This is a genomic window from Shewanella sp. 10N.286.52.B9 (assembly GCF_002873635.1).
Classification (GTDB): domain Bacteria; phylum Pseudomonadota; class Gammaproteobacteria; order Enterobacterales; family Shewanellaceae; genus Shewanella.
In genome coordinates this window covers 1-57,671 of the sequence record NZ_MCTY01000165.1, presented here as the reverse complement: position 1 = coordinate 57,671, position 57,671 = coordinate 1, and the positions used below count along the sequence as shown (strand labels likewise).

54 protein-coding genes and 1 tRNA gene (1 of these 55 running past the window's edge) are annotated in these 57,671 nt (G+C 41.9%); 30 read left to right on the top strand and 25 right to left on the bottom strand.

Going from position 1 to position 57,671, the window contains the following annotated elements; all coding sequences use genetic code 11:
- The 7 genes from gltB to BCU91_RS09900 all read left to right on the top strand — a co-directional run.
- On the top strand, positions 1-3,217 hold the 3' portion of the coding sequence (gene gltB / locus BCU91_RS09930) for a glutamate synthase large subunit (RefSeq protein ID WP_102531393.1). It extends 1,232 nt beyond the left edge of the window; 3,217 of the gene's 4,449 nt are visible here — the last part of the coding sequence; its start codon lies off the left edge, out of view; its stop codon occupies positions 3,215-3,217.
- Between the two features lie 6 nt (positions 3,218-3,223).
- Positions 3,224-4,636 carry an FAD-dependent oxidoreductase gene (locus tag BCU91_RS09925; RefSeq protein ID WP_102531392.1) on the top strand — a complete coding sequence of 471 codons (1,413 nt, stop codon included), beginning with the start codon at positions 3,224-3,226 and terminating at the stop codon, positions 4,634-4,636.
- 205 nt (positions 4,637-4,841) lie between these two features.
- Positions 4,842-5,534, top strand: coding sequence for a 5'-methylthioadenosine/adenosylhomocysteine nucleosidase (locus tag BCU91_RS09920; RefSeq protein ID WP_102439253.1), 693 nt, complete (start codon positions 4,842-4,844; stop codon positions 5,532-5,534).
- A 97-nt stretch (positions 5,535-5,631) separates the two neighbouring features.
- Positions 5,632-6,639, top strand: coding sequence for a cobalamin biosynthesis protein (locus BCU91_RS09915; protein ID WP_102531391.1), 1,008 nt, complete (start codon positions 5,632-5,634; stop codon positions 6,637-6,639).
- Positions 6,640-6,719: 80 nt separating this feature from the next.
- Positions 6,720-7,100 (top strand): DUF2721 domain-containing protein, encoded by a 381-nt coding sequence (locus BCU91_RS09910; protein ID WP_102439286.1) that lies wholly within the window; start codon positions 6,720-6,722, stop codon positions 7,098-7,100.
- Complete coding sequence (locus tag BCU91_RS09905; RefSeq protein WP_102439255.1) at positions 7,093-7,719, top strand: trimeric intracellular cation channel family protein; 627 nt, start codon at positions 7,093-7,095, stop codon at positions 7,717-7,719. The genes BCU91_RS09910 and BCU91_RS09905 overlap by 8 nt, the downstream gene beginning before the upstream one ends.
- Positions 7,720-8,205, top strand: a complete 486-nt coding sequence (locus BCU91_RS09900; RefSeq protein ID WP_102439256.1) for a nuclear transport factor 2 family protein — start codon at positions 7,720-7,722, stop codon at positions 8,203-8,205.
- A 124-nt stretch (positions 8,206-8,329) separates the two neighbouring features.
- Here the strand turns inward: BCU91_RS09900 and tyrS are convergent, their stop codons facing one another.
- A complete protein-coding gene (gene tyrS / locus BCU91_RS09895) occupies positions 8,330-9,526 on the bottom strand; it encodes a tyrosine--tRNA ligase (protein WP_102439257.1) in 1,197 nt (398 codons plus the stop codon).
- Positions 9,527-9,650: 124 nt separating this feature from the next.
- On the opposite strand from tyrS, the gene BCU91_RS09890 reads away from it, so the two are divergent.
- The 5 genes from BCU91_RS09890 (at position 9,651) to BCU91_RS09870 (ending at position 14,445) form a co-directional block, all read left to right on the top strand.
- On the top strand, positions 9,651-11,165 hold the full coding sequence (locus BCU91_RS09890) for a peptidoglycan DD-metalloendopeptidase family protein (RefSeq protein WP_102439258.1): 1,515 nt from the start codon (positions 9,651-9,653) through the stop codon (positions 11,163-11,165).
- 101 nt (positions 11,166-11,266) lie between these two features.
- Positions 11,267-12,379 carry an anhydro-N-acetylmuramic acid kinase gene (locus tag BCU91_RS09885; RefSeq protein WP_102531390.1) on the top strand — a complete coding sequence of 371 codons (1,113 nt, stop codon included), beginning with the start codon at positions 11,267-11,269 and terminating at the stop codon, positions 12,377-12,379.
- Between the two features lie 247 nt (positions 12,380-12,626).
- Positions 12,627-13,331, top strand: a complete 705-nt coding sequence (gene aqpZ / locus BCU91_RS09880) for an aquaporin Z (protein ID WP_102531389.1) — start codon at positions 12,627-12,629, stop codon at positions 13,329-13,331.
- Between the two features lie 182 nt (positions 13,332-13,513).
- Positions 13,514-13,900, top strand: coding sequence for a DUF2750 domain-containing protein (locus BCU91_RS09875; RefSeq protein ID WP_102439261.1), 387 nt, complete (start codon positions 13,514-13,516; stop codon positions 13,898-13,900).
- A gap of 119 nt (positions 13,901-14,019) precedes the next feature.
- Complete coding sequence (locus BCU91_RS09870; protein WP_102439287.1) at positions 14,020-14,445, top strand: hypothetical protein; 426 nt, start codon at positions 14,020-14,022, stop codon at positions 14,443-14,445.
- A 69-nt stretch (positions 14,446-14,514) separates the two neighbouring features.
- Here the strand turns inward: BCU91_RS09870 and erpA are convergent, their stop codons facing one another.
- Positions 14,515-14,865, bottom strand: coding sequence for an iron-sulfur cluster insertion protein ErpA (gene erpA, locus BCU91_RS09865; protein ID WP_055024237.1), 351 nt, complete (start codon positions 14,863-14,865; stop codon positions 14,515-14,517).
- Between the two features lie 79 nt (positions 14,866-14,944).
- On the bottom strand, positions 14,945-15,658 hold the full coding sequence (locus BCU91_RS09860) for a DUF6776 family protein (protein ID WP_102439262.1): 714 nt from the start codon (positions 15,656-15,658) through the stop codon (positions 14,945-14,947).
- A gap of 67 nt (positions 15,659-15,725) precedes the next feature.
- Between BCU91_RS09860 and BCU91_RS09855 the strand changes: the two genes are divergently transcribed.
- From BCU91_RS09855 to nhaD, 4 genes are all read left to right on the top strand, one after another.
- The gene (locus tag BCU91_RS09855; protein WP_102439263.1) at positions 15,726-17,450 is read left to right on the top strand and encodes a chloride channel protein; all 1,725 of its coding nucleotides are present in this window, start codon (positions 15,726-15,728) and stop codon (positions 17,448-17,450) included.
- A gap of 145 nt (positions 17,451-17,595) precedes the next feature.
- Positions 17,596-18,615 carry an aspartate carbamoyltransferase gene (locus BCU91_RS09850; protein ID WP_102439264.1) on the top strand — a complete coding sequence of 340 codons (1,020 nt, stop codon included), beginning with the start codon at positions 17,596-17,598 and terminating at the stop codon, positions 18,613-18,615.
- A 27-nt stretch (positions 18,616-18,642) separates the two neighbouring features.
- Entirely contained in the window at positions 18,643-19,935 is a 1,293-nt protein-coding gene (gene hemL, locus BCU91_RS09845; protein WP_102439265.1) for a glutamate-1-semialdehyde 2,1-aminomutase, read from the top strand.
- 190 nt (positions 19,936-20,125) lie between these two features.
- On the top strand, positions 20,126-21,373 hold the full coding sequence (gene nhaD, locus BCU91_RS09840) for a sodium:proton antiporter NhaD (RefSeq protein ID WP_102439266.1): 1,248 nt from the start codon (positions 20,126-20,128) through the stop codon (positions 21,371-21,373).
- Positions 21,374-21,535: 162 nt separating this feature from the next.
- Here the strand turns inward: nhaD and BCU91_RS09835 are convergent, their stop codons facing one another.
- Together BCU91_RS09835 and BCU91_RS09830 are read right to left on the bottom strand one after the other, a co-directional pair.
- Positions 21,536-22,687, bottom strand: a complete 1,152-nt coding sequence (locus BCU91_RS09835; RefSeq protein WP_102531388.1) for a general secretion pathway protein GspB — start codon at positions 22,685-22,687, stop codon at positions 21,536-21,538.
- Complete coding sequence (locus BCU91_RS09830) at positions 22,687-24,303, bottom strand: ExeA family protein (RefSeq protein WP_102439268.1); 1,617 nt, start codon at positions 24,301-24,303, stop codon at positions 22,687-22,689. Before BCU91_RS09830 ends, BCU91_RS09835 begins: the two co-directional genes overlap by 1 nt.
- Positions 24,304-24,445: 142 nt before the next feature.
- Here BCU91_RS09830 and BCU91_RS09825 point away from each other — a divergent pair, with 142 nt between their 5' ends.
- Both BCU91_RS09825 and BCU91_RS09820 read left to right on the top strand, forming a co-directional pair.
- Positions 24,446-25,675: a multifunctional CCA addition/repair protein gene (locus tag BCU91_RS09825; RefSeq protein WP_102531387.1), complete on the top strand. Its 1,230-nt coding sequence runs from the start codon at positions 24,446-24,448 to the stop codon at positions 25,673-25,675.
- Between the two features lie 276 nt (positions 25,676-25,951).
- Positions 25,952-26,218, top strand: a complete 267-nt coding sequence (locus BCU91_RS09820) for an Lpp/OprI family alanine-zipper lipoprotein (RefSeq protein ID WP_076542485.1) — start codon at positions 25,952-25,954, stop codon at positions 26,216-26,218.
- 155 nt (positions 26,219-26,373) lie between these two features.
- Here BCU91_RS09820 and BCU91_RS09815 read toward each other — a convergent pair whose 3' ends face one another.
- The 4 genes from BCU91_RS09815 to folB all read right to left on the bottom strand — a co-directional run bounded on the left by BCU91_RS09815 (position 26,374) and on the right by folB (position 29,068).
- Positions 26,374-27,201 (bottom strand): methyltransferase domain-containing protein, encoded by an 828-nt coding sequence (locus tag BCU91_RS09815; RefSeq protein WP_102439270.1) that lies wholly within the window; start codon positions 27,199-27,201, stop codon positions 26,374-26,376.
- Between the two features lie 127 nt (positions 27,202-27,328).
- Complete coding sequence (locus tag BCU91_RS09810; protein WP_102439271.1) at positions 27,329-28,129, bottom strand: undecaprenyl-diphosphate phosphatase; 801 nt, start codon at positions 28,127-28,129, stop codon at positions 27,329-27,331.
- Positions 28,130-28,146: 17 nt separating this feature from the next.
- Positions 28,147-28,650: a 2-amino-4-hydroxy-6-hydroxymethyldihydropteridine diphosphokinase gene (folK, locus tag BCU91_RS09805; RefSeq protein WP_102439272.1), complete on the bottom strand. Its 504-nt coding sequence runs from the start codon at positions 28,648-28,650 to the stop codon at positions 28,147-28,149.
- A gap of 64 nt (positions 28,651-28,714) precedes the next feature.
- The gene (gene folB, locus BCU91_RS09800) at positions 28,715-29,068 is read right to left on the bottom strand and encodes a dihydroneopterin aldolase (RefSeq protein WP_102439273.1); all 354 of its coding nucleotides are present in this window, start codon (positions 29,066-29,068) and stop codon (positions 28,715-28,717) included.
- A 241-nt stretch (positions 29,069-29,309) separates the two neighbouring features.
- Here folB and plsY point away from each other — a divergent pair, with 241 nt between their 5' ends.
- Positions 29,310-29,918 carry a glycerol-3-phosphate 1-O-acyltransferase PlsY gene (plsY, locus tag BCU91_RS09795; RefSeq protein WP_102439274.1) on the top strand — a complete coding sequence of 203 codons (609 nt, stop codon included), beginning with the start codon at positions 29,310-29,312 and terminating at the stop codon, positions 29,916-29,918.
- Between the two features lie 90 nt (positions 29,919-30,008).
- Here plsY and tsaD read toward each other — a convergent pair whose 3' ends face one another.
- The gene (gene tsaD, locus BCU91_RS09790) at positions 30,009-31,022 is read right to left on the bottom strand and encodes a tRNA (adenosine(37)-N6)-threonylcarbamoyltransferase complex transferase subunit TsaD (RefSeq protein WP_076541076.1); all 1,014 of its coding nucleotides are present in this window, start codon (positions 31,020-31,022) and stop codon (positions 30,009-30,011) included.
- Positions 31,023-31,259: 237 nt separating this feature from the next.
- Here tsaD and rpsU point away from each other — a divergent pair, with 237 nt between their 5' ends.
- The 6 genes from rpsU (at position 31,260) to BCU91_RS09760 (ending at position 37,312) form a co-directional block, all read left to right on the top strand.
- On the top strand, positions 31,260-31,475 hold the full coding sequence (gene rpsU / locus BCU91_RS09785; protein WP_055024252.1) for a 30S ribosomal protein S21: 216 nt from the start codon (positions 31,260-31,262) through the stop codon (positions 31,473-31,475).
- A gap of 7 nt (positions 31,476-31,482) precedes the next feature.
- Positions 31,483-31,926, top strand: a complete 444-nt coding sequence (locus BCU91_RS09780; RefSeq protein WP_102439276.1) for a GatB/YqeY domain-containing protein — start codon at positions 31,483-31,485, stop codon at positions 31,924-31,926.
- Between the two features lie 84 nt (positions 31,927-32,010).
- Positions 32,011-33,738: a DNA primase gene (gene dnaG / locus BCU91_RS09775; RefSeq protein WP_102439277.1), complete on the top strand. Its 1,728-nt coding sequence runs from the start codon at positions 32,011-32,013 to the stop codon at positions 33,736-33,738.
- Positions 33,739-33,882: 144 nt separating this feature from the next.
- The gene (gene rpoD / locus BCU91_RS09770; protein WP_102439278.1) at positions 33,883-35,712 is read left to right on the top strand and encodes an RNA polymerase sigma factor RpoD; all 1,830 of its coding nucleotides are present in this window, start codon (positions 33,883-33,885) and stop codon (positions 35,710-35,712) included.
- Between the two features lie 215 nt (positions 35,713-35,927).
- Positions 35,928-36,004 (top strand) — tRNA-Ile (locus BCU91_RS09765).
- A 414-nt stretch (positions 36,005-36,418) separates the two neighbouring features.
- Complete coding sequence (locus tag BCU91_RS09760; protein WP_241904062.1) at positions 36,419-37,312, top strand: polysaccharide lyase family 7 protein; 894 nt, start codon at positions 36,419-36,421, stop codon at positions 37,310-37,312.
- A 132-nt stretch (positions 37,313-37,444) separates the two neighbouring features.
- On the opposite strand, the gene BCU91_RS09755 is transcribed toward BCU91_RS09760, so the two are convergent.
- Both BCU91_RS09755 and BCU91_RS09750 read right to left on the bottom strand, forming a co-directional pair.
- Positions 37,445-38,170 carry a DUF599 domain-containing protein gene (locus BCU91_RS09755; RefSeq protein WP_102438751.1) on the bottom strand — a complete coding sequence of 242 codons (726 nt, stop codon included), beginning with the start codon at positions 38,168-38,170 and terminating at the stop codon, positions 37,445-37,447.
- 156 nt (positions 38,171-38,326) lie between these two features.
- On the bottom strand, positions 38,327-39,775 hold the full coding sequence (locus BCU91_RS09750) for an NAD-dependent succinate-semialdehyde dehydrogenase (RefSeq protein WP_102531386.1): 1,449 nt from the start codon (positions 39,773-39,775) through the stop codon (positions 38,327-38,329).
- 298 nt (positions 39,776-40,073) lie between these two features.
- On the opposite strand from BCU91_RS09750, the gene BCU91_RS09745 reads away from it, so the two are divergent.
- Positions 40,074-40,418 (top strand): DUF3634 family protein, encoded by a 345-nt coding sequence (locus BCU91_RS09745; RefSeq protein ID WP_102438755.1) that lies wholly within the window; start codon positions 40,074-40,076, stop codon positions 40,416-40,418.
- Positions 40,419-40,509: 91 nt separating this feature from the next.
- On the opposite strand, the gene BCU91_RS09740 is transcribed toward BCU91_RS09745, so the two are convergent.
- From BCU91_RS09740 to BCU91_RS09680, 13 genes are all read right to left on the bottom strand, one after another.
- Positions 40,510-41,037 carry a DUF3833 domain-containing protein gene (locus BCU91_RS09740; RefSeq protein ID WP_102439149.1) on the bottom strand — a complete coding sequence of 176 codons (528 nt, stop codon included), beginning with the start codon at positions 41,035-41,037 and terminating at the stop codon, positions 40,510-40,512.
- A 65-nt stretch (positions 41,038-41,102) separates the two neighbouring features.
- On the bottom strand, positions 41,103-41,663 hold the full coding sequence (locus BCU91_RS09735) for a chalcone isomerase family protein (protein ID WP_157936284.1): 561 nt from the start codon (positions 41,661-41,663) through the stop codon (positions 41,103-41,105).
- Between the two features lie 216 nt (positions 41,664-41,879).
- Positions 41,880-42,404: a DUF2878 domain-containing protein gene (locus tag BCU91_RS09730; protein WP_102475539.1), complete on the bottom strand. Its 525-nt coding sequence runs from the start codon at positions 42,402-42,404 to the stop codon at positions 41,880-41,882.
- A 5-nt stretch (positions 42,405-42,409) separates the two neighbouring features.
- On the bottom strand, positions 42,410-43,687 hold the full coding sequence (locus tag BCU91_RS09725; protein ID WP_102531385.1) for a cyclopropane-fatty-acyl-phospholipid synthase family protein: 1,278 nt from the start codon (positions 43,685-43,687) through the stop codon (positions 42,410-42,412).
- Positions 43,688-43,877: 190 nt separating this feature from the next.
- Positions 43,878-44,666, bottom strand: a complete 789-nt coding sequence (locus tag BCU91_RS09720) for a DUF1365 domain-containing protein (RefSeq protein ID WP_102531384.1) — start codon at positions 44,664-44,666, stop codon at positions 43,878-43,880.
- Positions 44,663-45,931 carry an FAD-dependent oxidoreductase gene (locus tag BCU91_RS09715; RefSeq protein WP_102531383.1) on the bottom strand — a complete coding sequence of 423 codons (1,269 nt, stop codon included), beginning with the start codon at positions 45,929-45,931 and terminating at the stop codon, positions 44,663-44,665. The genes BCU91_RS09720 and BCU91_RS09715 overlap by 4 nt, the downstream gene beginning before the upstream one ends.
- A gap of 79 nt (positions 45,932-46,010) precedes the next feature.
- On the bottom strand, positions 46,011-46,793 hold the full coding sequence (locus BCU91_RS09710) for an SDR family NAD(P)-dependent oxidoreductase (protein WP_102531382.1): 783 nt from the start codon (positions 46,791-46,793) through the stop codon (positions 46,011-46,013).
- A complete protein-coding gene (locus tag BCU91_RS09705; RefSeq protein ID WP_102531381.1) occupies positions 46,793-47,278 on the bottom strand; it encodes a nuclear transport factor 2 family protein in 486 nt (161 codons plus the stop codon). Before BCU91_RS09705 ends, BCU91_RS09710 begins: the two co-directional genes overlap by 1 nt.
- Before the next feature lie 365 nt (positions 47,279-47,643).
- Positions 47,644-48,963, bottom strand: coding sequence for an ammonia-forming cytochrome c nitrite reductase subunit c552 (locus BCU91_RS09700; RefSeq protein ID WP_241904063.1), 1,320 nt, complete (start codon positions 48,961-48,963; stop codon positions 47,644-47,646).
- A 187-nt stretch (positions 48,964-49,150) separates the two neighbouring features.
- Positions 49,151-50,362 (bottom strand): NnrS family protein, encoded by a 1,212-nt coding sequence (locus BCU91_RS09695; protein WP_102531413.1) that lies wholly within the window; start codon positions 50,360-50,362, stop codon positions 49,151-49,153.
- Between the two features lie 320 nt (positions 50,363-50,682).
- Positions 50,683-52,179 (bottom strand): FAD-binding domain-containing protein, encoded by a 1,497-nt coding sequence (locus tag BCU91_RS09690; RefSeq protein WP_102531379.1) that lies wholly within the window; start codon positions 52,177-52,179, stop codon positions 50,683-50,685.
- A gap of 75 nt (positions 52,180-52,254) precedes the next feature.
- Positions 52,255-53,214: a DUF523 and DUF1722 domain-containing protein gene (locus tag BCU91_RS09685; protein WP_241904061.1), complete on the bottom strand. Its 960-nt coding sequence runs from the start codon at positions 53,212-53,214 to the stop codon at positions 52,255-52,257.
- Positions 53,215-53,478: 264 nt separating this feature from the next.
- Entirely contained in the window at positions 53,479-54,399 is a 921-nt protein-coding gene (locus BCU91_RS09680) for a DUF368 domain-containing protein (RefSeq protein WP_102531378.1), read from the bottom strand.
- 342 nt (positions 54,400-54,741) lie between these two features.
- Here BCU91_RS09680 and BCU91_RS09675 point away from each other — a divergent pair, with 342 nt between their 5' ends.
- From BCU91_RS09675 to BCU91_RS09660, 4 genes are all read left to right on the top strand, one after another.
- A complete protein-coding gene (locus BCU91_RS09675; RefSeq protein WP_102438779.1) occupies positions 54,742-55,218 on the top strand; it encodes a hotdog fold domain-containing protein in 477 nt (158 codons plus the stop codon).
- A gap of 85 nt (positions 55,219-55,303) precedes the next feature.
- The gene (locus BCU91_RS09670; protein ID WP_241904060.1) at positions 55,304-56,503 is read left to right on the top strand and encodes a DUF418 domain-containing protein; all 1,200 of its coding nucleotides are present in this window, start codon (positions 55,304-55,306) and stop codon (positions 56,501-56,503) included.
- Between the two features lie 68 nt (positions 56,504-56,571).
- On the top strand, positions 56,572-56,916 hold the full coding sequence (locus tag BCU91_RS09665) for a DUF1294 domain-containing protein (RefSeq protein WP_102531377.1): 345 nt from the start codon (positions 56,572-56,574) through the stop codon (positions 56,914-56,916).
- Positions 56,917-57,071: 155 nt separating this feature from the next.
- Positions 57,072-57,542, top strand: coding sequence for an FKBP-type peptidyl-prolyl cis-trans isomerase (locus tag BCU91_RS09660; protein WP_102475551.1), 471 nt, complete (start codon positions 57,072-57,074; stop codon positions 57,540-57,542).
- Positions 57,543-57,671 lie beyond the last annotated feature (129 nt).

The window sequence follows — 57,671 nt, the reverse complement described above, 5'->3', positions numbered from 1 at the left end:
TGAAATCGATAATGACTTAAAACGTCGCCACCCATACAAAGAATGGATGGCTAAAAATAGCCGCACCTTAAAACCTGCGACCAAAATTGATGCCGCTCAACAAGGCGCCAGTAATTTTAGTGCTGATGTGTTACTTCAGTATCAAAAGCAATTTGGTTACAGCCGTGAAGAGTTAGAGCAAGTTATTTGGGTGCTAGCAAGTAAAGGTGAAGAAGCTACTGGCTCAATGGGTGATGATACTCCAATGGCGGTATTGTCGAAAAAATCTCGCTCACTGTATGACTATTTCCGTCAAAAGTTTGCACAAGTCACCAACCCGCCTATTGATCCATTACGTGAAAAACATGTGATGTCGTTAACCACCTGTATTGGGCGCGAGCAAAACTTATTTTGCGAAACAACCGGCGTGGCTTATCGAGTGATGTTTGAATCACCCGTTTTACTTTTTAGTGATTTTAATCAGTTACTTGGTCTTGATAGCAGTTACTACCGTGCGAATACTATTGATTTAAACTACGACGCCCACGAAAACTTAAAGCAAGCTATCGAGCGCATTACCGATGAAGCTGAGCGTTTAGCAAGAAGTGGCACAACCTTACTAATCCTGTCAGACAGAGCCGCCGCTAAAAATGTTCAAGTGATCCCTGCCGCTATGGCTGTGGGCGCGGTGCAGCAACGCCTTGTTGATCAAAGCTTACGTTGTGACACCAACATTATTGTTGAAACTGCATCTGCGCGCGACCCACATCACTTTGCCGTGCTATTAGGTTTTGGCGCGACAGCGATTTACCCTTATCTGGCTTATGAGTCTATTTCAGCCATGGCAAAGAAACATCAAGTAGAAGATGACAGTATCTTGATGTTGAACTTCCGCCAAGGTATTGAAAAAGGCCTGCGTAAAATCATGTCGAAAATGGGGATCAGCACTGTAGGCTCTTACCGTTGTAGCCAGCAATTTGAAGCCATTGGTTTATCTTCAGATGTAATTGAATTGTGCTTTAAAGGCGTGATTAGCCGTATTGAAGGTGCAAGCTTTGAACATTTAGCTAACGATCAAAAAGTGCTTCATACCGCAGCGTTTCGCGCTCACATACCACTGCCACAAGGCGGTTTATTAAAGTATGTTGAAGGCGGCGAGTATCATAGTTTCAACCCCGATGTCGTCAATACGTTACAGCAAAGTCTTAAAGATCAGGATTACCCTAAATATAAGAAATTTGCAGCGTTAGTCGATGACCGCCCTATTGCGACCTTACGTGACTTAATTGGCATTAAAGGCACAAATGCGGCCATTGACGAGTCAAATGTTGAAGCTGCCGGAAACTTATTCCCACGCTTTGATAGCGCTGCAATGAGTATCGGCGCATTAAGTCCGGAAGCCCATGAAGCCTTAGCCGTTGCTATGAACCGCATTGGTGGCCGTTCAAATTCTGGTGAAGGTGGTGAAGACCCAAGTCGTTTCAATAGCGAACGTAACTCAGCGATTAAGCAAATTGCCTCTGGCCGTTTTGGCGTTACAGCCCACTACCTTGTTAATGCTGATGTATTGCAAATTAAAGTCGCTCAAGGGGCAAAACCCGGTGAAGGTGGTCAGTTACCTGGCCATAAAGTGAGTGTTGAAATCGCTGGTCTTCGTCATGCGCGCCCTGGGGTTACCTTAATTTCGCCACCGCCGCATCATGACATTTATTCTATCGAAGATTTAGCCCAGCTGATTTTCGATTTAAAGCAAATCAACCCTAAAGCTTTAGTGTCAGTGAAACTGGTATCTGAGCCGGGCGTTGGCACCATCGCAACGGGTGTTGCGAAAGCTTACGCCGATATGATCACCATATCAGGTTACGATGGCGGTACTGGTGCCAGTCCAATTACGTCAGTCAAATATGCTGGCTCACCATGGGAGCTTGGCCTTGCGGAAGTGCATCAATCACTGGTTGAGAATGGTTTGCGTCATAAAATTCGCTTACAGGTCGATGGCGGCTTAAAAACCGGTCAAGACATCATTAAAGCCGCGTTGTTAGGTGCAGAAAGCTTTGGCTTTGGTACCGTACCTATGATTGCTTTAGGTTGTAAATACCTGCGTATTTGTCATCTAAACAACTGCGCAACCGGTGTTGCAACCCAAGATAAAAACTTACGTGACAAGCATTATCATGGCTTGCCAGAGCGAGTAATTACTTACTTTGAGTTTGTCGCTCAAGAAGTCCGTGAATGGATGGCAAAATTAGGCGTTGCTAAATTTGAAGATTTAGTCGGCCGTACTGATTGGTTATATGCCCTTGAAGGCCAAACAGCCAAGCAGTTAGGACTCGATTTAGCGCCAATTTTATATCAGCCAAAAGTCGCTGACGGAAGTGCTATAACTTGGAAAGAGTTAAACCCGCCTTCTGATAAAGGTGAGTTAAATCTACAAATTGTTTCAGACACAGCCCAAGCGGTATTAGCCGGTGAGGCGTTAACCAAGCAATATGCCATTAACAATACCGACCGCTCAATCGGCGCGACATTATCAGGTTTTATTGCCACCAACATTGGTAAAGAAGGCACTAAATCACCTATCACACTGCAATTTAACGGCAGTGCAGGTCAAAGCTTTGGGGTATGGAATAGCCCGGGGTTAGATTTAGAGCTAATTGGTGATGCTAATGACTATGTCGGTAAAGGCATGTCTGGCGGTAAGATTATTATCCATCCTCCTGTTGGCAGCCCATTCCAAAGTGAGCGCAGTGCCATTATGGGTAATACCTGTCTATATGGTGCAACTGGCGGCCGAGTTTATGCTGCAGGTCAAGCTGGCGAGCGTTTTGGGGTGCGTAACTCTGGCGCCGTAGCTGTGGTTGAAGGTGTGGGTGACAACGGTTGTGAGTACATGACTGGCGGCATCGTAGTTGTTCTTGGTAAAACAGGGGTTAACTTCGGCGCAGGTATGACGGGTGGTTTTGCTTATATCTTTGATCGCTTTAATCACTTTAGTCGCCGAGTTAATACTGAGCTTGTTGATACCCAAAAACTAGAATCAACAATACAGCAGCAACACCTTAAAGGCTTGATTGAAGAGCATGCAAGCGCCACTGGCAGTGAGCATGCCAAAATGATCTTAAGTGATTTTGAGAACTGGTTAGATTGTTTTGTATTAGTGAAGCCGAAGAACATTGCCGTTGCTGACTTGCTCAAAATTGAGCAAAAAAGCCCGGAACTTGCAGTAAAGGCGGGGTAAATTAAGATGAGTAATGATTTTCAATTTATAGAAGTCGATCGTAAAGATCCAACTAAACACGCCGCTTCGAAACGTTCAACTCAATTTATTGAGATTTATCAGCCGTTTTCTCAGCCTCAAGTGGCTGAGCAGGCAGACCGTTGTTTAGATTGTGGTAATCCTTATTGCGAGTGGAAGTGTCCACTGCATAACTACATTCCTAATTGGCTAAAACTGGCCGAACAAGGTCGTATTCTAGAAGCAGCAGATTTGGTTCATGAAACCAATACCTTGCCAGAAATATGTGGCAGAGTGTGCCCTCAAGATAGTCTATGTGAAGGGGCTTGCACCCTCAATGATGATTTCGGCGCAGTCACCATTGGTAATGTTGAAAAATACATTACCGATACTGCAATCAGCCAGGGATGGCGACCCGATATGACAAAAGTGAAGCCACGCAAAGAGCGCGTGGCAATTATTGGTGCAGGGCCAGCGGGCCTTGGTTGTGCTGATATCTTAAGTCGTAACGGTGTTAAAGCTGTGGTATATGATAAATATCCACAGATTGGTGGTTTGCTGACTTATGGCATTCCATCTTTCAAGCTTGATAAAGAGGTTATGGCCACCCGACGTAGTGTACTTGAAGGTATGGGCATTGAATTTAAAATGGGCGTTACCGTTGGTAAAGACATTCCCTTTCAAAGCCTGCTAGATGGTTATGATGCTGTGTTCCTCGGCATGGGTACCTACACAGCAATGAAAGCTCGCCTACCCGGTGAAGACAGTCAAGGTGTCATTCAAGCACTGCCTTACTTGATTGGTAATACTCATCATTTAATGGGCACTGAATGCTCTGAAAACCCATATTTAAGCCTTGAAGGTAAAAACGTGGTGGTATTAGGCGGTGGTGATACAGCTATGGATTGTGTCCGCACTGCTGTGCGCCAAGGGGCTAAAAGCGTCACTTGTGCTTATCGTCGTGATGAAGCAAACATGCCAGGCTCTCGCCGTGAAGTGCAAAATGCCCGCGAAGAAGGCGTCAACTTCTTATTTAACCGTCAACCGGTGGCAATCAAAGAGCAAGATGGCATAGTCACAGGCATTGAGTGTGTAGAAACTCAAATGGGCGAAGCCGATGAATCTGGTCGTCAAAAAGCTGAAGTCATTGCCGGTAGTGAGCAAACCCTTGAAGCTGATGCCATTATCATTGCCTTTGGTTTCCAAGCCAGCCCTGCAGCTTGGTTTAGCGACTTTGGCATTGAAACCAATGAATGGGGTTTAGTAAAAGCCAGTAAGTTTGACGATAACCCTTTCCAAACAACCAACCCGAAAGTGTTTGCCGGTGGTGATATGGTACGTGGTTCAGACTTAGTCGTTACCGCTATTGCTGAAGGCCGCGATGCAGCTCAAGGGATTTTAAACGCTTTTGAAGACGCATAACTCACTTTTGCAGCCACTGACAAGCCGCGGTCAATAACACAGCTTGGGCTGATTAATAGCAAAACTTGTGATAGCAAAGCTCTTAAAGCGCATCTTTTGATGCGCTTTTTTATTTGCTGAAATTGCTACTACAGTGCTCATTCCCTGTTTGCTTTTGTGCTATATTAGCCGCCATTATTTAAATGAACTGTTTGAGACGCTAATTATGAAAATCGCTATTATCGGTGCAATGGAACCTGAAGTTGCTCACCTAATTGAATCAATGACCAATCCAGTACACTCAACTGTAGCGGGAATCGAATTCGTTGAAGGACAACTTTCAGGTAAAGATGTTGTCGTCACCCGTTCAGGCATTGGTAAAGTCGCTGCCAGCGTTGCAACCACATTAGTTATCAACAACTTTAAGGTTGACGCTGTGATTAACACTGGCTCTGCAGGTGGATTTGTTGACAGTTTAAATATTGGCGATATTGTTATTTCATCTGAAGTACGTCATCACGATGTTGATGTAACCGCCTTTGGTTATGAAATTGGTCAAATGGCATCGCAGCCTGCTGCTTTCATCCCTGATGAAAAGTTAGTCACTGCCGCAAAAGCGGCTATTTCATCATTAGGTGAAGCTAAGGTGATTGAAGGTTTAATCGCCACAGGTGATAGCTTTATTTGCGATCCTGAACGCACAAAAGTGATGCTGGCTAACTTCCCAACTATGGCGGCATGTGAAATGGAAGCCGCTGCGATTGCGCAAGTTTGTCATCAATTTAAGGTGCCGTTTGTTGTCATCCGCTCATTATCAGATAATGCTAACAACGACTCGCCTGTTGATTTTGATTCCTACATTGTAAAAGCAGGTCATTACTCAGCACTAATGGTCATTGCATTACTAAAAAACCTATAAAGAAGCCCAAGGTAATTTAATTTAGCCGTTATTGGCAGCAAAATGATGTCGTTCTGCCAATAGGGTTAACACTGTGGATGTGGACTAATAAGGTGCTATGACATTGTTTGATAGTTCTTTTTACCAACAGCTCATTACGGTTGATGGTAGTTTTCTAGCCAACTGTCTGGTGCTTTTTATGGCGTTGCTCATTTCTAGAGTGGCGCCAATACCTAGACATTTGCAGCCAATTGTTTTTTTTCAGCTACTGGCTAATAAATTAAGCGCGAAAGTTAACCATCCACAGCGTTCTTCTCAACAGCAAGTTACCGCCGGCCTACTCGCAACACTGTTACTGATTTTACCACTGTGGTTTAGCGTCTACTTTATCTTGTCGCTGGCAGTGTACCCTTGGTTTTTTGACTTTTTATTAGTGTATTTTTGCATCAGTGACGCAGGCTTCAGACCCGTCGCGAATGACGTTGTAAACTCCCTAAAGCTTAATGATAAACAACGAGCCAAAAAGTTACTGAGCCCATGGCTAATTCAGCAAACTGATAGTTTGTCAGAAGTCGGTATTTGTAAAGCCACCATTGAAAGGCTATTAATCAGCCCAAGTTATGGCACTGTCGCCAACATCTTATTTTTTGCCATTGGCGGTGCCCCCTTGGTGTTATTTATCCATTTGCTACGTCAATTAGAACATTGCTGGCCTAATTACGTGCCGCAATACCGCTACTTCAGCGCCCCTATTTATGCCCTCAACCAAATCATTTTTGCTCTCCCCAGTTTACTGTGGAATCTGACTTTAATTTTGCAAGGCAAATTAAAAAACGTATCAGCATTAGTTAAACAGCCAGCTCATACAGCTGGAGTGTTCGGTTACTCAAGCTTATACATTGGCAGTAAAGTGTTGGAAGTGGAGTTAGGCGGGCCGCAAAAATTTATCTTAAAACACCAATTGCAACGAGTTGAATTAAGCAAGATAAACCCATCAAGAATGCCGCTTACTCAAGATATCCGCAACGCGATCAGCTTGACATCATGGGCAATCAGCTTTTGGATTTGTTTTACCATTGCCATTCCGATTTTGTGGACCGCATTAAGGTGGTTTCAAGCGATGTAACTTTATTATAAAAAGGTTATTATACCCAGCTTAGTCATTTTTGTTGTTTGATGTAGAGGCGACTCCTTTTGTTAGATAATCTGCAAATATCTTTAACGACCCCAGGTTTGTTATTCCCAGCTATTTCATTATTGTTGTTAGCTTACACTAACCGTTTTTTCGCATTAGCAGCTTTAATCAGAAACTTAAGCTCCTCAGGTAAGCCAATTAATAGCGAACAAATTAAAAACCTTCGTCAGCGCATTAAGATTATTAGACGCATGCAAGAAGCAGGCGTCATCAGTTTTGCCATCTGTGTCATTAGCATGATTTTTATTTATTTGGGGCTGTTTGATATCGGCTCAATGGTATTTGGGGTGAGTTTATTATTTTTACTTTATTCACTGATTTTATCTGTAGTTGAAATCCGTATTTCGGTCGATGCACTCAATATCCACTTAAAAGAGCTTAGCAATGATTGAGTGGATTTACTTTTTTGACTTGTGTGGCACCGCGGTCTTTGCCTTATCAGGCGCATTAGCCGCAGGTAAGCATAAAATGGACCCATTTGGGGTAATTGTTTTGGCCTCAGTGACCGCCATTGGTGGCGGCAGTATTCGTGATGCGCTTATTGGCTCAACACCGGTTTTTTGGATCAGTAACCCCAGTTATGTGGTGGTCATTTTGGCAACCGTGATTGCCTGTTTCATTTTAGTTCGTAAACCTCATAAATTACCTAAGTTAACCCTCCCCATAGCCGATGCCTTTGGCTTGGCTCTGTTTACCGTGATTGGTGCAGAAAAAGCATTGCAACTAGGGTTATCTGGCATGTCTGCGGTGATCTTAGGTTTAATCACCGGTGTCGGTGGTGGTATTATCCGAGACTTATTATGCCAGCAAGTGCCTATGGTACTGCGCACCGAAATATATGCCACAGCCTCTATTGTTGGCGGTATCTGTTATACCTTGAGTATTGCAGTGGGTATGGATAGCACTTACGCGCTGTTTTTGGCCATGTTTAGCACCTTGATTATTCGCTTAAGTGCAATTCGCTGGCATTTATCATTACCTGCATTCGATTTAAAAACTAAGGGCCATTAGATGCGACTCATTTTATTAGTATGCTGTTTATTGAGTAGTATTTGGAGCACTTCAAGCCTGGCTAATAGCGGCGAAATGCCAAAACAGCAGCAGCTTGCAGTGCAATACATGCAAGCATTAACCAGCCATGATTACCGCACTTTAAAGAAGTTTTATAATCGTGAAAGCGTCTTTTTTGATAAAACCGCCAATGTAAAATACACCGGCGGTCGTCATATTATCGAGTTTTTCCAGCGCGCCCATGATGGCGTTCTTGAGTATAAATTGAATATTGAGCACATGTTTAATACTGGCTCTTTAGTGGTACTCATTGGTAACTACCACCTTAGAGGCCCAGGTGATCAATTTGGCAAACCCGGCAAGATTATTGAAATCGCCGTGCCTGGTGTTACCACCTTAAAGTTCGATATGAAAACCGAGCGGGTGACAGAACAAGTTGACTTAATGGACTATCAAACCATGTCCGATCAACTTGAGTCACAATAAAGTTAACTCGCGCTAAAAACCTGTGTAGATTGCCATTATTTGGTAAATTTTACCCATAAAAAAACGGCTCATTGAGCCGTTTTTTGCTTTTAAGGATTAAGCCCCATCAGAATTTATTGTCTGCCTATACAAGCGAAACTTTAGCAAACTTGCGCTTACCTACTTGGAATACCGCGGTCATACCCGCAGTAAATACCTGACGAGTATCAGTGAGCTTTTCGCCATCCATTTTAACCGCGCCTTGCTTGATCATGCGCATGCCATCAGATGTTGAAGCAACCAGTGCCGCACTCTTAAGTAAGTTAGCAATCGCTAAGCCTTCGCCAGCTTCAAGCTCAACTTCTTCGATATCATCAGGAATAGCGCCCTTCTGGAAACGATCAATAAAGGCTTGATGTGCTGAGTCTGCTTGAGCTTGATCATGAAAACGAGCGATGATTTCTTTTGCTAAGGCAATTTTGATATCACGTGGGTTCTGACCGTTTTCAACATCTTGCTTAAATTGTGCAATTTCAGCCAATGGGCGGAATGACAACAATTCAAAGTAGCTCCACATTAGGTCATCTGAGATTGACATAATTTTGCCAAACATCTCATTTGCAGGCTCGCTAACGCCAATGTAGTTATGTGCCGATTTAGACATTTTCTTCACGCCGTCTAAACCCACTAATAAAGGCATCATAATCACGGTTTGTGGCTTTTGCCCTTCCGCTTTTTGTAGCTCACGGCCCATTAATAGGTTGAACTTTTGATCGGTTCCGCCTAATTCAACGTCAGCTTTTAATGCAACTGAATCGTAGCCTTGCAGTAATGGATACATAAACTCATGAATTGCAATTGATTGACCACCAGCATAACGCTTTTTAAAGTCATCACGTTCCATCATGCGTGCAACGGTTTGTTGTGATGCTAAACGGATCATACCAGCAGCGCCCAGTGACTCTAACCACGATGAGTTAAACTCAATGCGGGTTTTTGCCGGGTCAAGAATTTTAAATACCTGCTCTTTGTATGTTTCAGCATTGGCCAGTACATCTTCACGAGTTAATGGCGGGCGCGTGGTGTTTTTACCACTAGGATCACCAACCATACCGGTAAAGTCACCAATAAGGAAAATCACCTCATGACCTAACTCTTGGAAGGTACGTAGCTTATTTAAGATCACCGTGTGACCTAAATGAATATCTGGAGCGGTTGGGTCTGCACCTAGTTTAATTCTTAAAGGACGACCTTCTTTAAGTTTTTCTAGCAGATCAGACTCAACTAAAATCTCGTCAGTACCGCGTTTAATTTCTGCTAACACTTGGTCTAAATCAGCCATTTCGGCACCTACTCCTGCAGCTTGGATAAAAAATAAGACGCCTATGTTACTTGTTAGCCACAGTAATTGAAAGTGTGTACACTAAGGGGATTACAACGAAAAAGAGAAATTGGTACCTAGGTCAATGGCAAAGTTTATCACTTTATTTAAATTGCTCCCTAAAGTGCACCAAATTGCACTGTGTTCATTAGTTATTCTCACGATAGTTATCGTGTTATTCCCATCTGATAATGCCCAAGCATCCAAACAAGCTAACACTGGTACAGTTGATATTTCCGATAGAATTGGCATCCAAGACCCTTTGTCTGAAGAAGGTCATGTCAGCAACAATGACAAACAAAGCCAATACTCTGTACCGCTGGCCTTTAGAACCCCAACTCCGCCTGGAGGCAGCGCCCCAGCAAACACTATAACGGCAAGTAATAATGATGCTCAGCTTCGCCCTTCGCAAGAAAGTAATCCTATTGCTGATTTAAACCCATTAATGACAGCCTCAGACGGCTTATTAGCCACCCAAGCAGATGTTGAAAATGCCGTACCCTATCGTGAAGCAGATTTACTGTCACATAAAACCTTTAAAGTCGCTAAAGGTGACACTTTTGGTGGCTTAGCCAATAGAGCAGGCTTAAGTCCAAAAGATGTTTATCAAATTACCCGTTTGCCTGTATCTAAGAAAAATTTACTCAAAATCATGCCCGGTGAAGAGATTATTGTCTCTAAAGATGCCCAAGATGAAGTGACTCAAATTAGTTATCAAATGGACAAAGTCTCTACCCTATTGATTTCAAAGTTTGATGATAAATTCGAAGAAAAGGTCAATGTTAAGTCCATTACCTTAGAAACGAAGTTCATCACCGCCAATATTAGTACTAATTTTTGGAGCGCTGCAGCCAGCGCCGGTTTATCAGCTAACCATATTATGCAACTTGCCAACATTTTTGGTTGGGATATCGATTTCGCTCTAGATATACGTAAAGACGATCATTTCTCATTGATGTTTGAAGAAGAGTTTGTTGATGGCCAATTTATTGGTACCGGCAACATTTTAGCCGCCGAATTTGTTAACCAAGGTGAGCGCTACACAGCTGTACGTTATACCGATGGCGAATATTACTCAGAAACAGGCAGTAGCATGCGAAAAGCCTTCCTTCGCTCACCTGTTGACTTTAAATATGTCAGCTCAAGCTTTAATCCGCGTCGCTTACACCCAGTCACAGGCCAGGTTAGAGCACACCGTGGGGTAGATTATGTGGCTGCTATTGGTACCCCTATTAAAGCTGCAGGTCGCGGTAAAGTGATTGAGTCAAGTTATAACAAATACAATGGTAACTATGTCTTTATCAAGCATAACGATACCTACACCACTAAATATCTGCATCTAACAAAACGCAAAGTAAAACGTGGCGAAACCGTTAAGCAAGGGCAGATTATTGGTACTTTAGGAAAAACAGGTCGCGTTACTGGCGCTCACTTACATTACGAATTTATCGTTAATGGCGTGCATCGCAATCCAAGAACCATCAAGTTACCGCAATCTAAGCCAATTGATAAAAAAGAAAAAGCGCAGTTTGATATACTCAGCAAGCAAATAATGGCTAAAATTGAGCAAAACAAGCAGCAGCATTATGCCAGTAATTAACCTGTGATGCCGCGATTGAACTAGCGTTTCTCTAGTCACCCATTCCTTTGTTGGGCTAGTTTCATACAGAATCTAGCCCGCTTCATAAATGAGCCAATACCATGGATAAACCTCAGTATTATATCGGTTTAATGTCAGGCACCAGTATGGATGGTGTCGATGCTGTTTTAGTTGATTTTAGCAATAACCAAACCCGCTTAATCGCTACCTATACGGTAGCAATTCCAGAGCATGTTCTGCATCAATTACACCGTCTATGTAGTCCTAATAATAATGAACTGAACATTATGGGCCGCATGGACAGAAGTATGGGCTTACTGTTTGCACAGGCGGTCAACGAATTATTAGCAACCACCACTATTAATAAAGCCGATGTCATAGCCATTGGTAGTCACGGCCAAACCATTCGCCACATGCCCAATCTTGAGCATGGTTTCAGCTTACAAATTGGTGATGCGGATACCATAGCGGTTACCACGGGTATTAACGTCATTGCAGACTTTAGGCGCAAAGATATTGCCTTAGGCGGTCAAGGGGCGCCGTTAGTACCAGCATTTCATCAAGCGTTATTTGCTAAAGCTCACACACCACGGATTATTTTAAATATTGGCGGCATTGCTAATATCACTTACTTGCCAGGGGAATCTGATCAGGTTATTGGATTTGATACAGGCCCAGGTAACACCCTCATGGATGCATTCATTCTGCAACAGCAGCAGCTCAGTTTTGATGAATCAGGTCAATGGGCCGCATCAGGTAACACCAATGCCGAGTTATTAACTCACCTGTTAACTCACCCGTACTTTGCCATGGCCTATCCTAAAAGCACTGGTAGAGAGCTATTTAATCATGCTTGGCTTGAGCAGCAATTGGCTAATTTTTCTCATCTAGCACTAGAGGATATTCAATCCACGCTACTTGATCTTAGCTGTCAGACAATCGCCAATGATATTAATCAACTCACGGATACTGGCGATATTTTTGTTTGTGGCGGCGGCGCTTTTAACACTGAGTTGATGCAGCGTTTAGCCATGCTGGTGCCTAACTTTACCCTGTCAAGTACCACAGCAATCGGTATGGACCCCAAATGGGTTGAAGCCATCGCCTTTGCCTGGCTTGCTATGAGACATCACCACGGCTTAACGGCCAACTTACCCGCTGTGACTGGCGCAAGTAGAGCGGCGATCCTTGGCAGCTTTTACAGCGCTATTTAGTAAGTGAATAGATAACAATACTAGTACCTAAACTCGCTATCAAAACTCGATATCAAAGCGATGCATATAACTGAACAAAAGTGAGTGGGGTTTCACCCACAAGCTTTGTTCAGCGTTAATACTTTTTCTTTAAATTCCCTCTCTTGTACAAAGTCACATTGTAATAACGGTAAATTACTGCTTAACTCTTTGTAGTGATTAATTTTTGTTCGTACAGCAGTATTCAATTTAAATTAAGGAAGGTTAAATGAGTATTTCGCAAAAAATGTTTGCAGAGTTTCTAGGAACCTTATGGTTAGTGTTAGGCGGCTGTGGTAGTGCGGTATTGGCCGCGGCTTTTCCTGAAGTAGGTATTGGGCTATTGGGCGTATCCTTAGCTTTTGGTTTAACCGTACTCACCATGGCATTTGCCATTGCTCATATTTCTGGCTGCCATCTAAATCCAGCAGTTTCATTTGGTTTATGGGCTGGGGGTCGCTTCCCCGCATCTGAGCTAGCGCCCTATATTATTGCCCAAGTGGCTGGCGGTATTGCTGGCGCAGGTATTTTATACCTTATTGCCACAGGTCAAGATGGCTTTAGTTTAGCAGGCGGTTTTGCCTCAAATGGTTTTGGTGAGCACTCTCCTGGTGGCTACAGTTTAACGGCGGTATTAATTACTGAAGTGGTAATGACATTATTCTTTTTATTAATCATCTTAGGTGCCACAGACTCTCGTGCTCCTGCGGGGTTTGCCCCGATTGCGATTGGTTTAGGGCTAACGTTAATTCATTTGATCAGTATTCCAGTATCAAATACCTCAGTTAACCCTGCTCGTAGCACTGGGCCTGCATTATTTGTCGGCGATTGGGCGGTATCTCAGCTGTGGTTATTTTGGCTTGCACCCATTGCAGGGGCGATTATTGCAGGTTTGATTTATCGCTTTTTTGAAAAGCCAGCTGACAATGCATAAGCACACTCATTAGCCATTGAGTCACGAATAAAAGAGCACCTTGAGTGCTCTTTTCTTTTTCAATCTAAAAGTCGATGTTATCATGAGCCACCGACGGGATTTGGTAACGCTAAAGCTTGCTCTTTAGCTGCTCAATTTAGCCAATACCGCAACCTATTTACTTATTTTATTGAGAATACACCATGAGTAGCAAACCAAAATCTATTGCCGACCAATTAAACATGACCCCAGAAGCAAGATACGATTACCTTGTTGAGCAAGTTAAGCAAGAGCAGCAAATCTGGAGCCTACAAGATCAAGATGGCTGCGTGATGCTCACCACTGAAGATGAAGATTGTATTCCAATGTGGCCTTCTGAAGATGCGGCAAAATTATGGGCTGTTGATGAATGGAGTGATTGTGAACCATTATCAATTCCACTTAATGAATTTCAACAGCGTTGGGTAAGCGGTATGGAAGAAGATGATTTATTCATTGCCGTATTCCCAGTTCATGAAGATTTGGGTGTAGTGATCCCACCATTTGAACTTGATTCACGTTTAACGCCGAAAAAGCAATCAAAGCACTAACTCTTAAGCAAAAAATAATTCTTAAGCACAAACATAATACTTTAATACAGATATAAACCATGACAGATAAAAATGTGACCACAAGCGAGATATGCCCTGATAAAGATAATACTCCCGCAATGGAGCAAAGCGCTGAAAGCCAAACTAAAGCTGTTTTCCCTAAAAGGTTAATGGCTTTATTGGCGGTCTACGTTATCTCGTCCGTCAGCGGTTTAATGGCCCAGCAAGGTGTATTGCTCTGTATATTGACCTTAATGATGGTGCTCGGTATTACAGGACGTCAAAAAGCGGCTTTATACATGCTTCGTGGCTACGGGATCTTGCAGCTGGCCTTATATAGCATGCTACCTGTCATTATGTATGATCCTGACAACTTAGTCGCTGGGCCGACTACTTTTGATTTTGGCTTTATGCAAATGGTACTGCCTGATTGGATTATCTTTACAGCGCTAATTATTTTGGCATTAATCCAAGTGTGGATTAGCTTTAATGCAAAAGTGCTGAAGTGGTTTAAGCCGCGGATGAACTTCAATATTATTAGTTGATTTGATAGTCAATTTAAGACACAAAAAAGCCGTCACATGACGGCTTTTTTATTGGTCTCAATTTAGCTATTAAACTGAGAAACTGGCCCCACAACCACAGGTTGTTGTTGCATTTGGGTTTTTCACGAAGAAACGTGACCCTTCTAAGCCTGAAGTGTAGTCAACTTCACCGCCAACAAGATATTGTAGACTCATAGGATCAACAACCAGTTGTACCCCTTGCTTTTCAATAGTGAAGTCACCTTCATTCACTTTTTCATCAAAAGTAAAACCATACTGGAAACCTGAACAACCGCCTCCAGTTACGTATACTCGAAGTTTTAATTCAGGATTCTGCTCTTCTTCTAGCAGCCCTTTAACTTTAGTTGCCGCAGCATCGGTAAATTGGATTGGCATTGCTGCATCTGTTTGTTCAGTCATTACTACCTCTAACTTCAGTTTCAGATCGGGATTATCTATTACCTGACCAATTTGTTCAAGTATTACCCTTAGTTCTTTTTTAGCTTTCTAGTAACTCTGCGATATCGAACGTTTGCTCAATACGTCCACCTCGTACCCCGCGGGCAGCTGAGACTAGCACTACCGCTTTTACACGTTGTAAAGCAAAGCCTTCTGGCAGGTTCATTTCAGTATCAAATATTTGAAAGTAGCGAAAACCAAATGCAAATTTTTCAATATCAATGTCAGATAATGAAATTTCAACTTGCTGTTCATGTTGTAAACCCACCAACACAATATCTGCAACCCCTTTAACGCTGGTTTTACGCTTTTGGTTTTGGGTCAAAATTAATCTTAATTGATAACTATTGGCGACTAAGCCTTTTGACAGTTCGAGACCATGGATAGCAATGCCATCCACCTCTTTTTCTGGTGACACTAAGCTGCGATAAAATGCTAACTCTTGTTCGATAGTTTTTTGCTGTTGCAGTTGTTCTTTGAACATGGTTTGCATGTTGCTATTGGCTTTTTCAGCAATTGATACTGCCATTTCAAGCCGTGAAATCACCAGAGATTGTTTCTGGTAAGCCGTTTGTAATGCCTGAATTTCTTCCGCATTAAGCTCGGGTTCTATCACTTCTGACATAACAAAATGTTGGCTCAGCACCCCAATGGTGAAACTAATCACAATCAGCCCAAATAAATACAGACCTGAAGTGCGCTTTTTTCGTTCTAAAACTTGCAAGCGGTTCAGCAAGCGACGATAATTTAACATTAGGTAACAAGCCTTTAATAAAATACAATGCTAACAATATGCCCACAGATGGAAGTTAGGCAATAAAGTGCAATTCAAGTTTAGTAAAGCCGCTATTATTCACACCAAAGCAGTTACACGCAAATATCTTCGTAACGATTTGAGAGATAAACTTTCTCAAGCGAAAATTAGTGTGCAACTTTGTGCGTTAGCGCTTCTATTTGCTCTCATTACCTCCGGTGTGATCATCTTATTTCGCTTAACCTTGAACTGGGCACAAGTGTATACCCTTGCTGAAGCCACCCATTTCACTGACACAGTCAGTGATTGGCGCACTTACTTACCCATTTTAGGCGCATTACTTATTTGGTTGGTGGCTGGTATTGGTTCCAAACGCTATCGCCGTATGGGCATTGCCTATGTCTTACACCGATTCAAATTACATTACGGCAAAGTGCCGTTACCATCGGCTGCGGGTCAGTTTTTTCAAGCATTAATTGCGCTAGTGGCAAATTTTTCAGTGGGTAAAGAAGGCCCAGCTATTCACCTTGGCGCGGTGAGCGCGAGCTTTTTAGCTGAAAAATTTAAATTGCCTGACAACAGTGTGCGCATTATGTGTGCCAGTGGCATTGCTGCAGGTATCGCCGCCATTTTTAACGCGCCATTAGCCGCTGTATTATTTGTATTTGAAGTGATTGTGCGCGAATACAAGATTCATTACTTCTTTCCGATCATGCTTTCAGCCATATGTGGTGCATTATCAAGCCAGTTAGTTTTCGGCAATATTCATGAATATGACTTAATCAACGTCACTCGTATTCCGTTAGATCAATACCCAATTCTTGCCATAGGCGGTATCGTTTTAGGCTGCACTGCGGCGCTGTTTAATCACTCATTACTTAAAATGACCGCCATTGGTCAGCATTGGCCTTTAATTTATCGATTAATGATTGCCGCGGTCATCACCACCTTAATCGGCTTAATACTGCCACAAGCACTAGGCTCTGGTGATTTAGCCATTGAAGCCGCCATTAGCGAGCATCCAAGTTTATGGTTTTTAGGCGCATTGCTTGTGGCTAAAATAATCGCCACCATTGCTGCAATCAGTTTTGGCATTCCTGGTGGCTTAATTGGCCCCTTGTACGGAATAGGGGCATTAATTGGCGCCATGTTAGCCCTTGTTAGTGCGATTTTTTTCCCGTCAATTGCGCCTTATGTTGGCCTTTATACCGTGATCGGAATGACGGCGATGATGGGGGTGTGTTTAAGTGCGCCACTAGCCGCATTAGTGGCACTATTAGAGCTCACCAATGACGCTGCGATTATTTTACCTGCCATGTTTGTCACTATCCCCGCCTTTTTGATTGCCTATCAGGGCTTTAATACCAATTCGGTTTTTTTAAAACAATTGGACATTATGGGACTTGGCTATAAAGTGCCGCCGGTTAATCTTGGGCTGCAAAAGAAAGGCGTACGGGCGCTGATGGATAAACGCTTTGTGATCGTTAATGACGATAATGACTTACTGCTTGAAGTCATGAAACGTGCGCAAGGCCGCCCAGTGATGGTACGTAATGCTGATAACCAAATTGAAATGCTCAGCCTTGAGATGCAGTCCTTTGAAGATAAAACCACCCTTTCACGGCATTTGATGCACGGCGTTGCTGATACCGCAACCTTAAATGAAGTGTATGAGCTATTGTCACTAAAACGCAGTGGTGAAGTGTATATTTATCAGAATAATACCAATAATGTCGTTGGGGTCATTAGCTGGGCTAACCTATGGCAAGAAATCCGTTCTGGGCAAGTATAATTGGCGTGAGATCTTAAATAACAGAAATAATCATTAGCATGATTTAATATTGGTTCACTCTCTGTTAAAATCTCGCCTCAGCCACCCTACATAACCACTGAGTAGATAGTTCTATTTACTCGCCTAATAATTGGAAATCAGGCTGATGACACAGTTTACAGGTTCTCACATCCTTTCAGTTAACCAACTGAATATTGATTCAATCAACACTATTTTCAACGTTGCCAATGATATGACCCCTTATGCACTTCGTGAAAAACGAACCAAAGTGCTTGATGGCGCCATTTTAGGTAATTTATTTTTCGAACCTAGTACTCGCACTCGAGTCAGCTTCGGTTGCGCATTTAATTTACTTGGTGGCAACGTAAGAGAAACCGTCGGCATGGGCTCATCCTCATTGTCTAAAGGTGAATCACTTTACGATACTGCAAGAGTATTATCGACTTATTCAGATGTTATCGCTATGCGCCACCCGGACGCTTTTTCAGTTAAAGAATTCGCACAAGGCAGCCGCGTTCCTGTGATAAATGGCGGTGATGGCGCTAACGAGCACCCGACACAGGCTTTATTGGATTTATTTACCATTCAAAAAGAATTGGGGCATCACGGACAAGATATCAGCGGCATGCACATTGCCATGGTCGGTGATTTAAAACATGGTCGCACGGTACATTCCTTGTCACGTTTGTTATGCATGTATAAAGATGTGAAGTTCACATTAATTTCACCAACTGACTTAGCAATGCCTGACTATGTGATCAGTGACATTGAAAATGCTGGTCATCAGATCACAATTACAGATCAGCTAGAAGGTAATTTACATCAGGCTGATATACTCTATTTAACTCGCATTCAGGAAGAGCGATTCCCTTCACAAGATGAAGCGGATAAATATCGCGGAAAATTCCGTTTAAATCACAGTATTTACACCAAACACTGTAAATCTAACACTGTGATAATGCATCCATTGCCAAGAGACTCTCGTGCTCAAGCCAATGAATTAGATAATGATTTAAATAGCCATCCTAGTCTGGCAATTTTCAGACAAGCTGATAATGGCTTACTTATAAGAATGGCACTTTTTGCTCTAACACTTGGGGTTGAAAATCAACTACAACAATACGAGTGCCCCGTTAATTGGTATTCACGCAAAGCCGATAAATAATTGGCTAACGACTTAAAAGGATTACACATGACCCGCTCAGAAGCGCTTTTTGAACAGGCTAAACAAACCATCCCTGGTGGCGTTAACTCTCCAGTCCGTGCATTTAATGGTGTCGGTGGTTCGCCACTGTTTATCGAAAAAGCCGATGGTGCATATATCTTTGACGCTGATGGTAAAAAATACATCGATTACGTTGGTTCTTGGGGCCCAATGATCCTTGGCCACAATCACCCACAAATTCGCCAAGCAGTATTAGACGCTGTGGAAAATGGCCTTTCATTTGGTGCGCCGACTGAACTTGAAGTCAAAATGGCTGAAAAAGTGATTGAGATGGTGCCATCAATTGAACAAGTTCGTATGGTAAGTTCTGGTACTGAAGCGACCATGAGTGCGATTCGTTTAGCACGTGGCTTCACTAACCGTGACAAAATCCTTAAATTTGAGGGTTGTTACCATGGCCATGCTGACTGTTTATTAGTAAAAGCAGGTTCTGGCGCGTTAACTTTAGGTCAACCTAGCTCACCAGGTATCCCTGAAGATTTTGCAAAGCACACACTTACCGCGGTTTATAACGACCTAGATTCAGTACGTGCTATCTTCGAGCAACACCCTGAAGCGATTTCTTGTATTATTCTTGAGCCAGTTGCTGGCAACATGAACTGTATTCCTCCGGTTGCCGGCTTCTTAGAAGGCCTGCGAGCAATTTGTGATGAATTCGGCGCATTGATGATCATTGATGAAGTAATGACAGGCTTCCGCGTGTCTAAAAGCGGCGCTCAAGGTCACTACAATGTGAAACCAGATCTTACTACCCTAGGTAAAGTAATCGGTGGCGGCATGCCAGTGGGCGCTTTTGGTGGTCGTAAGGATGTGATGCAGTTTATTGCACCTACTGGCCCAGTTTACCAAGCAGGTACTTTATCAGGTAACCCAATTGCGATGACTGCAGGTCTTGCACAAATGGAAGCCCTTTGCCAAGACGGTCTTTATGACGAGTTAGCAGCAAAAACTAAACGTATTGCAGAAGGCTTTAAAGCCGCTGCAGACAAGCACGGTATACCACTTAACATTAACTATGTTGGCGGCATGTTTGGCTTCTTCTTCACTGAAGACACCAGCCCTATTACTAGTTTTGATCAAGTGACTAAGTGCAACATGGAGCATTTCCGTAACTTCTATCACCTTATGCTAGATGAAGGCGTTTACTTAGCACCAAGTGCTTATGAAGCAGGCTTCTTATCAATGGCTCATGGCGAAGAAGAACTTGAAATGACCCTAGCGGCAGCAGATAAAGCTTTTGCGGCGTTAAAAGCACTGTAATCGCCCGATAAAATAAAAGGGGTTGATAGCATTGCTATTAATCCCTTTTTTGTAACCAAATAAGAACGAAGTTGCAACAACCCTGTTTATGTGATGAAATTCCGCGCACTGAAACAAACCAATATTAACTTGGTTTGCCTACTTTCATTTTAGCAATCTAGCTTTGCTAAGCAGCAATGGAAATATCAATATGTTTGAAGTCTTTCTCATATCGCTGGCAGTACTTGCCTTACTCAGTATTGTGTTTGAAGAAGTCACTCATATTAACAAAGCCAAAACCACGCTATTTCTTGGCTGTATTGCTTGGATTAGTTTATTCATCTCTGCTGCTGGCACCGACAAAACCCCGTTCATTGCCGCAGAGTTAAACGACAATTTACTGGAAATTGCCACCTTGTGGTTATTTCTCATGTCGACAATGACCTTTGTGGCTTATCTCAACGCCAAAGGCATGATCCAGCTGTTAGTACAAAAAATCTTTCCGCAGCAAGTTTCTGTCAGAATGCTGATGCTGCAAGTCGGCCTTTTTGCACTGGTGCTATCCACCTTCTGTGACAATGTCACTGCCACCTTGGTGTCCTTAGGCTTATTAACCACATTTAATTTAGCAAGTCGAATGCGTCGCCGTATGGCAGTATTAATTATCTTCGCGGTTAACTCAGGCGGAGTAGCCTTGATAACGGGTGATGTCACCACCTTAATGATATTTCTTGCCGGTAAAGTGCAAATGTCACAACTACTGATTTTGTTTTTACCTGCCGGCATTAGTGTGATGCTATTAGCGCTGTTGTTCTCTCTAAACGCTGAAGGTCATGTCAGTACCACACCGGTAGATAAACAACTAAACCCTATTGATATCATTATCGGACTGATTTTCTTAGTCACGATTGTTCTGACAATGCTATTTAATATCTTATTTGATATTCCGCCCGTGCTTACCTTTCTTGCTGGATTATCGGTGATGTTTTTAGTTGGGCGTACCAGTCACACTAAAAAAGAAGAAATTCAAATTTTAGAGTACATTCGCCAAGTAGAATTTGACACTTTACTATTCTTTTTAGGGATTTTATTGCTTGTAGGCATGCTCAAAGAAATTGGCACTTTGGAGCTACTGACGCAGGCTTATGGGCTGTATAACCCAGCGATATCGAACTATTTTGCCGGAGTAGGCTCAGCAATTTTAGATAACGTACCACTGACTGCGGCGCTACTTAAAGCAGAGCCAGTACTCACCACAGCCCAATGGTTAGGTTTAACCTATTCTGTCGGTGTCGGAGGCTCACTACTAGTCATTGGCTCTGCTGCGGGGATTATTGCCATGAGTAAGATAAAAGAGCTCACCTTTGTGAGTTACTTAAAATACTTTCCTGCATTATTACTGTGTTACTCCGTGGGTTATGGCTTAACGATTTTAATCGCTAATCAGATCCATAGCTAAGGTGTTAGCTTTCAGACTAAGCGCTAAAATAATCAGAGCTAATAACTAAGCGCTAATAGTCTGTGCAGGCCCGATACTCTGCGCTAGTAGCGCAGATAAAACAATAAAGGCGCCATTGGCGCCTTTATTAAAATCAGAGATTAACTAAAGAAGTTACCCAAACTAAATTGCTGGCACTTTAAACTCTGAGCCATCGATTTCAAGTACCACATCTCTGGGTCTAATTTCGATAATTTTAAGCTTACCACTGATCACATCGCCTTCTTGAAGCTCTGCACCATCAATGTTTAACCAGCGATTATTTGCATCAGAAGAATAGACATGAGCCTGAATATTAAACTCTGGTACTTGTAATTGCACACTGGCAGGTAGCTCACCGTATTTAGGGATGCTATCTGATTTCGGAGTAGGGATTGGGTCAAACTCAGCTTCAGTCACAGGTTTATTGGCTGATTCTTCATATTCAACATCTTTAAGAGCGGCTTGAAAAGCGGCCATTAAATTATTCGATTGCTCAGCAGTTAACTGATTTTTTTCTGGGGTGTTTTGGGTAGCGGTCACTTCATTGCTCACGCCTTGCTGCTCAAAATTGACGTTTTCAGCTGCGGTTGCCACTTTCATCTGCAGTGCAGTTAAATCCGATGTTTGCTTGTAGTTAGAATTGGCCCCTAAAATAATCGCATCTTCGCCATAGAGCGCGGTTAACTCAGCGGCAGTTAACTGCCTTTGGGAGTTATTCGAGCTAGCATTTGCAGTACCTGTTGAACTTACAGCGGTGGCTGCAAGCTCATTTTGCGATAGTGAGCTTACTTGACCTCGATTACTCTCATTCAAGCGATATTCATACTGGGTATTATCACCACTATTTGATGGACTCTTTGCAGGTGAATCACTTGAAGATAAGCTATTTAAAGACGAGTTATTTGAAGATAAGTCATAGCCAGCAACAGCTTGTGGTTTTGCCAAGGGCAAAGCCACTTTATTGGCAATTCTTATCTCACCACTATCTGCTTGAGCGGTATTGGAACTCTGGCTTTGCTGCGATGTGGCTTGCTTAACAGCTTCATTTTCCTGACTAGAACTTACCCCTGAATTCGCCGTTAAAGTCGGTTTCACTAATCTCGCTAAGCCCCAAGCAGATAACACACCTAATAAGATCACTGAGATTAACACCAGCGCCTTGCCCCAAAGCTGACGTAACCAATGCTGGTTAGTCGCTGGTTTATAACCAGCCCTTGGGGTTAATACCGCATCAGGTAATTCGCCCATCTGTTGCTGTTTTTCTTTGGTCACGGCATCTAATAAAATAGACATTAGCTGCGCCCTACTTTAGTTAATCTTGGGCCTTGCTTGCTGAGGTATAAGTTAAGCTGCACCAAGGTTTGGTTCCCTGCTATGCCATCAGATTTAAGTCCATGTTGACGCTGAAAGGCCATTAAATCTTGCTCTAAGGTATCATCGAAACGGTTTAATAATCTCGGCGCTCGTTGTTGCACCAAGGCTAAGTTATTTTCTAACCATTGAATTTGCGACAAACTGGATGTTTGACCAATTTCACTTGGCATTACTCCATCGGTTTGCCATAAAATTTCAAAGGTGCCGCTAAAATGACGGTTAAACCAATCCTTGCTGACCCAAAGCTGCTGCTCATTTAATTGCAGTAATACTTGCTCACCTTCGCGAGCTACCACAACCCCATAGAATTGCTTAGCTTGCTGATCTTCTAAATACACCACCGCCGGGTAATTAAGCCTTGCAATACTGTTCCAGTTCCCCTGCTGCTGATGGCACAACAGCCCTTGCTCAGTCGCTGCTTGGCAAGAAGATAAACCAATAATGGGTTGTTTTCCCCATAAGGCAAACAGTCCAGCAAATGCATTATCAATGCTGCGACTTTGCGCCATTGCGGCGCGGACAATGCTTTGATTGCGATTAACTTGTGTTAATGCCACAGGGACAACATCTTCAATAACAGCTACTTTATCAACCGCTTGTTTATTGACTAAAGCACTCGCCTGCTCTGAGCCGACCTGTTGAGGAAAAAAGCCATAAAAAGACACCCCAAAGGTAATCACTAATGTCGCAGCAATGGTTAAAGGCCAATGGGAGCGAGTCTCAACCGGCATTTCACCTAATACTTCAGCAGCAGCTTGCTTAACCATATGCTGATCGATTGGCACTTTTGATTGGCCATAACCGGCCATTAAGGCTCGTTCACACAACAGGTTAGTTAAGCGTGGAATACCGCCACTGTACTTATGTAATGCTTTGCAGGCTTTTTTAGAAAATAACGGCTCAAAACGCCCTGCGACTTGTAATCGATGTTGCACATACAAGGCTATCTCTTCAACGGTCAAAGGCAACAAATGATATCTTGCGGTAATTCGCTGGGCTAACTGACGTAGCTCTTGACGCTTAAGCAGTTGCTGTAATTCTGGCTGGCCAATAAGAATCACTTGCAGCAGTTTTTTGGTATCTGTTTCAAGGTTGGTCAGTAATCTTAGTTGCTCTAACACCTCAGGGCGCAAATGCTGCGCTTCATCGATAATTAATACGGTATTGCGGCCATTTTTATGATTATTGAGTAAATACTGGCTGATTAAGTCGGTCAGTTGTTTAATTGATGGAGCATCACCATAGCTAATGGCAAGTTCATCACACAAGGTTGCCAGTAACTCTTGTTCAGTTAATGAAGGATTAAGTATAAAAGCAGTATCCGTGTGCTCAGGTAATTGCTTTAATAAACAACGTGACACAGTGGTTTTGCCAGTGCCAACCTCACCAGTTAATAACACGAAGCCACCGGTCTCGCCCAGACCATAGGTTAAATGCGCTAATGCTTCTCGGTGACGGTCGCTTAAGAACAAATAATGTGGGTTGGGTGCGATTGAAAATGGATTATCATTTAATCCATAAAATGCTTTATACATCGGGCCAAAAATCCTTATCTATAACTGACGGCTCAAGTTATATCTTGCCGTACTGCTTGTCAAAATTTAGCAGCAGAAATGTTAGTCGTGCTAAGATTTATCTTAAGATACTTAAGATAAAGCTCCTTAGGCAAAAACATTTATGAAAATCTATTTAGTGGGTGGCGCTGTTCGTGACGGCATTTTATCACTTCCAGTCAAAGACAAAGACTATGTGGTAGTGGGCGGTTCAACCGAGGAGATGTTCGCCCTTGGCTATAGTCAAGTTGGCCGTGATTTCCCCGTTTTTTTGCACCCTAAAACCCAACAAGAATATGCCTTAGCACGTACCGAAAGAAAAAGCGGCCAGGGGTATTCTGGTTTTAGCTGCGATGCCAATAAAGAGGTAACACTGGAACAGGATTTACTGCGTCGCGATCTAACCATTAATGCCATGGCCCAAGATGACCAAGGCAATCTATACGATCCCTATGGCGGCATGGCGGATATTGAAAGTCGCCAATTACGCCATGTGTCGGATGCATTCATTGAAGATCCATTACGGGTTCTGCGGGTTGCCCGATTCGCGGCGCGTTTTGCCCACCTTGGTTTTACTATCGCCCAAGAAACAATAGCACTGATGCAAAGTATCTGTGACTCAGGCGAGTTAGCGTATTTAACGCCTGAGCGCGTGTGGCAAGAGCTAGATAAAGCTTTAAGTAGTCAGAACCCTGAAGTCTTTTTTGAGCAGCTGCGTAGTTGTGGGGCGCTTAAGGTGCTATTTCCTGAGATAGATGCCTTGTTCGGCGTACCTCAGCCTGAAAAATGGCATCCAGAAATTGACTCAGGCATTCATACCATGATGGTATTGCAAGCCTCGGCTAAGCTCACTGATAAAAAAACCATTCGTTTTGCCGCTTTGGTTCATGATTTAGGTAAGGCCATCACCCCTGCAGAGCTTTGGCCAAAACATCATGGGCACGGCCAAAAGGGCTTACCGATAATCAAAAAGCTAGTACAAAGAATTAAAGCCCCAAATGAATACAAGGAATTGGCACTGCTGTGTAGCGACCAACATCAAAATATCCATAATGCGCTAGAGTTACGCGCTGAAACCATTATAAAGATTTTTGATAAGGGTGATTTTTGGCGCAAACCGCAACGCTTAACAGACTTACTATTATGTTGTCAGGCCGATATTCAAGGTCGAACAGGTTTTGAGCAAGCGCAGTATCCTCAAAGCGAGTTTTTAACCCATTGCTTTAACATTGCTAAAGAGGTCGATGTGCAACAGGTGATTAGTGATGGGTTTAAGGGCGCAGAAATTAAACAGCAGTTGAGCATACGCAGAGCTGAGGCCATTAGCCTGTATAAAAAAAGCCAAGTACAATAAGCGTTGCAATTGTAACGTTTAAGCATTCGTGATGCACTAAACGAAACCTTAGCACTACTTCAATATCAGAGTGATTAACCTAATACTAACGCCGTAGATTATGCCTTTTTACAAATTTCTACAGATGAATATCCTTATATTAATTGGGTTTACGCTGTTTTTTATGATTTTTTTTGCCAATTTGTGTAGCAAAATACAATAGCTGTGACATAATTAAAAGGCTGTTGGGTATTACGCCTCAGCAACTTATTACAACCTATAATGAAGGGATTTTCCATGAACAAGAAAGTATTAATGATTGCTGGTGTTGCCATGACTGCTCTTATCGGTGGTTGTGCAAACACTACTGCTTTAGAAGAAAGTGTTGCTAACCTAGGTAACAAAGTTGATCAACTATCTTCTGAAGTTAGCTCTTTAAAATCAGAGCAAAGCAAATTATCTGCTGATGTGAAAGATTCTAAAGCAGCTTCTATGGACGCTCAAGCTGAAGCTAAGCGTGCAAACGATCGCATCGATAACATGGCTTCTTCTTACAAAAAGTAAGAAACCATGAAAATTAGCTTATTTTTATAGGTTGATTATTAAGGCTTGAACATAGTAAACAGACTTAAGTCGTTTACCATTTCAAGCCTTAATTGTATCTGCAGGATTAAATCAACATAAGGGCATGCCGCGCAAACGTTAACTCTGTAATAAACTTACTTAGCTTCTGCTAGCTTTGCAGTAATCAATACATAATCAAATTCTAACCCTGTCACAGGATGACTCTTAATTTGATGCTTTAATTGATCATTAACCCGCCATGCAAGGTGGTTCATCTCCAACAGTGTCATCGCTTGTTCGCCGCTCACATCACCAGTAAAGCTAATCGATTTTGTATTAACCACTTCAATCTGCTTGGGTAAATTCAACTGCAATGGCTTTTCCGCTAAATTGTCATATACCTGCTGCTTCAGTTGCCATAAATGCCGAGGACCGGGCACTAACATTAATAATCGACCGCTGTCTTTTAACACCCTTAGGCACTCTTTACCTTTTAAAGCCACGTCAAATAGCGACACGATATCTAAACTGTTATCAGCAAAAGGTAACTTCTTATAAGGGGTAAGGATTAGACTAGCTGGGGTATTTTCTTTGCTGGCTGCAAATAGTGCGTTCTCAGCTTCAGAAACGCCCCAATGGCTAACATCAACATTAGTGCTGGTAGCAAGGTGTCGCAAATATAGACCATCTGCACAGCTAAAATTCAGGTGCTGTAGTTCGGTGCGCCCATCAATCAATTGATTAAATGACTCACTCAGTTTATCCATTAACGGTTTAAATAAGTCTTCAGCCATAAGAAAGCGTTTCGAGCGCAGTTGCTGACGTGACTCATTCGCGCCCTTGAACTTGGTTGAGGTAACAAAGGATAAATAGCCTTGGGCATTTTTATCAATATGATGCTTATTATCACAATAGTAGCCTGCTGAGGCCTGATGATAATGCAATGCTGTCGCACACTTAGGGCAGATCAAAATTGAGTTCATTACAGAAAACGTCCTAGACTTTACAGCTAAATTTAAGGAATAAAAAACGGGTGATAACACCCGTTTTTTATTTTATTAATCATTGATGATTTTGTCTCTCATAATGATTAATCTATTGTGGTTTATATTACAGGAATATAAAGCCACATAATACTGCGCCAAGAGTTAGGCGATACAGCACAAATGGGGTCATGCCAATCTTGCTGATAATTTTCAAGAAAAAGTAAATACAAGTATAGGCTGCAAAAAACGAAACCACGATACCCAGTAGCACCTCACCGTAATTAATCACCAAGTCACTTGAAACGGCATCTTTAGTCATTAAAATCGCCGCACCTAAAATCACCGGTATTGACATTAAAAATGAAAAGCGTGCTGCAGCTTCTTTGTTTAGACCTAACATCAAAGCGGCGGTGATGGTAATACCTGAACGTGACGTGCCTGGAATAATCGCCAACGCTTGAGCAAAACCAATTAATAGCGCCTTTCTCCAACCGGTTTGATACTCGGTTAGCTCATTACGGGCCATTTTATCACCGACCCACAACAGCAAACCAAATATAACTGTTGTGATAGCAATTACCCCAGGGCCACGAAGGTAGGTTTCGATTAAATCTTTTGCCATAAAGCCAAAGAACACCGCCGGTAATGTCGCTAAAATGATCCACCAAGCTAATTTACTGTCTTGGGTATGAACACCTTTAACCATGCTCGCTATCCACGCATTGAGCATGAGCCATATTTCTTTTCTAAAATAGATCACTACCGCTAATAATGAACCAATATGAACAGCGACATCAAAGAAAAGACCTTGATCTTGCCAGCCTAAAACTTGCGCCGGCAAAATCAGGTGAGCGGAGCTTGAAATCGGTAAAAACTCTGTTAGCCCTTGAATGATGGCAAGTATAATAACCTGAATGGTTTCCATGATTGTCCTTTATAATATTAACGTGTCAGTGTTGCAGGGAAGTCAAACTCAATCGGCCAAATATGCTGGCTAGATTTATCGTAATTATCCCAAAGTAATTGATAGGGTTGATGCGTTATTGGGTGAGTTAATTGCGGCGCAATTTCTGCCAGCGGCCACAATACAAAAGCATTAAATAAAATCTCACCTCGAGGCAGTTCAACCGGTTGCTGACAAATTTCATTATCATAAAGCAGTAAGTCGATATCTAAACTTCGTGGACTAAATTTTTTTTCACCGCGAATGCGGCCATTTTGCTTTTCTATTCGTTTAAAGCTGGCAACCACCTCAGCAATACTCATATCGGTATCAGCTGCGGCCACCATATTTAAAAAATTGGTACCTTGAAACCCAACTGCTTCACTTTCAAACATCCTTGATAACTGTAATGGGCCAAATTGCTGCTGCAAATCAATTAATCCTGACTGCATGTGTGCAACAGGGTCAATATTAGTGCCTAGACTGATATAAATACGTGCCATTAACTCACTCTGTAATATAAAGAACAAACATAAAAAGATGATTAAATAGTGCTAAAACATGTTACTAAAATTGACCGCGCTCAATAACCACACCAACAGAGACTGCAGTAGGTACCGCACCAGGTTTCATCACTGTCACTTTAACGCCTTCAACCTTAAATTCAGTCATCAAACACTCGGCAATCATTTCTGCGACAGTTTCAATTAGCTCAACGGGTTTTTGAGTGATTAATGCAGTGAGGCGATTAGACACACTTTCGTAGCACAAGGCATGTTGATAATCATCAGTGGCAGCAGCCATTTTATTATCCCAAGCCATATCTAAATCGATGAGCAATATTTGCTGTATTTGTTTTTCCCACTCGTAGATCCCTATTACAGTTTCAATTTTTAGCTCGCGAATAAGTACTTTATCCATGCTTTCTCCGAGTTTTACTCATTTTTTTAAAAAAACAGCCTAAAAAAGCTGATAATGACATCAATTAACCGTTATCATGATTTTTGTCTTTTTCCTGAGCAACTAAAGCAGTAGGATAATGGCTAGCTATTTATGAATGATAACCATTCTAAATAGCGTTTTAAAAGCTGATAATAACCATTAAGATCAAGTGATATAAATTAATGGGCGATGATACCCTAAGAAGACTAAGGACACCAATTTGAGCGCTGTTACAATCACAATATTGATGATTATAACCGCCTACCTAGCCGGTTCTATTTCAAGTGCCATTTTGGTTTGTAAATTAAGAGGTTTACCCGACCCTCGCACTGAAGGCTCAGGCAACCCTGGGGCAACCAACGTACTTCGTATCGGTGGCGCAAGCTCTGCTGCCTTAGTTTTATTTTTCGACATGCTTAAAGGCGCCGCGCCCAGCTATTGCAGCTACTTACTCGGTCAAGATGCGGTGTCATTAGGGCTCATTGCCATCGCAGCTTGTTTAGGCCACATCTACCCGCTCTTTTTTAACTTTCAAGGCGGCAAAGGCGTAGCGACTGCCTTTGGCGCGATGGCTCCTATTGGCGGCGATTTAGCCGCCATGTTAATTATTACTTGGTTAGTATTTGTAATTATTACTCGCTATTCATCATTAGCCGCCATTTTAACTGCAATACTTGCACCAGTTTACACATGGTGGTTAGACGAGCGCTTTGTCATTCCAGTGGCAATGCTCTCTTTATTAATTGTCATTCGCCATAAAGATAATATTAAGCGCTTGAGAGTGGGCGAAGAAAGCAAGCTTTCCCGTAAGAAAAAACAAGCTAACTAGTTTTAACTCAAACTATCTAACTGATTATATTATTGATATAAAAAAACCTAAGCCATGGCTTAGGTTTTTTCATATCAGGTAATGACTTAATTACACAGCAGACAAGGTATCTAATGGCCAGCGCGGCTTGCCTTCTACCTCTAATGACTCCACCTGCCCAGCTTTTAAGCGCTGTAAGCCAGCAAAAGCGATCATTGCACCATTATCGGTACAAAACTCACCTCTTGGATAAAACACCTCACCATTTAACTTAGCCATCATGGTCGCTAAATTTTCTCTTAACCGAGTATTAGCGCTCACTCCACCTGCTACAACTAAGCGATTATAACCTGTTTGTTTTAATGCGCGTTGACACTTAATCGCTAAAGTATCCACCACTGCCTCTTCAAAAGCGCGGGCAATATTGGCTCTTGTTTGCTCATCATCAGGCTCTTTAGCGATGGTATTCGCGGTAAAGGTTTTTAAGCCTGAAAAGCTAAAATTAAGCCCTGGTTTATCTGTCATTGGTCGAGGGAATTTATAACCTGCCTCAACACCTTTTGCTGCTAACTTAGCTAAACGTGGCCCACCAGGGTAATCAAGCCCCATCAGCTTAGCGGTTTTATCAAATGCTTCACCAGCAGCGTCATCAACCGATTCACCTAACACCTGATAACGGCCAATGCCTTCTACTTGCACTAACATTGAGTGACCGCCAGATACCAGCAGAGCAAGAAAAGGGAACTCAGGCGCATCATCTTCAAGCATTGGCGCTAATAAATGCCCTTCCATATGGTGAACTCCAATTGCAGGCTTGTCCCACGAATATGCCAATGAACGCCCAACACAAGCGCCGACTAATAGCGCGCCAATTAATCCAGGTCCTTTAGTAAAAGCGATGCCATCAATATCATCAACAGTAGAGTTAGCCTCTTTAAGCGCCTGCTTAATCAATGGAATAATTTTACGCACATGATCACGAGATGCTAATTCAGGCACAACACCACCATAATCTGCATGTAATTTCACTTGGCTATATAAAGCATGGGATAATAGTCCCTGCTCATCATCATAAACAGCGATTCCAGTTTCATCGCATGATGTTTCAATACCTAAAACCCGCATAGCATCTCGTCTTGATAAATTTGTAAGGGCGGCAATTCTACCTGTTGAGAAGATTTTATTCCACCAAGCATAATCATCAGTCTCAAAAAAATGACACCTTGATTGTCATTTGCGATTAACAAAGGGGTTTACAAAAGCATCGTAATCGATGTAGAATTCGGCACCATTTTAAATAGCCTTGGTTAATCTACCAAAACAGGTAGTGCCAAATTAACTACACCTAAGGGGTGATGGCGTATGCCAATTATTAAAGTACGTGAAAACGAACCATTCGACGTAGCTCTTCGTCGTTTCAAGCGCTCTTGTGAAAAAGCAGGTATCTTAGCTGATGTTCGCGCTCGTGAATTCTACGAGAAGCCAACTTCTGCACGTAAGCGCGCAAAAGCTGCCGCTGTTAAGCGTCTAGCTAAGAAGCTTTCTCGCGAAAACGCACGTCGCGTACGTTTATACTAATCTCACTATGAGCCTAGTCGAACAGCTAAAAGACCAAATGAAAGAAGCTATGCGTGCCAAAGATAAGGCGCGTTTGGGGACAATTCGTATGGCACTGTCTGCCATTAAACAGATTGAAGTGGATACCCGCGAAACTCTGACTGATGAACAGACAATAGCCGTTTTAACCAAAATGGTAAAACAACGTCGCGATTCTATAACTCAGTATGAGTCAGCAAATCGCCCGGAGTTAGCAGCAGCTGAAGCAGCAGAGATTCAAGTCATTGAAACTTTCTTGCCTTCTCCTTTAACAGAAGAAGAAGTTGCCGCAATCATTGATGAAGCTATCTCTCAGGTAGGTGCATCAACCATGGCGGATATGGGCAAAGTAATGGGAGCATTAAAATCTAAGGTTCAAGGTCGTGCAGATATGGGTGCCATTGGCAGTCTAATCCGTGCTAAATTAAACTAACAGATCGTTAATGTGTGAATAAGCCGTGCACCTTGCACGGCTTGTTTGTTTTATCTATTTGGTAATGCGAGACCTATAGCATTTATGGCGATACCTCGTGACTTTATCAATGAGCTAATAGCTCGAACTGACATTGTTGATCTAATTGATCACCGTGTACCTTTGAAAAAAGCAGGGAAAAATCACTCTGCATGTTGTCCTTTTCATAGCGAAAAATCACCTTCTTTTACCGTCAGTCAAGACAAGCAATTTTACCACTGCTTTGGTTGTGGTGCTCATGGCAACGCCATTGATTTTATCATGGAATATGATCGACTAGAATTTGTCGATGCCATTGAAGAGCTTGCCGGTAAACTCGGACTCGAGGTACCAAGAGAGCAAGGTACTGGTCCTAAAAAAGATCAAAGTTTAAGTCGTGACTTATACCAATTGATGGAAGAAGCGAATCTTTATTATCAAAATCAATTGCGTCAACACAGCGACAAACAAAAAGTTGTAGATTATTTAGAATTCAGAGGGCTCTCCAGTGATGTTGTAGAGCATTTTGGAATCGGTTTTGCGCCAGATGGTTGGGATGGACTATTAAGTCGATATCGCCAAAACCCTGCAGCACAAGACAAATTACTCACCGCCGGAATGCTAATTGCCAACGATAATGGCAAGCGATATGACCGCTTTCGCGATCGGTTAATGTTTCCTATTCGCGACCGCAGAGGCCGAGTAGTTGGCTTTGGTGGTCGAGTTTTAGGCGATGGAACACCAAAGTACTTGAATTCGCCAGAAACGCCCATATTTCATAAGGGAAATGAGCTTTACGGTCTTTACGAACTCAAGCAAACCCATAGAGACCCACAACAAGTATTAATTGTTGAAGGCTATATGGACGTTGTGGCACTTGCCCAATTTGGTGTTGATTATGCCGTTGCATCACTTGGCACAGCAACAACCGCTGAACAATTTCAGCTGTTAGTGCGTAGTGCTAAAGAAGTCATTTGTTGTTACGACGGTGACCGAGCAGGTAAAGAAGCCGCTTGGCGTGCACTAGAAACCGCATTGCCTTTATTAAAGCCTGGTGATGTCGTTAGGTTTATGTTTTTACCTCAAGGCGAAGATCCAGATACCATGGTTCGCCAAGTAGGCAAAGACGGTTTTGAAGAGTTAATGGTCAGCGCCCTCGACTTACCGGCGTTTTTATTTGAGACCTTAACCAGTAAATTCGGTAGTGATAAAAGCTCATTGGCTAAACAAGCTATGTCGCTAATCGAACGTGTTCAAGACACTGTGTTACAAAATTTATTATTAGAAAATCTCGCCCATAAAATTGGTATGAATAGCGCAGATGATCTAAAGAAAAAGTTAGGTTTTGCAGTAAAACAGCAACAACCTATGAATAAAAAAGGTTTACAAGGGCGTGGTACCCCACTGCGATTAGCCATTGCATTATTAGTACAACGTCCAGAGTTAGGATATGGCTTAGCTGTACAACCCTCACTTGCACATTTAAAGATTGCTGGCATCGAATTGCTCAGTGATTTATTGAATTTAACTCGAGACCGAAAGTTAAACAGCGCACAACTACTTGAGATTTATCGTCAGCATGAACAAAAAAATGCGTTGATAAAATTGGCCCAATGGGACCACCAAGTGGCGGATGAAAACCTAGTTCAAGAGTTTAAACAATCCCTGATCTGGTTGAACAATCAATATATTGAACAACGCTATCAGGAACTGAGTCTTAAACAAACTCTAAATAAAGCTGAAAAAATTCAGCTCACGAAGCTTATTTCTATAATGAAAGGCATTGCTAAATAACATCTTTTATTAAAAAAATGTTCCCTTAAGTCATGTCATGGACTAGCGTACTTTAGTTCATAGAGCTATAATTGACGATTTGCTTGACACTTTGCCTCGGCAGGTGTCCAGTCGTTATTTCAGTTACCAACTTGGATGATATCTATGGAGCATACTCCGCAGTCGCAACTTAAATTGTTGCTTGCTAAAGGTAAAGAGCAAGGTTATTTAACCTATGCTGAAGTCAATGACCACTTGCCAGCTGACATGGTCGATTCTGATCAGATTGAAGATATTGTCCAGATGATCAATGACATGGGCATCCGCGTGTTTGAACAAGCGCCAGATGCCGATGACATGATGATGTCTGAGGACAACACCGACGAAGATGCAGCAGAAGAAGCTGCAGCAGCGCTTGCAACGGTAGAAAGTGAATTAGGTCGTACCACTGACCCAGTACGTATGTATATGCGTGAAATGGGTACAGTTGAGTTATTGACTCGCGAAGGCGAAATCGTCATCGCAAAACGTATTGAAGAAGGCATTAATACGGTTCAAAGTTCTGTCTCTGAATATCCGCAAGCGATTGCGATGATTTTAGAGCAGTTTGATAAGTATGAAGCTGACGAAATACGTTTAACTGACATTATCGCAGGTTTTGTTAACCCTGATGATGATGACGTAGCACCAACAGCAACACACGTTGGTTCTGAGTTATCAGAAGAAGAGTTAGAAGACGAAGATGATGCCGAAGATGCTGAAGACGAAGAGGAAGGCCCAAAAGGTCCAGATCCTGAAGAAGCTAAAGAGAAGTTTACCCAATTACGCGAAGTGTTTGAAAAAGGCTTAGCTGTTATTGAGAAAAAAGGCCGTGATCACCCTGAAGCCATCGGTGCTTTATTTGTCATTGGCGAGCTTTTCAAAGAATTCCGTTTAGTACCAAAGCAATTTGATCGCTTAGTAAAAAGCATGCGTTCTATGATGGACCGCGTACGTGTACAAGAGCGTTTAATCCTTAAGCTTTGTGTTGAACAAGCTAAAATGCCAAAGAAAAACTTTGTTAAGTTCTTCACCGGTAATGAAACTGACTTAACTTGGTTCCATGCTGAAATGAGCAGTAATAAGCCTTATGCTGAAGGCTTACGTATGGTTAAAGACGATGTGATTCGTTGTAGCACTAAACTTGCTGCTATCGAAGAAGAAACCGGCTTAGTCATTCGCGCAATTAAAGACATCAACCGTCGTATGTCAATCGGTGAAGCAAGAGCTCGTCGTGCGAAGAAAGAAATGGTTGAAGCGAACTTACGTCTAGTAATTTCTATTGCTAAAAAGTACACCAACCGTGGCTTACAGTTCTTGGATTTGATTCAAGAAGGTAACATTGGTTTGATGAAAGCTGTAGATAAGTTCGAATACCGTCGTGGTTATAAGTTCTCAACTTATGCAACCTGGTGGATCCGTCAGGCGATTACTCGTTCAATTGCTGACCAAGCACGTACCATTCGTATTCCAGTACACATGATTGAAACGATTAATAAACTTAACCGTATTTCACGTCAAATGTTACAAGAAATGGGCCGCGAACCAACACCTGAAGAATTATCAGAGCGCATGTTAATGCCAGAAGATAAGATCCTTAAAGTGCTGAAAATCGCTAAAGAGCCTATTTCAATGGAAACACCTATTGGTGATGATGAAGATTCGCACTTAGGTGACTTCATTGAAGATAACACGCTTGAGCTACCATTAGACTCAGCAACAAGCGAAAGTCTTAAAAATGCCACTCATGAAGTGCTAGCAGGCCTAACAGCCCGAGAAGCTAAAGTGTTACGTATGCGTTTTGGTATTGATATGAATACCGACCATACCCTTGAAGAAGTGGGTAAACAGTTTGATGTAACCCGTGAACGTATTCGTCAAATTGAAGCAAAAGCACTACGTAAATTGCGTCACCCTTCTCGCTCAGAAATCTTGAAGTCTTTCTTAGACGAATAGAGTCTCACTAAGAAGTTGCAACAATAATGAAAGCCCGTTAATTCGGGCTTTTTTTTGCCTCAAAATTACTTTATTTAATATAAAAAACCTCATGATTGCTTAACAGATAACCAATTGAATCTTTTAGTCACAATTCTCAGCAATTGGCGGGTGACAACCGTGAATAAACTTCGTATACTTCTTTCCGCTTTCGATAGTGACGACTATCTTAAGTCGGCCCCTTAGCTCAGTTGGTTAGAGCATACGACTCATAATCGTCAGGTCCCCAGTTCGAGTCTGGGAGGGGCCACCAATTTATTGATAGGCCGCTTGGATTTATTCAAGCGGCTTTTTCATGTTTAAAATTTTAACTTTAGCGAAATACCAACAAATATCAACATCATCATTCCACGTAGATAGCGGCTGAAAACTCACAAATGATGTAAGTCACTAAATAGTTCTAGCAGCTTTATCATGACTTTAATTCCACTGCTAGCCTAAAGGCATCAAACTAACATTCCATTGATTGCAAATAACACTCAAAGCGTTTTTATATTTGGCTGCCTTACTGAAATTTAACAAAAACACATACCCCAAATGATAACTTCACAAAAAATTGATCTAAAACACAGTTTATTTGTATTATTATATTAAATTAAACCTACTACTGTTACATCGCTGTTTGCCATGACATTTTGGCTCAAGGTTTTCGTTAAAAGGAATAAAAATGAAAAAAATAAAACTGTTACCCTTAGCGCTTATTGTTAGTAGTTTACTGGGTGGTTGTGCATCAAGCTCCGAAACGCCAACACCTTCAAATATCGAGATGAAACCAGCAACAGGTGAGCAAGTAGCGCCTGCTGATTATGTAAAATTTTCATCAATATTAAGTGCCTCAAAACTGCAAATATCAACACCAAACGCAAAACCCGGCAGTAAATATGAATTAGCTCAAGACAGCAATTTTAGCGGTATCGTTAATGAGCACTTTTATGTAGATAAAGGCTCTGAAGCCCTGGTCATGAATATGGAAGGTTATAAGTTACGTAATGAACTACGCGTCTTAGAAAACTTCAAATCTGATGAAAGCCAAACTTTTTATCGTCTATCTGCTGATTTAATGCCTATCAATCCACGAGAAGCCGTAGAAAACAGCCCTTCGAAAAATGATGCGATGACCTTCTTACAGGTACACAACAAAGGTACTTTTGACGATGGCAAGCATGGTGTGGGTTATATCCCTCACCCATTACTGCGTGTCGTTTACGAAGCCGACCGAAAAGGCATAAAAGATCATTACTGGGCTATCATCAAAAATAACAATGTGAATTGTGGTAAAGACAGTGGAAACCGCGATACGCCTGTTTGTAAAAATTCGTATGTGAGAATGAATTTAGGGAAGTTTACCCCTGATGTGCCAACGCATTTTGACATCATTGTTGGCGATCAAAAGCTGGTCATTAAAGTTGATGGTGTCACTAAAGTGAAGCATGACATTAGCTACTGGAAAGACATGCTAAGCTACTTCAAAGCTGGGGTTTATAACCAGTTCGAAAACGGTAAAAGCGAAGCTCATTTCTACAATTTAGAATACGCCATAGACACAAAACAAGCGCAATAAGCTCTCTTTAATTGCTGAGTAATACACCGCATTACAAACCAATGTAAACCGTTCTTATAAACACACGGATTACATTGGTTTTTCCATCTTACCTTGCCATTGAAATAGCTCTAACGGCCCTTAAACAGGTACTTAGTTCTTACTTTCACGTTCCTGTTGAGCGATTTCCAAATAATTTTGCGCCGCAGTAATGGCTTTAACAGCCCGAGAGTTAAACTCTCGATGATAGAGAATATAAACCACCAGCAAGCTGGCTATTATCAGTAAGATGGGGTTCCAAAACCAACAAAGCGCTGCCATGGAAAAGTAATAACTTCGTAAGCCATAATTGTAAGAGTGAGCGGCCTGATCGCCCACCGTGGCCATTTGGCGCGAATACTTTGCCAAGTTTTTATTGCTTCGTGTGCGATCAATGGGCGCTGCGCCAATCATCACATTTAAAAAGCCATATTGACGCATTGACCAAGTAAATTGAAAAAAGGCTAATACAAAAATACTTGCCAGCATAGCCAACTTCACCTGCACTAAGGCATGATTAGGTTCAGCGGCAAAGGGAATAGAGCTGATCACTTCTTCAAGGCGCTCAACTTGAGCAAATAAGGTCAATACACCCGCCAACACCAGTAAGGTGGTTGAGGCAAAAAAAGCGATATTACGTTCTAAGTTTGCCAACAATGCTGCCTCACCCACACGGATCTCCTTGGTCATCACTTCGGCCATCCAATAGATACGATGCTGATGCAAACAGCGGGCGATACAGTTCGTTGTTTTGGCCTTTTTACGGGCAAAAAAAGTGTAACCCACCCAGCATGAGAAGAAACACGCTAAAGCGATAAAATCGATAAAAGAGAAAAGCATAAGACTCAAGCTATTATGGAATTAATGGTTAATTATGCAACACATTACTCTTGCCTTAAATAGCCTTCATGTTATTAACCGCTAAATAATCAAGTTTAATAACAGCTAGGCAGTTATCAGCTTGATTGAAGCGTATATTTACGACAAAGGCAGCCTTTAAACCGCTAAGCAAATATATTTCATTTCAAGATACTCATCGATACCATGATGGGAGCCTTCGCGGCCAAGCCCTGAAGACTTCACTCCGCCAAAGGGGGCGACTTCATTCGAAATTAACCCGGTATTAACCCCGACCATACCGTACTCAAGGGCTTCTGATACTTGATATACGGTAGAGATATCTTTGGCGTAAAAGTAAGCCGCTAAACCAAACTCGGTATCGTTGGCTTGTTTGATCACTTGTTCAACTGAATCAAATTCAAAAATCGCCGCTAACGGCCCAAAGGTTTCTTCTTTGGCCACTTTCATCGACTGCTTTAGATTAACCAATACTGTCGGCTTAAAAAAGTTAGCGCCTAAAGCATCGCCCTTACCACCCAATACAATTTGACCGCCTTGTTGTAGCGCATCATCAATATGAGCTTGCACCTTTGCTACTGCGGCTTGGTTTATTAGTGGTCCAATAGTGACGCCATCATCTAAGCCGTTACCCACTTTGAGCTGCGCTGCTGCTTGGGTAAACTTTGCCACAAATTGCTGATATAAGCCTTTTTGAACATAGATACGATTAGCGCAAACACAGGTTTGTCCGGCATTACGATATTTGGCTTGAATAGCCCCTTCAACTGCCGCGTCAATATCAGCATCATCAAAGACAATAAACGGTGCATTACCACCAAGCTCAAGGGATAGCTTTTTAATACTTGGCGCGCATTGCTGCATCAGCTTTACGCCTACAGCGGTTGAGCCAGTAAAGGACAACTTTCTCACTATGGGGTTAGCACAAAGCTCTGCACCGATGGCGATGGCATCGCCGCTGATCACGTTAAATACCCCAGCAGGAACACCGGCTCGACTTGCAAGCTCAGCTAAGGCTAAGGCGCTAAAGGGGGTTTGCGGCGCAGGTTTAAGCACCATAGTGCAACCCGCTGCTAATGCAGGTGCAGCTTTACGGGTTATCATCGCAAGCGGGAAATTCCACGGCGTAATAGCAGCGGTAACGCCTACGGCCTGCTTAATCACCATAATACGTTTATCAGCTTGATGGGCTGGAATGGTCTCACCATAAACCCGTTTGGCCTCTTCAGCGAACCATTGCACAAAGGAGGCGGCATAAGCGACTTCAGCTTTGGCTTCGGCTAATGGCTTACCTTGCTCTAAGGTCATAATCAGCGCTAAATCATCGCTATGGGCTAATATCAGCTCAAACCAAGTCATTAATATTATTTGGCGCTGTTTAGCTGTGAGTGCTTGCCATGCTGCTAAGGCACTATTGGCGCTTTCAATGGCTTGCTGGGTTTCAGTCTGGCCCATTCTTGACACTGTACCTAGCTCTTTATTGGTGGCAGGATTAATAATCGTGTCGCAATGGGTCGATATGGCATCACGCCATTGCCCATTGATATAACATTGATGACGTAACAAACTGGGGTCTTGTAAATGCACAATCGTATCCTTTAGCAGCAAAATAGCAGACACTACTATCTTAGCTAAGTTTGCGAAGGTTAACGAGCTAACGATTTAGCAACTGGCTGACAACCAAGCAGTGCCCCCATTTCGCCCTTTATAATCGCCGCTTAAATGCCCTGTAAATGTGAGCTAGATTACAAAGCGTTAAAAATAATTGCATTCCTCAACTAGCAGAGTATTTTAATCAGTAAGACATTGAAAATTTTGATTTAACCTACTGAGTCATTTCAATTAATATTCAAGGCACTCAGGCTGTAAATACAAGGATATTGTTATGGTAGATACACTATTTAAAATATTATTTGTGCTGTTATTTCTGGTTATCGCTTACAAGCTCATTTTTTCAGGCAGCAGAGGATTGAAAGTCTTTGAAATGCATTTTAAAAACGGCAAACTCGATAAGCACTCGGGGAAAATCCCTGAAGCATTTCTGCGGGAATGTAAAAATATAGCCAAACACGAAAAGCTCACTTGTACTGTCAGAGCTGAAAAACTGAACGGGGTAAGATTACATGTCTCTGCCAATGTCGGTGACAAAATCACCCAACGGATCAGAAACGTTTTTCCATTTGAGTATTATGATAAGAAGCAACAGGACAATTCAAAGCTAAAGGGTTAAGGAAGCCAGAGGCTTTAGCGGTCAATATAAGTTGTATTAGTTGACCGCTACTGTAATGCCTTCAATCTGCCTTCAGCCATTGATATTTGTGTTACTCTTTGCTGATGACTAACGTAACCTGAGCAACCGTAACCCCAAATTTGATGATATCGCTTTTGTTTATAATGGTGCTTTCATCCACTAAAAACATCCAGTCATCAAAATGCACCTCATATTCTGAGTCATCAACCTCTAAAATCATGTCATAAGCCCAGCGCAGCGCACTGCCTCTGGCCTCACCGGTCGCAGTGCCTAAAATATCATTCGCTGTACCTTCATATTGGCCATTACCTAAATCGGTTATATGCCAAATTCGGGTTTGCTTTTCGCCATCATCATAAATAAACCACTCGTTAATAACCCCTTTATTACCTTGCCAACTGGCTTCCATAGTGACGGTAAATTTTCGGGTCACTGTGCCAGAGAAGTCTTGTACGATACCCGCCGCAGTTAACTTGCCGTCAAAAAAGCTACGTAAATTAAGTTCCGGAGTGGTTTTATCATAATCTTCAATAGATGCTGATGAACACGCTGTCAATAACACTAACGAAATGACCAGCAAAGATGACTTCTTAGCCATAGCGTAAGCGCATTGCAACTGTCGCCACGTACTGTTTAATGCCGTTAACGCTAAACTTGCTTTAATCATTTCTTAACTCCAATTAACTGCTGACGTAATTTAGGCCTGCTGGTGTTTTCTGATAACCAAATGCCAAGAAATGCGTCTGCAAACCCCGGTTCTAAGATCATCGCCAAAGGCTGTTCGTTATAAAAAAACTGGCCTTTATTTTGCTCGTGCATCATAAAGCTTAGAGTGTCACCTTGCTTAACATCAGGCCATATACCTTCTAGATGAGCCTGCAGTTGAGGGATGCGACTTTGCTCGATACCAATGTGCTGCCACTGCTCTACGGTAGCTTCAATTAAATCTTCTGCATCAATATCTCTATGGTATTGGATTTCAAGTTTCAGTGGATATTGCTGATTTTTGTATTCACCATCTACTGACATTAGCTTGGCGCTGTAAACCGAAAACCACAATAAATCCAGATCGGCTTGGCCTACCAGTTTAAAATCTGTCGTGGCTAATGCTGTCGAAGCTGGTGTCGTTGGCACTGACGAAGATTGCACTGATGAAATTAGTTCTGCTGCGGGAGTTGGCTCAGTATTTAACTCTTGTGCGTTAGCCAATACGTTTGTACTCATAACAGCTAAGATACAGGCACTAAAAAAAAACCTAACTAAGCTCAAAACAACTAAGTGAAAAATTGCACGTGTATTTACACCAAGCGCATTAGGAACTGCTAACGAGCTTATCCGAGAATAACTATTCATCATATTGAGTTCCTCTATTGAGCCAATATAATCAGCCAACCACAGCCTGATAATTGCACCGCCGTTAGGTACACAAAGCTGGGTTAATTAAATAAGCTGGGCAATTTGTTTCACTTCGTGTTTGTGGCGAATGAACTTGGCAATGTGAAAAAATAACGGCATCAACAAGGCCCAAATAATGGCTAGAATTGCAGTGGTAAACAAATCGCCGTGAGGGAAATCGACCGCGCCAAAGTTGGCTCCAGCAAGGTAACTTAAACTACCAAATACGCCACCAACTAACACTTGAACAATAATGGGTAAGCCGCTAAAAATGCTTAAACTGTAATTAAGTGAAATCGCAAAATAACACCACAGCAGTAATAACCATATAGGCACAACCGTAAAATCAAAAAGCCCCGTTAAGGTAAGCGTTAAGTCAACTAGTACCCCGATAATGGTGCAACTGAGCATCACTTTGATATCTAAAACCCGTTGACGGCTGACGATAAAGTGCCAAATCAACAATAATCCTGGGATATATAGCAGCTGATTGCCAGCTAATACCCCTGCCCACCAGATAATCTGAAAGGCAATAACATTGATGATGATATTATGATTAACCCAGAGCATATACGTTATGCGCCACTGGCTAATGCAGTACGATATTGCGGCCTTACTGCCACTAAATGAACTGTGCTGGTAGTTCTTTCTAAAAATCCACCTTCACAATAACTCAGGTAAAACTTCCACATTCTGATAAAGTCTTCGCCATAGCCCATCTCTTTGATTCGGTCTTGGGCTTTATCAAATTTTTCATGCCAATGGTTTAAGGTTTGAGCGTAATCTTTACCCATATCATTGATGGACCACACCACCATGTCAGTTTTATTGGCAATGTGCTTATTCATTTCACTGATAGACGGTAAACAACCACCAGGGAAAATATAGCGCTGGATAAAGTCGACACTTTTACGGTAACTGTCATAGCGCTGATCAGCTATGGTAATGGCTTGAATTAACATGCGCCCATTTGGCTTAAGTAAACTTTCTAACTTCTTAAAGAAGCCCGGTAAATATTCATGACCTACCGCTTCAATCATTTCAATGGACACCACGCGGTCATACTCACCGGTCAAAATACGGTAATCGTCTTTTAACAAAGTTATTTTGTCAGTTAAGCCTTCTTGCTCTACCCGCTCTAGTGCGTAATCATATTGGGCATCAGAGATAGTTGTCGTGGTCACGGTGACATCAAAGTGCTTGGCCGCATATATCACCAACGCCCCCCAACCAGTACCGACCTCAAGAACGGTTTGCCCCGCTTGTAAATCAAGACGCTCACAAATGGTTTGCAGCTTATGCTGCTGGGCTTGTTCTAAACTGGCATCGTGGTACGGGTATAGCGCGCTTGAATAGAGCATTTCTTTATCTAGAAACTGCTCATACATCGGGTTGCCTAGATCATAATGCGCCAGAATATTGCGCTTTGAACCCGTTGATGAATTGCGGTTAAACAAATGACCGATACGATTAATACCAACACTAAACCATGAAAAGTAACGCTCAATTTTATCCAGTAATGAGAGGTTTCGGGCAAAAAGCTGCACCACTTTAGTTAAATCAGGGCTCGACCAATGACCTTGAATGTAGGCTTCGCCAGCGCCAATTGAACCACCCCAAATGATCTGCTTGTAAAAACTGGGGTGAGACACCTGCATAGTGGCATGCAAGTCAGAATCGACATTACCAAAGCTTAAGCTTTGCTCTGAGCTGCCAATTGCAGAGTTATCAGAACTAACAATGGTAAGATGGCCATCTGACAAGTGGGCTAATGCCTTAAGCAAAATCTTCTTCGCAAAGCTGTCAGAAATAGTCTCTTGCACTAAGCTGGTGTTGGTTGCCGCATTTTCCATAACTCTCTCCGCTGACTACTTTTTATATGCAATTTTTTGTGCGCTATTAGTATTTTAGCTGTAAATTTTATTTTTACTCATAAACAACAGGTTAGATTTCAATACACTAAAACTCTCGCTAGGCAAAAATTATTTGTTATGAGTTGAACATTACTAAACCAATACGCATCATTTCATGATTTGGTTTAATTTAAGTTTGTGGATGAGAGATAAAAGGGATCCGTTTAATAAATAACTTCAGCGCTTGCCAATAAATTCCAAACATAATTTTCAATGTCATTAGCGGAAAACTGAGCAACATACTGCGAATATTTTTGGCGGTAAAATCCTTTTTATTGAGCAACAAACTGGCATCGAACAGCTTATTGTCGGCATCATCCCTGTTTTGTATGGTCACATTTAAGCGCTTGCTTGGCGCGATGACCTTCCAAAAATAATGCATCTCAAGATCCATAAATGGCGAAACATGAAACACTTTATCTGTGGTGGTGGTTTTAGTGAGATTGACTAAGTAACAATGGCGCTGATCCCATGGCGTATTACTTACCTCCGCCAGCATATAAACCGCTTCGTCACCTTGATAGCAAAAATAGAAGTTAACCGGGCTAAAATAAAAACCAAAATGCCTCACTTGGCCAGCAAACACGACTCTGTCACACTGCGTCTGAGCCCCAAGCTTTGCTATCGTCCATAACACCCGCTGTTTCAGCGCTTGCGGCGGGCTCATTTTATCTATCAATGGTGCATCAACAGGGGAGCAATTAAACTGGCTTTCAAGGGCATTTAAATAATCATCAGGATTAAATCGTAGTACTGAGCGCTCAACTGCGCTAAATAAACGGCTAACCTTAGATAGCTGCGCCACTTCATCTAAGTCTATTGCCAGTAAGGCAATCTGATAACTGAAGCTGTGCAGCTTCGGCGTAAAGCGCCGGTGAATAATATCGCCACTGTATATTCCACTGGTGAATTCACTCATAGGCTAATGCCAAAATCATTGCACACATCAAGTGCACTGTGGACACCATCTTCATGAAAACCGTTATACCAATAGGCGCCAGCAAAATGAGTATGGTTAACGCCGCAAATACGATTACGTTCGCCTTGGGCTTTCATACTCGACTCATTAAACACTGGATGGGCATAATTGAATTTTCTGAGAATTTTAGACTCATCAATTAAATCTGTTTGATTTAAAGTCACACAAAACGTCGGCGCATCTTTGGGTAAGCGCTGCAAAATGTTCATGTTATAAGTCACGCTGGCAGGTCTGTCAGCAATTTCAGCTGCATCCTTGCCTTCTAGGCGGTAATTCCAACTGGCCCATGCCGCTTTGCGTTTTGGCAGTAGATTAGTATCTGTATGCAAAACTACTTCATTATTTTGATATGCCATCGCCCCAAGTACTTGTTTTTCATCCTCAGTTGCATCGGTAAGCATCGCCAACGCTTGGTCGCTATGGCAAGCTAGAATGACTTCATCAAAGCGTTGAACTTCGCCATCATTAATACGTAAGTTAACCCCATCGTCGCTGCGTTCAATGGAGGTCACTGCAGAGTTTAAAAACAATCGCTGTTTGAAAGGAGCAATAAGCGCAGGAATATAGCTTCGAGAGCCACCTTTTAATACGTACCATTGTGGGCGGTCACTAATATTAAGTAAGCCATGGTTATGGAAAAATTGAATAAAAAATCGCAATGAGAATTTGCGCATATCATTGATACTGGCAGACCAAATGGCCGCGCCCATTGGCAAGATGTAATGCTCGCTAAAAAAGTCAGAGAAACCTTCAGCATCTAAAAACTGCCCTAAACTGTCACTCGGGTAGTTTTCCGCTTCAAAGATAGCCTTGCATTGATTATTAAAACGCACTATCTCGGCTAAAAACTTATAGAAATCTGGTTTTAACAAGTTACGTCTTTGGGCAAACATGCTCCACAAGGTATGGCCATTGTATTCTAATCCGGTTTGCACATTACGCACACTAAAGCTCATTTCAGTGGGTAATGATTCAATGTTCATTTTTGCCATTAGCTTTTGAAAACGTGGGTAAGTGCGGTCATTAAAGACAATAAAACCACTGTCGATAGCATAAGGCTTACCGCCTACTTCAACATCAATGGTCGCAGTATGGCCGCCAATATAATCGTTAGCTTCAAATACGGTGACTTGATGAAGCTCACTGAGTAAATGTGCACAGGTCAGTCCTGAAATACCCGATCCCACAACTGCTATTTTTTTCATATTAATCCTTCAATTGGTTATTATTTTTGTTATGACGACAGTGTATCGCATTGTTATCATTTGATTATATATAACAGCATCAATTGGCTTTTGGCGCTAAAATTTTAGTAATTAATCTTGCGGGCAGTAAAGATAAGCCCTTTAATAAAAAGGTAAATCGCTTCGGAAAATGAATTTCATCTTTAGCTTTTTTTAATTCTTTAAATATCGTCATTGCCGCTTTGTCAGCAGTAATTTGCATGGGCATAGCAAAGTCATTTTTATCGGTTAATGGGGTTTTCACAAAGCCCGGACAAATAACACTTACACCGATACCGATTGCTTTTAAATCAAGACGAAGACTACTGGCAAGGTAACTCACTGCAGCTTTTGACGCGCCATAGGCTTCAGCCTTAGGAAAAGGTAAATAGGTCGCACTGGAACTCATTAACGCCACTCTGCCGTTGGTAGTCACTAGCGGTAAGAAATGCTCTAAACAATAACCCATCGAGATGACATTAGTTTGAATCACTCGCTCAAATAAAGCGCCATCAAAGCGCAGCGGATTTTCAATGTATTCACAACTACCCGCATTAAGAATAACCAGCTGTAATTTCGCGTTAGATGCGACTAATTTATCTGATAATGTTTGCGCTGCGGTTTGAATTTGCGCTTTATCGTTAATATCAAAAGCAAGCGGCACAACGCCACTTATGGCATTTAAACGCTGCTCATTACGGCCACAAGCAAATACCATGTAGCCTTTTTCAACATAAAGCATCGCTAGTGCTAAACCGATACCAGAACTGGCCCCGGTGATTAACACTGCAGGTCTTGCTACTGATTGATGAAGGTTTCCCTGATGAGAGTTAGCTTGTTCCATTATGCTGACGCCTTGTTTTTGATGAACTTAATCAACCGACCTACTAACGGGAGTTGTTCATACAGCATACTGCCAAGATCAAAATAATCGCGATGGGCTGTAATTTTATCGCTAAATTTAAGCTGGCTCATTCCTTCAACAGTGATGAGTTGGCCGTTGTTTAATTTAGAGTGACGATAGTGCATTGCCCAGAAAACGGCGGCCTGCTGATGGCTACAGCTCACCTCTTTAATATCAAATTCAATATGGTCAACGTTGGCATATAGGTTAGCAAAGTACAGGCTAAGGTTTTCAATACCTTCAACTTTGTGTAATGGATCTTGAAAGATAATCTCATCGCTATACACCTGATTAAGCAAGTGTAAGCTGTCTTTATTTAGCTGCTGATACATGCCGATAAAGTCATCAATTATTTGTGGTCTGGCAAGATCATTATTGCTGGCTGGCTCAGTTAAATGACTCACGGTATTGGCAGTACTTGGCATTATGTCTCCTTTACCACCTCAAATAACGATTAGCTGATTAACTAATAGCAATCTAGGTGGCGCTTAGCTAAACCTTGCAAACTTTGGTAATCAAATCGAGCTGTCATATTGCGACTGCAAGATTAATAGTAAGCTTAGTTGCACGTTTTGTCCTATGTTTAACCGATAAATAACTTAAATAATCATTGATTTTCAATAAGTAAATAATGCTACTTAATCGGATTGTTAATGATTAATACGCAACGATAGTCGCTGCAGATCACAATAAAAAAGGCGCTTAGTTTTCACTAAGCGCCTTTAATAAACACAATAATCAGCTTTGGCGATATCAGTCTCTATCGCTATTTTAAGCTAATAAATTTAGCTCACTGGTAACCTCTTGCAGCAATTGGGTCCCAGTTTTTCTCAACTTCTTCTTTGATGAATTTTTGCTTCTCTTCGCTTAACTTAACTTCATCAATTCCAACCGCAGCATGAGCAGATTCTTTAGTGCTAATGTCAGGGTATTGCACCTCGGTAACCTTAAGCAATCTAAGGACTCCCGCAATAGACTCACGCGCAGCGGTTGCTTGCTCAATAGCTTTAGTTAATAACTCACGACCTTCATCTGGGTTATGGGCATATAAACCATGTGAAGCCATGGCAAAATCCCAGCGCCACTGTCCGTGACGAATCCCCATGATGCCTTCATTCATTTGATGCCAATTTGCACCAGCATCCCAAGCGGCTTTAGCTTCGTAATGCGCCTTAACCAATAGGCCCTCAACCTTACGTGCCATGGCATCAATTTCTTGTTTATCACTGTTCAGTTTAGCTGTGATTTCGTCTTTACTTTGATGACAGCCTTTACAGGTTTGATCAAAATACGGTAATGCTTTATCAACCTTATGGCTGGTAAATGTCTCACCTTGTTCATTTTCTTCCGCAGGCATATGACAAGTAATACAGGTTACGTTATGTTCAGCATGCTTACTTCGGCTCCAATGCTCAAATTCTGGATGACGCGCTTTGAGTATTGGCGTTTTAGAAATAGGGTGGATCCACTCGTAAAAGCGGCGGGTATCATAGTACTTCTCAATATCATCAGCTGTACTACCGAAGATCCAAGGCATGTTTACTACGTTACTTTTTTCAGGCTGGAAATAATAAGTCACGTGGCACTGGCCACAAACTTGTGCACCCTGCATAGAAACTGATTGTTCCGCAAATGGCAGACCCACTTTATTCATCGCATTCTGAGCATGAGGCCTTGGTAGGGCTAATTTTTCAGAACCGTTTTCATGGCAATCACTACAATAAACCACGCTGTTAATTTCAGTACCTAAATCGGTAAAGTTTTTTGCTGAATAACCTTCAAAGCCTAACTCATTAATTAGTCTTGGTGCATCAGGGGTTTTACAGGTCCAACAACTGGCAGAGGTGCCTTTCTCGCCTTCTTTTGGTGGCACACCAGTACGTAATGTTTGCGTCACATCCGCAACAGCAAATTGATGACCTCTAGGGCTGTGATATTCTTTGGCAAATGATGAACCAGCCCATAAGATGATGTTAGCTGGATACTGGGCTAACATATCTTCACGTTCAGACTGCTCTTCAGTTGCCGCCCATGACTCATAATGTTCAGGAAATTTAGTTTCAAAAATATCCTTGGCTTGTGACGCCACCGCGCCGCCAAAAAAACTCAAGCTTAATAATACCGATACTGCTTTTACTGCCTTTGATTTAACCACTAAATCTCGGGCAACTAGGGATAAACGTTTGTTCACTGTGCTTCCTTAATATTACAAACTGACATAACTGACTAGTATAAATTCTATAGTTTTAACGACTTAAATTGCTTAAAACGGTGACTTCACTTTTAGCTGACCCAGCTTAGCCAGGCCTGCCATCAATACGAGGTCGAGTAAGTATTGGGCTGTAATGCAGCACAAATAACCCAAATGCCATAAACCAAAAACCACCAGCTAACCACAACCACATCTGGGTTTGAGCGGGTAAAAGCAAAGGCATAATGGCACGAAATATTGCAGCTATGGGTAAACAGGCAAACGCCAATACCATGCTAGGCCCTTGATAAATATTTCTACTGGTGTGGCCCAGTGACACTCTTGAAATCATGGCTAAACATAAAGATGCGACACAACCCACAGCAAATAAGTGCAACATGCTTCGATAAGCATAGTCATCATTGATAAACCAACCTAACCCCAGTAGCGATAGTGGCAGTGACAAATAAGACACATGTAATGACCACAACATCGGCTCAGACAGGGTTTTGTGGGGTAACCAACGGCTAAATCGAACTAAATGCAGCGTACCTGCTAGCAATAACAACACTTGCTCAACAGCTACAGGCAGTAACTTAAATATAGCTTGAACCACCAAAAGTACCATTATTACTAATAAGCTCTTTTCCAGCATGTTAATTGGCTGAGCTTTGGTGACCTTTAAACGCATAGCGGTAAAAAACGGAATAACCCGCCCACCCACAATAGTGATAAGCAGAGCCAGCCAAAATAACATTCCCTGCCAAATTTGATTAGCTAAAATAAAATTGCGTTCGTTTAATGCGTAATAACTCACAAGATTAACTATAAGCGCAACAGTTAACATGATTGAAAAACCAATGTTTTGCCATTGCCTCACTCGATAAACACAACGCCACATGGTGAACGCTGCAATCCCTAAAAACACGCTATCAAAAAATGCCGGTAACAGCAGTGGAATATCCATCGGCAATAACAACAATAATCGAGCTATTAGCCAACTGATAAAAGTAATCGCCAGAGGGATGCCTTTAAGGCTAGGTTGATTGGTCCAAGTTTGCACTGCCGTGAGTAAAAAACCACAGACAATAGCTAAAATAAAACCAAATAACATTTCATGGGGGTGCCACCATAAAGGTAATACGTTCGCCCAAAAGTTACTATTAAACAGACTATATTGCGGGGTAAACCAGCCCATTAACCATAATGGAATATACAGCATGGCAATCACTGCGCCACCCAAGAAAAAAGGCCTAAAAGCTAAACGCCAAATAGCAGCGGTTTTTTCCGTTTCTGCTGGGTCGTCAATATTGAGCATAGTAATCAAGCCTTTTTTGGTGAACACATAACATGCATTTTATATACATATTATATTATGCTGTTCTGAGCCAAGCAGCAATAGCGATTAGCCATTCTGTTACAAACCTAATTGAAACTGTGAACTCAGGCAAACAATCATAGCGTGCTTGGAGCAAATAAGCTCAAAACCAAGTCACTGCATTAGCAATGACTATTGGGGAGATGGTTAAGTTAACTCACTCGTTTCGCCAGCTTTAATCGGCAAACAAAGGGGAAGCAAGGACTAAATAAGAATGGAGATATGATTAAAATATACTGCTCATAAAAGGCCAGAAAGCCCTAGCGCTTTAGCGCGCTTAGGACTTCAATGGCACGCTTTCTCGCCATGGCATGTTCAACTATCGGACTGGGGTAGTGCAATTTAGCAGACGAAAACTCACGTTCAAAAGCAAATAACTCGCCGTTAGCATTGATATCTTGCTCACTTATTTCATTGCTGTTTATACCATCACAACTCAAAGTATCACCACTGAATATAGGCTGATGAATTTGCTTTAAACTCACCGAGGCCAACTCTGGAATATAATGCTTGATAAAACTGGCATCGGGGTCAAATTTACTACTTTGATTCATCGGATTAAAAACCCGAAAATAAGGCTGGGCGTCACAGCCCGTACCAGCAGACCATTGCCAACCGCCATTGTTGGCAGCCAAGTCACCATCGATAAGGTGCTGTCGAAAATAGCGCTCGCCCCAACGCCAATCCACCAACAAATGCTTAGTTAAAAAGCTCGCCACCACCATGCGCAAACGATTATGCATCCAACCGGTTTGATTTAACTGCCTCATTGCGGCATCAACAATGGGAAAGCCGGTTACGCCGTCACACCAAGCTTTGAACTCTTGGGGATGATTACGCCAATTTACTTTGCTGCCATTTTCATTGAAGTTTTTGCCTTTAGACAAATCAGGAAATGCCACTAACAGGTGCCGATAAAACTCACGCCAAGCCAACTCATTCACCCAGGTTTTAGCAGGACTAGTATCATCCACTAATGCATCTGGAAAACGGTTCAATACTGAGGCGAGACATTGGTTAGCACTAATCACCCCGATGGCTAAATAAGGCGATAAACGGCTGGTACTGTCTAAGGCAGGAAAGTCTCTTTCTGCTAAATAATCCTGTAAATTATTAGCGCAGAAACGGTCTAAAATGCCTTTAGCGGCAGCCTCGCCTGCAAGCCAATGCTGACTAGAGACTTTGGGGTAATCAAATGCAATTGTCTTTGGAGCCTTAAGCGCAGGCCCCATAGCCGCTGGCACTGCCACAGGGGCAATTCGCCTAGATGACACTATCTCACGCCAGGTTTTAGAAAAAGGGGTAAACACCTTGTACATCTTGCCTGCAAGATTAGTGACCTCCCCTGCAGCAACAATGCAATCTTGAGCGATAAACTGGATAGGTACACCAATATCAATCAGCTGTTGATCGCGTTTACGTTCATTAAACTCGGGTTCCTGGGTGGCAAATACCTGATCTATTTGATTATCGATTAGGTATTGCGGCATCCAGTCCATAACATCGTCGAACCAAGGTAAGGTTATCACCTCCAACTCAACCCCTAATGCAGCTAGACTTTGGGCTAAAAGGTTGACATGGCGCTCAATAAAATCCACTTGAATCGGCGCGACATCATGACTTTTCCACTGCTCAGTACTGGCAATAAAAATCGCTTTAACTTGACCATTTGTTTGACGAGCCAGCTCAAAAGCTTCAACAACACTATGGTTATCAGCAAGACGCAAGTCTTGCCTAAACCAAATTAAGCTATTCATTAATACAACCTCTTAGCTAAAGTCTTATCTGGTTTACGCCAACCGCAGGGTTAATACGACCACGTTTATTACAACTTAGTAAGCGTATCGCAACCTCAGTTCTTCAGGATGCGGATTTAGGTATACCTGCCCTTCAATATATGGCGTAGGGTATTCACGTAAATAATGGTTAATCAGGGTTATTGGTACCAATAATGGTAATAGCCCTTCACGGTATTTCATTATCGACTCGGTAAGCTCTTCTTTTTGATCTTTAGACAGATGCTTTTTGAAATAGCCCTGAATGTGCTGCAAGGTACTAGTATGGTTTTTTCGGGTCGCTTTAATTTTTAAGGCGGTCATAAAGCCTTCAAAGTAACTTTTAGCAGTAGCTTCAATGTCATCAATCTGCGCCAATATTGGCCCTAAATCACGATACCACTGTGGGCTATGAGCCATAAGCAGATACTTATAACGAGCATGAAATTGTTGTAGTTTGTTTTTAGTCCACCCTTGCGCTTGAAGCGTGTGCCATTCGTGATAAGCGTAAACTCGGGTAATAAAGTTCTCTTTTATCAGAGGGTCATGTAAACGACCTTCCTCTTCCACTGGCAAATGCGGATAGGTGTCCATTAATTTTTTAGCAAACACACCCACACCAGTTTTGGTGCCGTTGTTGGTGCCATACTTGTATTCAATCACCCGCTCCATACCGCAGGTTGGAGATTTAGCACAAAGAATATAGCCGCCAATGAAGTTCAGTTCATTAACGCGCCTTTGACTAAATTCAGCGAGTTTTTCGGTAACATCGATACTGCCATCAGCACTTTTAACGAATATTTTATCGCCATCAAGTTCTTGTCTAATGGTTTTACGGGGGGTTCCCATTCCAATGGCCATTTCAGGGCACACACTGATGTAATCAAAAAATGGCGCGAGATCTTTATTGCAATAATTTGAGTTTTTATGGCCGCCATCAAATCTTACTTTTTGCCCTAACAAGCAACTACTAATACCTATTTGGATTTTCTCTGAGTTAAAGATTTCTGTATTCACTATACAACTCCTTGTGGCGACTACTTATGGCGTAGAAATATTTACGATTACTATCATTAAATAGATCATCTTTTTTTATTGATATTAGTCCTGAACTCAATTTAAGCAATCACTCTTTTGCAGTTAATTTTCAAGAAGTTCTGACTAAGGTTAACAATGCTAAGGTAAACATAGAAGTATTGTCCCACCCCATAAAAAAAGGGCTACGCAATATCTGCATAGCCCTTCTAAAAATGTTTTTCGCTTGAGTTAATACGCCTCGCTTTAAGCCGAGTGTTTTTGCCCAAACTTCTCTAAGCCCCAAACTAAGCTGATACCAACAATTAGACAAATAATCGCAGCGGTTAATTGAGATGGCTCACCAGTTATTTGCTCAAACTGCATTGGTGATAAGTTTTGCTCTGTGAGTGCCACCAGCTCACCACTGGAATTTTCACGCCAGGTGAGGACTTCTTTCCATGGCCAAATTTTGCCTAAAGTGCCAAGCATGAGTCCGGTTAAAAACATCAATGTATGGTCATGAAACTTACGCAACATGGCTGAAAGCACATGACTAAAGCTCATTAAGCCCACAACACAACCACAGGCAAAACAAGCCAGCATTAAAATATCAAAGCCTTTGGCTGCAGCTAATACGGCTGGATACATACCTAATAGCAACAGAATAAAACTACCTGAAATACCCGGTAAAATCATCGCGCAAATGGCAATGCAGCCAGATATAAAGAAGGTAAAATAACTCACTTCAAGCTCAATGGGATTAAGCACTGTGATAGCCCAAGCAAAGGCGACACCTAAGATAAATAATGCCACTTGGAGCAAGTTAATCCCTTTCACTTGCTTAAGCATATGAACAACAGAAAATAAAATCAGCCCGAAAAAGAACGACCATACCGGTATAGGATGATTAGTTAACAACCAAGAAATGAGTTTTGCCAGCGTGAAGATACTGGTTAGGATCCCGCCAAACACACAAACCAAAAAAGGGCCATTAATGTGCATGAAAGCCGCTTTAAAACCTTGCTGCTTAATAATGCCAAAAAGTGAAGGATTAATTTTACGAATCGCATCTAATAACGGGTCTAAAATGCCCGTAATAAAAGCAATTGTGCCGCCAGAAACGCCAGGTACAACATCGGCTGCGCCCATCGCCATGCCTTTGAAGTAATTTAATAAATGATGCAAAACCAATCCTTATTAATAAAATGAACACACCTTAGAGGTGAGAAATACAAGCTTAAATACCTGATAAAACCTTATCTTAAAGCCAGCCGATAAACATCTTATGTTGGACGTTTATAAACTGAAAGTCATGTGACTTGGTTAGCAGTAACAGCATATAAAACAAATTATACCTGCACTAAGCTCAGTGAAGGAATATATCTTTTATCAATATGATTCGCTTATGTGCAAGCCGTTACAAGGATGTTAAACTCAAACCCCAAAAACTCATCTGACCAGATAAAAATAAAACCAGATGGCTGAAAACAACATTAATCCTACGTTTAGAATCATTAAAGGACTGCTATGAGTCACGATAAACCCAATCACGTATTAGCCTTGTATCACAAAGTCACTAAATACCCTTTCGGTAATAAAATATTCTCAATGATGGTATCAAGAACAGCGCCCTACTTTGCTACCGTGCGCCCTCTCGTGACCGCATTAAGAGTGAACCACTGTGCTGTTTTAGTTAAAAAACGTCGCGCGGTACACAACCACATAAAAACCGTGCACGTTATTGCTATTTGTAATGGTTTAGAGATGGCCATGGGCGTGATGGCAGAAGCGTCTATTCCAAAGCATTTACGCTGGATCCCAAAAGGCATGTCGGTTGATTACAGCGCCAAAGCGGGCACAGATATTTTATGTGTCGCCGAAGTCACCCCTGAGCAATGGCAAGTGGGCGATATGTTAGTACCGGTTAATGCCTATGATACTGAAGGCAAAGTGGTTGTTCGTGGCAGTATCAAATTATGGATTTCAGAAAAACCCGCTAAGTAGTCTCAGCTAACAGTCTGTATCAATTTTAACCGCAGGCTGTTAGTCTTTTATTACAATAATTAATCAACAAAGATATGAACTCGAAATGGATCCTTCAACTCATATTAATCGCCCTAATGCATTAACCTCAGATACACTTCAACAGCCACCACCAGCGTCATTAACCATTAATGAAAGTCACGGTAATCGCAATGCCAATATGGATGCCCTCAGAGGCATCGCCATTATTGGTATTTTGTTCATGAACATTTTTTTTATGAACAATAGCTTTTATGGCTATGCGCAGCATTACCCTCAAATTCAATCAGACATCATTTTAGAAGTCTTTAGTAATTTCTTCCTTGAAGGGCGCTTTATTTCGCTGCTATCTATCCTATTTGGCGCTGGATTATATATTCAATATAAGCGCTACGAGGCGGCTAGTTTAGTGGCCTACCCATTATTAAAACGGCGCATAATATGGCTTGCAGTATTTGGTTTACTCCATGGCATTTTTATTTGGGGTGGCGATATATTACTCAGTTATGCCTTTAGTGCATTTTTAGCCCTGAATTACCTCAACGGCGATATCACCCAGTTAAAAAAACGGGCTAATCAATTTATTGTTGGCTCGCTGCTCGTTATGGCCTTGCTGAGCTTGTTAGTAGAGCCAGAGTATTATTATCGCGGCTCTGAATTCCACCTTCAGCAGCTGCAAGCATGGTCTGCAAATTATAGTGACATAGTGTTATTACAACTTAACCAAGTCGGTTACATGTTACTGATTATCCCGTTAACCTTAATGTGGTTTTTAGGGGGGCTAATGATGTGGGGAATGGCACTTTATCAACAAGGGGCATTTGAACATGGATTAGAGCGGACAACCTTAATCAAGTGCGCTATTGCGGCCATTATATTATCAAGCCTAGATAGCCTGTTAAGCTTCAGTTCAAGCGCTATTTTAGTTGAGTTTTCAGCAATAGTGATGATGCTAAGTGCAATTCCTATGGCATTGATTTACTTACACCTTATAGTAAAAGCCTGTCAAGATTCCACTCACGTGCTCGCGCCTTTTCAAGCTGTGGGAAAGCTGGCTTTTAGTTGTTATATTTTACAATCTATCATAGGTGTCAGCCTATTTCGTTATCTTATGCCTGAGCTTAACGCCAGCCTTGATAGAGTTGACTATATCTTAATTGCACTTGGCTTAAGTGGGCTGCAATTGCTGTTAGCGCCGCTTTATTTGCGCTATTTTAGCCAAGGCCCGCTAGAGTCACTTTGGCGTAAGCTGGTTTCAAAAAAATGACTGGGTTAAAAACTAGCTGTTAAGCTGATATTTAAAATGAAAGTTGATACTTTGGAATAAAAGGATTCATGACACTGATGAAAATATTTGCACTAATCAGCTTATGCTTGATGGCACTCTTTAGTTATAGCATTTGGCCATTTTTGGCAATTTATGTTGCCGCGATAAACCTGTTAAGCTTTTTGATTACATGGCTTGATAAACGCGCAGCAGCAAAACAAACATGGCGAACACAAGAGCGCACTTTACACCTTTTTGCGTTACTTAGTGGCTGGCCTGCAGGGCTTTTGGCTCAACAAACATTTAGGCACAAAACCCAGAAAACATCTTTTAAGTGGATTTACCTCTGCAGCATAGTTATCAATATATTGGCTTTGGCGGGCTTGGCTTACCTGCAATATCAAGGGCTTTAACTGTGCTAAAACTTATGTGGTATGTTTCTAAACCGCTAACTAAGCTCTTTGGGTTAAAAATCATGATTTAGCCGTTAAAAAAACGCCGCTGCACTTTACCCACTGCACTTGGGTGAGTACCATTCATTTATTGCTAGCAACCATAAGAAGAAGTTATGAAAATCATTTTGTCCGTTTGTGTGATCGCAGGGATCATCTTTTACTTTTACACGCAATCAAACAATGAAAAAGCCTCGAAAGAGAACATCATTAAAGGCAATGCTTTCTTATTAGAAAATGAAAAAAATCCAGATGTCGTTACCACCTTGTCAGGGCTACAATATGAAATAATGCATAAAGGTGATGCAACTGAGCATCCAAAAGCGACTGACACAGTGACCGTTCATTATCACGGCACACTTATCGACGGTACGGTATTTGATAGTTCGGTTGAACGTGGTGAAAGTATCGACTTCCCACTAAATCGGGTTATTCCTGGCTGGACTGAAGGGGTGCAATTAATGTCAGTGGGCGATAAGTTCCGCTTTTTTGTTCCTAGCAGCTTAGCTTATGGCAATCGCTCGGCAGGTAAAATCCAAGGCGGTTCAGTACTCATTTTTGAAGTTGAGCTATTAGCAATAAACTAAGAATGAAATCAGCTAAAAATCTACTCTGACTAAAGATCACAATTTAAGTGGCTAAGTTTAGACGGCTAAGTTTAGACAACTAAGTTTTAGCGACTAAGTTTAAGCCTCTAGGTTTAAGGTTTAAGGTTT

Bases quoted from the DNA above. Each gene is read 5' to 3' on its own strand.
- BCU91_RS09925 (WP_102531392.1), top strand. From the start codon at position 3,224: ATGAGTAATGATTTTCAATTTATAGAAGTCGATCGTAAAGATCCAACT.
- BCU91_RS09920 (WP_102439253.1), top strand. From the start codon at position 4,842: ATGAAAATCGCTATTATCGGTGCAATGGAACCTGAAGTTGCTCACCTA.
- BCU91_RS09915 (WP_102531391.1), top strand. From the start codon at position 5,632: ATGACATTGTTTGATAGTTCTTTTTACCAACAGCTCATTACGGTTGAT.
- BCU91_RS09905 (WP_102439255.1), top strand. From the start codon at position 7,093: ATGATTGAGTGGATTTACTTTTTTGACTTGTGTGGCACCGCGGTCTTT.
- BCU91_RS09900 (WP_102439256.1), top strand. From the start codon at position 7,720: ATGCGACTCATTTTATTAGTATGCTGTTTATTGAGTAGTATTTGGAGC.
- tyrS (WP_102439257.1), bottom strand. From the start codon at position 9,526: ATGGCTGATTTAGACCAAGTGTTAGCAGAAATTAAACGCGGTACTGAC.
- BCU91_RS09890 (WP_102439258.1), top strand. From the start codon at position 9,651: ATGGCAAAGTTTATCACTTTATTTAAATTGCTCCCTAAAGTGCACCAA.
- BCU91_RS09885 (WP_102531390.1), top strand. From the start codon at position 11,267: ATGGATAAACCTCAGTATTATATCGGTTTAATGTCAGGCACCAGTATG.
- aqpZ (WP_102531389.1), top strand. From the start codon at position 12,627: ATGAGTATTTCGCAAAAAATGTTTGCAGAGTTTCTAGGAACCTTATGG.
- BCU91_RS09875 (WP_102439261.1), top strand. From the start codon at position 13,514: ATGAGTAGCAAACCAAAATCTATTGCCGACCAATTAAACATGACCCCA.
- BCU91_RS09870 (WP_102439287.1), top strand. From the start codon at position 14,020: ATGGAGCAAAGCGCTGAAAGCCAAACTAAAGCTGTTTTCCCTAAAAGG.
- erpA (WP_055024237.1), bottom strand. From the start codon at position 14,865: ATGACTGAACAAACAGATGCAGCAATGCCAATCCAATTTACCGATGCT.
- BCU91_RS09860 (WP_102439262.1), bottom strand. From the start codon at position 15,658: ATGTTAAATTATCGTCGCTTGCTGAACCGCTTGCAAGTTTTAGAACGA.
- BCU91_RS09850 (WP_102439264.1), top strand. From the start codon at position 17,596: ATGACACAGTTTACAGGTTCTCACATCCTTTCAGTTAACCAACTGAAT.
- hemL (WP_102439265.1), top strand. From the start codon at position 18,643: ATGACCCGCTCAGAAGCGCTTTTTGAACAGGCTAAACAAACCATCCCT.
- nhaD (WP_102439266.1), top strand. From the start codon at position 20,126: ATGTTTGAAGTCTTTCTCATATCGCTGGCAGTACTTGCCTTACTCAGT.
- BCU91_RS09835 (WP_102531388.1), bottom strand. From the start codon at position 22,687: ATGTCTATTTTATTAGATGCCGTGACCAAAGAAAAACAGCAACAGATG.
- BCU91_RS09830 (WP_102439268.1), bottom strand. From the start codon at position 24,303: ATGTATAAAGCATTTTATGGATTAAATGATAATCCATTTTCAATCGCA.
- BCU91_RS09825 (WP_102531387.1), top strand. From the start codon at position 24,446: ATGAAAATCTATTTAGTGGGTGGCGCTGTTCGTGACGGCATTTTATCA.
- BCU91_RS09820 (WP_076542485.1), top strand. From the start codon at position 25,952: ATGAACAAGAAAGTATTAATGATTGCTGGTGTTGCCATGACTGCTCTT.
- BCU91_RS09815 (WP_102439270.1), bottom strand. From the start codon at position 27,201: ATGAACTCAATTTTGATCTGCCCTAAGTGTGCGACAGCATTGCATTAT.
- BCU91_RS09810 (WP_102439271.1), bottom strand. From the start codon at position 28,129: ATGGAAACCATTCAGGTTATTATACTTGCCATCATTCAAGGGCTAACA.
- folK (WP_102439272.1), bottom strand. From the start codon at position 28,650: ATGGCACGTATTTATATCAGTCTAGGCACTAATATTGACCCTGTTGCA.
- folB (WP_102439273.1), bottom strand. From the start codon at position 29,068: ATGGATAAAGTACTTATTCGCGAGCTAAAAATTGAAACTGTAATAGGG.
- tsaD (WP_076541076.1), bottom strand. From the start codon at position 31,022: ATGCGGGTTTTAGGTATTGAAACATCATGCGATGAAACTGGAATCGCT.
- rpsU (WP_055024252.1), top strand. From the start codon at position 31,260: ATGCCAATTATTAAAGTACGTGAAAACGAACCATTCGACGTAGCTCTT.
- BCU91_RS09780 (WP_102439276.1), top strand. From the start codon at position 31,483: ATGAGCCTAGTCGAACAGCTAAAAGACCAAATGAAAGAAGCTATGCGT.
- dnaG (WP_102439277.1), top strand. From the start codon at position 32,011: ATGGCGATACCTCGTGACTTTATCAATGAGCTAATAGCTCGAACTGAC.
- rpoD (WP_102439278.1), top strand. From the start codon at position 33,883: ATGGAGCATACTCCGCAGTCGCAACTTAAATTGTTGCTTGCTAAAGGT.
- BCU91_RS09760 (WP_241904062.1), top strand. From the start codon at position 36,419: ATGAAAAAAATAAAACTGTTACCCTTAGCGCTTATTGTTAGTAGTTTA.
- BCU91_RS09755 (WP_102438751.1), bottom strand. From the start codon at position 38,170: ATGCTTTTCTCTTTTATCGATTTTATCGCTTTAGCGTGTTTCTTCTCA.
- BCU91_RS09745 (WP_102438755.1), top strand. From the start codon at position 40,074: ATGGTAGATACACTATTTAAAATATTATTTGTGCTGTTATTTCTGGTT.
- BCU91_RS09740 (WP_102439149.1), bottom strand. From the start codon at position 41,037: ATGGCTAAGAAGTCATCTTTGCTGGTCATTTCGTTAGTGTTATTGACA.
- BCU91_RS09735 (WP_157936284.1), bottom strand. From the start codon at position 41,663: ATGAGTACAAACGTATTGGCTAACGCACAAGAGTTAAATACTGAGCCA.
- BCU91_RS09730 (WP_102475539.1), bottom strand. From the start codon at position 42,404: ATGCTCTGGGTTAATCATAATATCATCATCAATGTTATTGCCTTTCAG.
- BCU91_RS09725 (WP_102531385.1), bottom strand. From the start codon at position 43,687: ATGGAAAATGCGGCAACCAACACCAGCTTAGTGCAAGAGACTATTTCT.
- BCU91_RS09720 (WP_102531384.1), bottom strand. From the start codon at position 44,666: ATGAGTGAATTCACCAGTGGAATATACAGTGGCGATATTATTCACCGG.
- BCU91_RS09715 (WP_102531383.1), bottom strand. From the start codon at position 45,931: ATGAAAAAAATAGCAGTTGTGGGATCGGGTATTTCAGGACTGACCTGT.
- BCU91_RS09710 (WP_102531382.1), bottom strand. From the start codon at position 46,793: ATGGAACAAGCTAACTCTCATCAGGGAAACCTTCATCAATCAGTAGCA.
- BCU91_RS09705 (WP_102531381.1), bottom strand. From the start codon at position 47,278: ATGCCAAGTACTGCCAATACCGTGAGTCATTTAACTGAGCCAGCCAGC.
- BCU91_RS09695 (WP_102531413.1), bottom strand. From the start codon at position 50,362: ATGCTCAATATTGACGACCCAGCAGAAACGGAAAAAACCGCTGCTATT.
- BCU91_RS09690 (WP_102531379.1), bottom strand. From the start codon at position 52,179: ATGAATAGCTTAATTTGGTTTAGGCAAGACTTGCGTCTTGCTGATAAC.
- BCU91_RS09675 (WP_102438779.1), top strand. From the start codon at position 54,742: ATGAGTCACGATAAACCCAATCACGTATTAGCCTTGTATCACAAAGTC.
- BCU91_RS09670 (WP_241904060.1), top strand. From the start codon at position 55,304: ATGGATCCTTCAACTCATATTAATCGCCCTAATGCATTAACCTCAGAT.
- BCU91_RS09665 (WP_102531377.1), top strand. From the start codon at position 56,572: ATGACACTGATGAAAATATTTGCACTAATCAGCTTATGCTTGATGGCA.
- BCU91_RS09660 (WP_102475551.1), top strand. From the start codon at position 57,072: ATGAAAATCATTTTGTCCGTTTGTGTGATCGCAGGGATCATCTTTTAC.